This is a genomic window from Aurantiacibacter odishensis (assembly GCF_003605195.1).
In the GTDB taxonomy this organism is placed as follows: Bacteria; Pseudomonadota; Alphaproteobacteria; order Sphingomonadales; family Sphingomonadaceae; genus Alteraurantiacibacter; species Alteraurantiacibacter odishensis.
Genome location: NZ_QYOS01000016.1, coordinates 1 through 54,888 on the forward strand (window position 1 = coordinate 1; position 54,888 = coordinate 54,888).

The following is a 54,888-nucleotide window of genomic DNA, read 5'->3' on the forward strand; positions in this document are numbered from 1 at the left end:
TGTCCGCCAATATCGCCGAAATGGAACGCCGCCGTGAAGCTGCTCGCATGGGCGGGGGCCAGAAGCGCATCGACGCGCAGCACGCCAAGGGCAAGCTGACCGCGCGCGAACGGCTCGACGTGCTGCTGGACGAAGGCAGCTTCGAGGAACTCGATACCTACGTCGAGCACGACTGCGTCGATTTCGGGATGCAGGACCAGAAGATACCGGGCGACGGGGTGGTGACCGGCAGCGGCACCATCAACGGGCGACTGGTCTATGTCTTCAGCCAGGATTTCACCGTGTTCGGCGGCAGTCTGTCGAAGCGGCACGCGGAGAAGATCTGCAAGGTGATGGACAACGCCATGAAAGTCGGCGCGCCGGTGATCGGGCTGAACGATTCCGGCGGTGCGCGCATCCAGGAAGGCGTGGCCAGCCTTGGCGGCTATGCCGAGGTGTTTCAGAAGAACGTGCTGGCATCGGGCGTCATCCCGCAGCTCAGCCTCATCATGGGGCCGTGCGCGGGCGGGGCGGTCTATTCGCCGGCCATGACCGACTTCATCTTCATGGTGAAGGACAGCTCCTACATGTTCGTGACGGGGCCGGACGTGGTGAAGACCGTCACCAACGAGGAAGTGACGCAGGAGGACCTCGGCGGCGCGGTGGTGCACACCACCAAGACGAGCGTTGCCGACCTTGCGCTGGAGAACGACATCGAGGCGCTGCTGGCCGCGCGCGAACTGATCGGCTTCGTGCCCGAGAGCAACCGCGATCCGCTGCCCGAACTGCCGACAGACGATCCGTGGGACCGGCGCGAGGACAGCCTCGACACGCTGATCCCGGCCAGCTCCAACATGCCCTACGACATGCACGAGCTGATCCGCAAAGTGGTGGACGACGGCAATTTCTTCGAAATCCAGCCCAAGCACGGTGCGAACATCATCACCGGCTTCGGCCGGATCGAGGGCAAGCCCGTGGGCTTCGTCGCCAACCAGCCGATGGTGCTGGCGGGCGTTCTGGATATCGACGCCAGCCGCAAGGCCGCGCGCTTCGTGCGCTTCTGCGATGCGTTCAGCATCCCGATCGTGACCTTCGTGGACGTGCCCGGCTTCCTTCCCGGCACAAGCCAGGAGCACAACGGCATCATCAAGCACGGCGCGAAGCTGCTGTTCGCCTATGCCGAGGCGACCGTGCCCAAGATCACCGTGATCACCCGCAAGGCCTATGGCGGTGCCTACGACGTGATGGCATCGAAGCACCTGCGCGGCGATCTCAACTACGCCTGGCCCACCGCCGAGATCGCCGTGATGGGCGCGAAAGGCGCAGTCGAGATCATCTTCCGGCAGGACCGCGACAACCCTGACAAGATCGCCGAGAAGACGAAGGAATACGAAGACCGCTTCGCCAATCCCTTCGTCGCGGCATCGCGCGGCTACATCGACGAGGTGATCTACCCACACTCGACCCGCCGTCGCATCGCGCTGGGGCTGCGCAAGCTGGCAGGCAAGAAGCTCGAGAACCCGTGGAAGAAGCACGATAATCTGCCGTTGTGAGGCCTAGGCTCACCACCATCGGCTACGCCCACGCCACGCAGGATGCACTGATCGCGGCGCTGCGCGAGGCAAGGGTCGAACTCCTCGCCGATATCCGTGCCTTGCCGCTATCGCGCCGTGCGGGCTTTTCGAAGAACTCGCTGAAAGCAGCGGTGGAAGAGGCGGGGATCGCCTATGCCCACTTCAAGCATCTCGGCACGCCCAAGGAAGGCCGCGATGCGGCGCGCAAGGGCGATTATGCGACCTTGCGGCGCGTTTACGAAGGCCAGCTGGAATTGCCGGAGGCGCTGGCGCAGATAGCAGAAATCCAGGCGCTCGCCGCCGGGAAACGCATTTGCCTGCTGTGCTATTGCGGAGAGGCGGAGAAGTGCCACCGCTCGCTCCTGATCGAGCACGCTTTTCCCGATGCCAGCGTCATCCACCTGCACCCGCAACTACCGACCTAGGACCGTATGCCGCGCCTGTGCGTATAGATCGCATGTGGTTCGATAAATGGTCCGACGTAGCCCAGATCGCAGCGACGACGCTGGTGATCTACGTGCTGCTCATCATCATTCTGCAGGTGTCCGGCAAGCGCAGCCTTGCGAAGCTCAATATCTTCGACCTCGTCGTCACCGTGGCGCTGGGCTCGATCCTTGCCTCGGTCATGCTCACCAATTCGCTGTCCATCGCCGATGGCGTGACGGCCTTCGTGGTGCTGGCGGGGCTGCAATGGCTGGTGAGTTTTGTGTCGGTGCGCGTGGGCTGGTTCAAGCGAGTGATCCGCTCCGATGCGCGGCTGCTCCTCAAAGACGGCAAGTTTCTCGAACAGGAAATGAAGGCCGAGCGGGTGACCCACGGCGAGATCGAGGCAGCCATCCGCAAGCAGGGCCACGGCAGGATCGAGCAGATCGCCGCCGTTGTGCTGGAAACGGACGGCGGGTTCAGCGTGATCGAAAGCCCGCCCGCCAGCCAGTACAGCGCTTTGAAAGACCTGCTGGAAGGCACGGACGAAAAGGAATAGCGGGTCCTAGTGGGCCTGTAGCTGCTCGCTAAGGAACGCTGCAATGTCCGCCATGTCCACCTGCTTGTCGACGAAGGCTGCGCCTATGCCGCTCAGCAGGATGAAGGGCAGGGTACCTGCGTCCATTTTCTTGTCGTGCAGCATGTGCGCGGCAAGGTCCGCGCCGCTGCAATCCATGCCAAGAGAGGCAATCTCGCTGCGCAGTCCCGCCTTGTCGATCGCGGCGGTGACGCGGGCGGCGTCGTCCAGCGAAATATAGTCCTGCCGCGCCGAATATCGCGCCGCCAGCACCATGCCGAGCGCTACCGCTTCGCCGTGCAGCAGTATGTCCGAGAAGCCTGTCTCGGCCTCCAGCGCGTGGCCGAAGGTGTGGCCAAGGTTGAGCAGGGCGCGTTTGCCGGTCGTCTCGCGTTCGTCCTCGGCGACTATGCGAGCCTTGGCCTTCACGCTCTGGGTAACGGCATATTGCAGCGCTTCTGGATCGCGCGCCGTCACTTTCGCGCCGTTCGCTTCGCACCATTCGAAAAAGTCCGCATCGCCGAGGATGCCGTACTTGATGACCTCTGCGTAACCGGCGCCCATTTCGCGCGGAGGTAGGGTATCGAGCGTTGCCGTATCGGCCAGCACGAGCGCAGGCTGGTGAAACGCGCCGACGAGGTTCTTGCCCGCAGAGGTGTTGATCGCCGTCTTGCCGCCCACGCTGCTGTCGACCTGCGCCAGCAATGTGGTGGGTATCTGCACGAAGCCGCACCCGCGCTTCAGCACGGCTGCGGCAAAGCCGGTGAGGTCGCCCACCACGCCGCCGCCCAGCGCGAAGATATGGTCGCCGCGCTCGATCCCGCGTTCCAGCAACCAATCGATCAGCTTTTCCAGCACGGCCCAGCTCTTCGCGCCTTCGCCCGCCTCGGCGATGAACCAGTCGACGCCCACGCCTGTCGCACCAAGCGCAGTCTCCAGTCGTTCGCCATGGGCGGCGTGCGAGTTGCGATCGGCGACGGCGGCGACGCGGTCCTTGCGGATGAAGCCCTTTGCCAGCGATCCGGCGTCGTCCAGCAATCCATTGCCGACTTGCACATCGTAGCCGCGCCCGGCCAGTTCAACGCGGATTACAGCCATTGGTCGAGTTCCTCGAGTATGCGCGCCACGGCCTGCAAATGCGGCCCGGCGCTGCTGGTGACGTGGATGGGAGCCTTTGCATAGGCAGGCTCGCGCTCTGCTTTCATGCGAGTAATGATTTCCCGCGCGTTGCCGCCGCGAAGCAGCGGGCGCTTGTTGTTGCGACCAACGCGCTCCACCAGCGTGTCGATATCGCTGTCGAGCCATACGGCCACGCCTTTTTCGAGGATGATGCCGCGCGTATCGTCCTGCACAAATGCGCCGCCGCCGGTGGCGATCACGCAGTCGTTGCCTTCGTCTTCCAGCAAGCGCGCGATCACGCGGCGTTCACCGTCGCGGAAATAGGGTTCGCCGAACTGGTCGAAAATTTCGGGGATGGACATGTTGGCAGCTTCGGCGATCTCGTCGTCGGCATCGACGAAGTGCAGTCCCAGCGTACCCGCCAGCTTGCGGCCCACGGTGCTCTTGCCCACGCCCATCATGCCCACCAGCACGATCGGGCGCGTCAGGCGGCCGCGAATGGAGCGGATCGTCGCATCATCGGGCAAGGGCGTGGCAATGGTCATTGCCGCAAGGCCTATAGTTGGGCTAGTCGCGCTGGCAAGCATGAGCCGCTTTGTGGCGGCCAAGGGAAGCTATTTGCAAAAGTGTCGAAACGACGGATGACGATGGTGGTGATTGTGGTGCTGGCTCTGGCCGTGTTGCTGGGCGTAGCCTGGTACGATGGCGGACGGCAGGAACAGCGCCTGATCGTGGAGCCGGTTTCGCTGCCGGAGGGCGATTCGTGAAGCGCGCCGTATTCCTCATCACCGCTGCCGGATTGGCGCTCACCTCCTCGCTGGCAATGGCGGGCGGTCCGGAAGACCTGCTGCCCGACATTTTCCGCGATCCGCCGCCGCAGCAGCAGCCTGCGCCTGCACCGACACCCACTGCAACGCGCACTTCGGCGCCCTCTCAGCCAGCCACGCCTTCCGCGCCGGGCGGCAGCGGCGAGGTCGTGCAGCCGATCCCGGACAGTTCCGGTCCGTCGTCTCCGGGCCGGGTGAGCCTGCCGGAAGACTTCCCCTCGCTCGCAGAGCTGGAGCAGATGGAGCCGGACGAGATTAACGCCATTCTCGGCCTGCGTCCCAAGTTCGACATTCCCGCAGCCGCCCGCCGCGCGGTGGAAGGCGTGGGCCTGATCGCCCAGGCCGAGGGCGGTTTCCCGCGCGGTTCGCTGCGTAACCAGCCTGCGCGCCTTGTCAGCGCCGCGATCCAGGCCAGTAATGGTCCGCTCGTGTCGCGCTGGGGCCATATCCTCATGCGCCGCGCGCTTGCCAGCCGTCTCGATGCCCCCGAAGGCATGAACCCTGTCGCCTTCGCCGCCATGCGCGCCCGCGCTCTTGGCAGCATGGGCGAGGGTGCCGTGGCGCGCAGCTTCGTACAGGATATCGACGGTTCGGAGTACAATCCGGCGCTGGCCGGTGCGGCCTTCGACGCTTACCTCGCGACGGGCGACGTGCTGGGCATGTGCCCTGTTGCGCGCTTGCAGAGCGACCTTGTCGACACGCCCGAATGGGAACTTCTACAAGCGATCTGCGCCGCCTATCTCGGCGAAGCCCGCAGCGCGGATCGCCGCCTGCAGCGCGCTTTCGGCACCGGCGTTGCCGAGGAGATCGACGTGCGCCTGGCACAGCGATACGCGGGCGCTGCGGGCGAGGGTGGCCGCGCCGTGAACATCGAATGGGGCGGCGTCGAGGAACTTACCCCCTGGCGATACGCGCTGGCGCGCGCCGTAGGTGAGGACCTGCCTGAGGAGCTTCGCGGCGAGCTTGGGGCGGCCTACGATATTTCCGATGTCTTGATCCCGGCGACACCGCTTCTCCAGCGCGTAGACGTTGCCGGCACGGCGGCCGAGCGCGGGGTGATTTCCTCTGCCGCCATGGTCGATCTCTATTCCCAGCTCTGGGCGAGCGACAGTTACGATGCAGCGGACAAGGCGCTCGCCGCCCAACTGCGCGAGGCCTACGTCGCCAACACTCCGGACCAGCGGCTCGCCGCCATGCGCACGCTGTGGGGCGACGGGCTGGACTATGGCCGCCTCGTCCTCACCGCCTATGCCGCCGCGCGCCTGCCGGTGAGCGAGGACATGGCGGACGATGCCGCGCCGCTGATCGCCTCGATGCTGACCGCCGGACTGGACCGTAACGCAATGCGTTGGGCCAGCGTGGTATCGGAAGGAAGCGAGGCCTGGGCGCTGCTAGCGCTTGCGCAGCCGAACCGTAACGCAAACGTCGATCGCGGGGCGGTGGACAGCTTCGTCGATGACGATGACAGCTCCGACATGCGCAAGTCCGCGTTCCTGGTGGCGGGTCTTGCCGGGCTGGGCCGGATCGACAGTGGCGATCTCGCGGATTTCTCCGAGCGCGTCGGCGTGAACCTCACGCGGCGCAGTGCGTGGAGCGACAAGATCGGCCGGGCCGGTGAACTGGGCAATTCGACGCTCGTGGCGCTGCTCGCCGGACTGGGAATGCAGGGCAACAGCTGGGAGCGGATGACACCCCGCCATGTCTATCACATCGTGCGCGCGCTCAATGCCGCAGGCCTCGAGGCCGAAGCCCGGATGATCGCCGCGGAGGCGGTCGCGCGCGGATAGGGCCGTGTCCGCCGCCATCGACAGCTTCCTTGCCATGCTGGCTGCGGAGCGGGGCGCGGCAGCGAACACCCTGGCCGCCTATCGTAGGGACCTGGAAGGTAGCGAAGGCGTTGTCGGCGACCTCGCTCACGCCTCGCGCGCAGACTTGGAGAAATTGCCCCGCGCCTGGGCCGACCTCGCCCCTTCGACGGTGGCTCGCAAAGTATCGGCCCTGCGCCAGTTCTTCGGCTTTTGCATCGACGAGGGGTTGCGGGAGGACGACCCGTCCACCGCGCTGCCAAGACCACAAGCTCGCCGTCCGCTGCCCAAGATCTTGACCCACGCCGAAGTTGCCGCGCTGTTCGAGCAGGCCGAGAGCGAAGCTGCCGGTGACAGGCCTGCTGCGGTGCGAATGCTCGCGCTGCTGGAACTGCTCTATGGCTCGGGCCTGCGCGCCACGGAGCTTGTCGGCCTGCCGGTGGCGGCGGTGCCCCGCGATGCGCCATTCCTGACCGTCACGGGCAAGGGCGGACAGCAGCGGATGGTCCCTGTCTCGCGCCGCGCCCAGCGGGCGATTGCGCGGTGGATGGAAGTAAGGGAAAGCGGTTCGACCTTCCTCTTCCCCTCGCGCAAGGGCCACCTGACGCGCATCCGGCTGTATCAGATGCTGAAGGAACTCGCGGCCCGCGCCGATCTCGACCCGGCCAAGGTTTCCCCACACGTCCTGCGCCATGCCTTTGCCACGCATCTGTTGGAGGGCGGTGCCGACCTCAGGGTGTTGCAGACCCTGTTGGGGCACGCCGACATCGCCACCACGCAGATCTACACCCACGTCGATTCCGCGCGGCTCGTGGAGCTGGTGAATGAACGGCATCCTCTTGCAGGCGGGCGCGGAGCGGGGTAGCGGCACTGGCATGATTTCCTACCTCGAATTCGAAAAGCCGGTTGCAGAACTGGAAGCCAGGATCACCGAGCTGCGCGACGCAGCGGGCGAGGATGGCCAGGTCGACATCTCGAAAGAGTTGGCAAGGCTGGAGAAAAGAAGCGCGGCCCTGCTGGAAAGCACCTATCGCGAACTTACGCCGTGGCAGAAGACACAGGTTGCCCGTCATCCTTCGCGGCCGCATTTCCAGGATTACCTGAAGCACGGCTTCACCGATTTCATCCCGATGGGCGGCGATCGCTCCTACGCTGACGATCAGGCGATCATGGGCGGCCTCGCGCGGCTGGATGGTCGCAAGGTGATGCTGATCGGCCACGAAAAGGGCCACGATACCGAGAGCCGGATCAAGCACAATTTCGGCATGGGCAAGCCGGAGGGCTATCGCAAGGCAATCCGCCTGATGGAACTGGCGGACCGATTCGGCCTGCCGGTGGTGACGCTGGTGGATACATCCGGCGCATTTCCCGGCATCGAGGCCGAGGAACGCGGGCAGGCAGAAGCCATTGCCCGCTCGACCGAGGCCTGCCTCGCGCTGGGCGTGCCGATGGTGGCCGCAATCGTGGGCGAGGGCGGTTCGGGCGGCGCGGTGGCGCTGGCGAGTGCGGAGCGTGTGCTGATGTTCGAACACGCCGTTTACTCTGTGATTTCGCCGGAGGGTTGCGCATCGATCCTGTGGCGCACGGCGGAGAAGGCACCGCTCGCGGCAGAATCGATGAAGATGACGGCGCAGGACCTGGAAAAGCTTGGCGTCATCGATCGCATCGTGCCCGAGCCGGTGGGTGGTGCCCAGCGCAATCCGCAAGTCGCGGCCGAAGCCCTTGCGAAAGCGATCGGCGAGGAACTGGACGCGCTCTCGGGCCTGGACGCCGATACCCTGCGGCGCCAGCGCGAGGATCGGTTTCTTGCCATCGGGCGCAACATCTCGCGCTGATCCGATGCCCCGGCGGGAACACTAGTTCGACAATTCGGTTCTGTGGGACAATACACGCGCGCATCGTGCCGGTGCGTCGCCAGTCCTGCGAGGAGGCCCGAATGCCGCTGAAGATCACCCGTAAATTCACTGCCATGGCGCTTGCCGGTGCCGCGTCGCTCGCGCTGGGCGCCTGCGCCAGCATACCGGGCGCGAACGTCGCGCCAGGATCGCCGATTACCGCTGAAGAGGCGCAGCTGGGTGCAGAGAATCACGAGGCGTTTGTCAACGAATTCGGCGGCGCCATGACGGGGCCCTATGCCCGCTACGTCGATCAGGTCGGCTCAAACATCGCGCTGCAATCTGGCCTTGCCACGCGGCCCGACGCGTTCGAGGTAACCCTGCTGAACTCCAGCGTGAACAACGCTTTCGCCGTGCCTGGCGGCTATGTCTACGCCACGCGCCAGCTTGTGAACCTGATGAACAACGAGGCGGAACTTGCCGCCGTGCTGGGCCACGAGGTCGGCCACGTTGCCGCCCGCCACTCGGCTCGCCGTCAGCAGGCCGCGCAGCGCAACCAGTTGCTCGGTCTCCTGGGTGCAGTGATCGGCGGCGCGGTGTTGGGTAGCCCGGAACTTGGCCAGCTGGCGCAGCAGGGGTCGCAGCTTGCAACGCTCAGGTATTCCCGGAGCCAGGAACTGGAGGCGGACCAGCTGGGCATCCAGTACCTCAACCGCGCCGGATACGATCCGAACGCCATGGCAACGCTGCTGGCGAGCCTTGCCGCCCAGAACCAGCTGGATGCACAGTTGCAGGGCCGCGAAAACGCCACAATCCCTGAATGGGCCTCGACTCACCCCGACCCCGCCAGCCGTGTGCAGAATGCGCGCCAGCTTGCAGGCGGCGCTACGGGCGTCGTGAACCGTGAAACTTTCCTGCGCAACATCGACGGTATGATCTACGGTGACGATCCCGAGCAGGGCATCATCGAGGGGCGGCAGTTCATCCACCCGATCCTGCGCTTCAGCTTTACCGCGCCGCAGGGGTTCTACATGGTCAACGGTACCCGCGCCGTTACCATCAATGGCGATCAGGGCCGTGCGCAGCTGACCGTCGGCCCCTACAACAACAACCTAGACGCCTATGTCCGCAACGTCTTCAACGCCCTGGGTGGACAGCAGCAGCAGATTACCCCGTCCAGCATCTCGCGCACGACCGTGAACGGTCTTCCGGCTGCGTACGGCACGGCCAGGGTGAACAACGGTCAGCAGCAGGTGGACGTGACCGTCTTCGCCTACGAGTTCAGCAGCGATACTGCCTATCACTTCGCGTCGATCACGCCCGCTGGGCAGGCTAGCGTCTTCAACCCGCTCTACCAGTCGATGCGGCGAATCAGCGCGAACGAGGCGGGCAGTGTGGTGCCGAGGCGGATCGATGTCGTGACCGCAGGGCGCGGCGACACGGTTCGGTCGCTGGCCGGGCGCATGGCTTACACCGACGCACAGGAGGCGCGCTTCCGTGTGTTGAACGGTCTCGGATCGAACGATCAGATCGTACCGGGCCGCGAATACAAGATCGTCGTCCGCTCTAATTGAGCGTGCGCACCAGAAAAAGGAAACGGGGCCGGCAATGCTGTCGGCCCCGCTTCCATCGGGCAACAAAAAAGGGCGCCAGGTTTCCCTGACGCCCCTTTTTTCTAAGAGCTGGTCTTAGTTGTTGGCGTCGTTAGCCGTTTCCAGCTCGGTCTGCACGTTCGTGAAGGTGTTGGTCAGCTCGCCGCCGAGGCTCTGCATGGCGGTGATGGCAGCAACTGCGATCAGAGCAGCGATCAGGCCGTATTCGATGGCGGTGGCGCCCTGTTCGTCACGGACGAGGTTCTTGAAGAAGGTCATTTCAAATCTCCTGGTTTCAGTCTTCGGTACCCGGCTCAACCGGATGTCACCGTTCGAGCAATTTGGTTTTTACGTAGAAGGTGTTGAGAAATTCCTAACTGACATCGCCATTATTCACGGCTTCCACGTCGTCGCTCACGTCCGTCCACATATCGATGGTTTCAGAGGCGAGAGATTGCAGAGCAGCGATCATGCCGATCACGATCATCGCGAGGATGATGCCATACTCTACGGCTGTCGCACCGCGGGTATCGCGAAGCAGGCGCTTGATGAAATCCTTGGCAAACATCGCTGGTCCCCTGATTAAAGTGCGACAGCATGCGAATTTGCAGCTTTGATTTAACAATTCCTTTCGAGAGGCCCTTTAAGTGCAAAAAAATCCGACATGGATCCTCGTGGTGGCACTGGCGCTTTTCGATGACGAAGGTCGGCTTCTCATGCAGCAGCGCCCGGTTGGCAAGCATCACGCGGGCATGTGGGAATTCCCCGGCGGCAAGGTGGAACCCTTTGAAAAGCCTGCAAATGCCCTTGTCCGGGAGATCGCCGAGGAACTGTCGCTGGCGATTGATCCGGCACAACTGGAGCAGGCTTTCTTCGCCGAGGAGAGCAGCGATCCTGCGGTCGTTCTCAATCTTTACACTTCGCGGCAGGTAGTGAGCGATCCGCAGTCGCTCGAAGGCCAGGCGTGGGGCTGGTTTGCACCGCGCGAGGCGGCCGACCTGCCGTTGGCACCGATGGATCGAAAACTATTGTCACGGTTTGTCCGATAGGGGTTGCCAAGCTGCAAAAGCCCCCCTAGATGCCCGCCTCTCAAGCGCGCCAGTAGCTCAGCTGGATAGAGTACCTGACTACGAATCAGGCGGTCGGAGGTTCGAATCCTTCCTGGCGCGCCAAGAAAGCCCATCCCCGGCAAGGGGGTGGGTTTTTTTGTTGGTTCAAGGTCACGCTGGAGGCCACAGCGGCATTACCACCCCTTTTAGGTCACCTGAGGAACCCTTCACAGCGCTCGCCTGTTCATCCTGCAAACGCATTGAACAGGAGCCAAACACCGTGTCCGAAGACATTTTCGCCCGCCTCAAGGAAGACCACGAATCGCACCGCGCGCTGCTCGACAAGATGGCCGAGACCCATGGTGAGAGCGACGAGCGCAAGAAATTGCTCGAGCAGTTCACCAAGGAAGTGAAGAGCCACGCCGCCGCAGAAGAGCAGGCGCTCTATTCCACCATGCTGCGCAAACCGCCGACCACCGACATGACGCGCCACTCGGTTGCCGAACATCACGAACTGAACGAACTGCTGAACGATCTGGCGGCGCAGGACATGTCCTCTTCCGCCTGGATGGCCACCTTCAAGAAGCTGGACCACGACTACCGTCACCACATCAACGAGGAAGAGGAAGACCACTTCCCCGAATTCGAACCTCACCTGACCGACGAAGACCGCGAGCACATGCGCAGTGTTTTCGATCGCCGCAAGGCGGAGGAAAAGGAAGAAGCCGAGGTGACGCCCGAGAAGATGGAAGACGCCAAGGAATAGGCCTCAGAGTCCGGCGCGGAGGGAACATCATTGGACAAGGTTGAAAACCGGGTCGAGGATTACGACGAGACCTCGGTGGAGCCGGGTGTGTGGCGTTACGCCAGGGCGCGAAAGGTACGCGTCGTCATCGACGGCGCGGATTATTTCGACCTCATCCAGCAGGCGATGCTGAAGGCACGGCAGCGCATCCTCCTGATTGGTTGGGATTTCGATACCCGCATCCACCTCAAGCGCGGTCGCCGCTGGTGGCAGCGTGGCTGGAAAAGCCAGTATCCCTCGCGCCTCGGCAGCTTCATCCTGTGGCTGAACCGCCATCGGCCGGATCTTGAAATCCGCATCCTGAAATGGAGCTACGGGTTCCTCAAATTCTTCGGGCGCGGGGCAATGGCGTTCGATTTGCTCCGCTGGTGGCGTCACCGGCGTATCGATTTCAAGTTCGATACCGCCCATCCGGTCGGCTGCTCGCACCACCAGAAGCTGGTCATCATCGATGACGATTTCGCCGTGTGCGGCGGTATCGACATGACCACACGCCGCTGGGACACGCGGGAGCACCTGGAAAACGATCCGCGCCGCGCGCAGCCGGATGGCACGCTTTACGGCCCTTGGCACGACATGACGATGATGATGGAGGGCGACGTCGCGGTCGAACTGGAGCGCCTGGGCCGCGCGCGCTGGGTGAGGGCAGGCGGCAAGCCGCTTTCCATGCCCGAGCGGGATCCCGGCAGTGCCTGGCCCGATGGGTTGGTTCCGCATTTCGAGGATGTCGAAGTGGGCATTGCACGCAGCAGGGCGGCCTACGATCACGATTGCAAGATCGACGAGGTCGAGACGCTGTTCCTCAAGCAGATCGCCGCAGCGAAACGCTTCATCTACATAGAGAACCAGTATTTCACCGCGCGCACGATTTGCGAGGCTATCGCAAAGCGCCTGGCCGAACCCGATCCGCCCGAAATCGTGATCGTCATGCCCCACACTGGCGAAGGCTGGGCCGAAGCGACCGCGATGGACCCGGCGCGCGACGAACTGGTAGAGGCGCTGAAGGAACTGGACGGTTCTGACCGTTTCCACCTCTACGTGCCGTTCAGCGGTGAAACGCCTATCTACGTCCATGCCAAGCTGATGATCGTGGATGACCGCGTCCTGCGCATCGGTTCGTCCAACCTCAACAACAGGTCGATGGGGCTGGACAGCGAGTGCGACGTGTTCATCGATTGCGACAGGCGCGGCAATGAAAAGGCCGAGGCGCAGATCCGCTCCATCCGCGAGTCGCTGTTGGCCGAACACCTGGGCATCTTCGTCCAGGACGTGCCTTTCCTGATCGAGAAGAACGGCAGCATGGCCGGCATGATCGCCTATGTCGGCGACAAGCACCGGCGGCATCTGCGCCCATTGCATTCCGGACGGCACTCGGACTGGGAAACGGAACTGGCCTTGGAACAGCGGCTCGATCCGGAGGAGCCGGAAGAGCTTCTCGAAGTCGATACTTCCAGGCGTGGCCTTTTTCGTCCGGGCAGCCTATTGGCGAGAGCGCGTAGCAAGCTGAAGAGAAAGCGCGACAGGACGAATGAGTAGCCTTGTAGGTCCCGACGAGGACGATCCCCGCGGCAAGCCCCCGGTTCCCGAAGATGTACAGGAAGCGATCCGCACGCTCATCAGGTGGGCGGGCGACGATCCGGAGCGAGAAGGGTTGCTGGACACGCCCAAGAGGGTTGCGCGTGCGTGGAAAGAATATTGCATCGGCTACGATGAAGACCCCTCGCATCACCTTGCTCGCGTGTTCGAGGAGGTTGGCGGTTACGACGAGATCGTGCTGCTGAAGGACATTCCCTTCCAGAGCCACTGCGAGCACCACATGGCCCCGATCATCGGCAAGGCGGCAATCGCCTACCTGCCGACGGACCGCGTGGTTGGCATCTCCAAGCTGGCCCGCGTGCTGCATGGCTTTGCTCGCCGCTTGCAGGTGCAGGAGCGCCTCACCGCCGAAGTGGCGCAGTGCATCCAGGATCATCTCAATCCCCGCGGCGTTGCCGTGGTGATCGAGGCGAGTCACGCCTGCATGACCGCGCGCGGCGTTCGCACGCCCGGCGTCAGCATGGTCACCAGCCAGGTGATGGGCACTTTCCGCAAGGACTCGAAGAGCCGCGAGGAAGTGCTCAAGCTGATGGGTTACTGAGCGGGCCGCACGGCACCGCCACACGAATTGAAAGGAATATGATGACTGCATTGCGCGTAAGAGGCGGGCAGAAGCTGGTCGGCGAGATCGATCCCTCCGCCAACAAGAACGCGGTGCTCCCGGTACTGTGCGCAACGCTGCTCAGCGATGCGCCGATCATGCTGCGCAACGTGCCAGAGATTACCGATGTCACGCGTATCCATGCGTTCTTCACGGAACTTGGCTCCACGGTGGAGTGGGACAAGCAGGCTAAGACCCTGCGCATCGACCATTCGACGATCCCCTCCAGCGCCAAGGCCAAGCTGCCGCAGGCGATGCGCGCCTCGATCATGATGATTCCCGGACTGCTCGCGCGTCTGGGCGAAGCGCGCCTGGAGCACGAGGTGAAGGGCTGCACACTCGGCGCGCGCGAGATCGATCCGCACGTTCAGGTGTTCAAGGCGTTCGGGGCGGAGGTTTCCTACGAGGGCAAGGACATCGTCTTTCGCAATGCGCGCAAGGCCGAAGGCACGCGCATGTGGCTGGAATATGCTTCCGTCACCACGACCGAGAATTTCATCATCAGCGCGCTGACCGCGACCGGCACGAGCCAGATCGTGAACGCCGCGTGTGAGCCGCACGTGCAGGAAATGTGCACGTTCCTGGAACAGATGGGCGGCACGATTCGGGGGAAGGGCACCTCCATGGTGTCCATCGACGGGTTCCGCGATTTCAAGGAAGTGGACTACACCTTCGTCGAGGATTTCCACGAGATCGCCACTTTCCTCGCGCTGGCGGCTGTCACCGGCGGCGACGTCTCGGTGCGCAACACGCGGCCCGAGGACTTCATGCTGATCGACCGCACGTTCGAGAAGTTCGGCGCCCATGTGGAGCACAAGGACGGCTGGTCGCGCCTGAACGCGCCTGAGGAACTGGTGGTGCAGCGCAATTTCACCAACCACCTGACCACGAAGGTGGAAGCCGCGCCGTGGCCATACATTCCTGCCGACCTGCTGCCGATCTTCATCGCGTTGGGCGTGAAGGCGAAGGGGCAGACGATGTTCTGGAACAAGGTCTACGAAGGCGGGCTGACCTGGCATACCGAGCTCAGCCTGTTCGGCGCGCACACGCTGCTGTGCGATCCGCACCGCCTGATCACTTTCGGCGGTGACAAGCTGGTGCCGGCCACCGTGACCAGTCCCTACATCATCCGCGTTGCCATCGCCCTGCTGATGGTGGCGGCGAGCATCGACGGCGAATCGACCATTCTCGACGCCGATCCTATGCGCCGCGCGCACCCGAATTTCGTGCCCAATATCGACAGCCTCGGCGTCGATGTGTCGTGGGACGATTAAGAGAAGGGAAGGGGCCGGTCTGGTCCCGACCATGAAACCACCCCCAGAAAGAGGATCAGATTATGCGCAAGATCGTACTCGCTACCGCCATGGCCGGAACGGCTCTCACCCTGACCGCCTGCGGCGACACGTCGGATGTGCCTTCCGACGTCGAGACCATGGAGCCGGTTGAGCAGGTCGAAACCTATCCCGATGCAGTCGACGTCGTCGCCAACGCCAGCACCGCTTCTGCCGAGGAACTGGTCGCCGTGGAAGGCGTGTCTCAGGAACTGGCCGACGCCATCGTCGCAGGCCAGCCCTACGCCGATGTGATCGCGCTCAACACCGTGCTGCTGGCAAACGGCACCGAGGAAGAAGCCGCGACGGTGCTGGAAAACGTCTTCGTGCCGGTGAACCTCAACACCGCGACCGCTGAGCAGATCGCGCTGATTCCCGGCATGACCGACCGCATGGTTGGCGAATTTCTGGAATACCAGCCCTACGAGAACATGGACGAATTCGACCGTGAAATCGGCAAGTATGTCGATGAGGACGAAGTCGCCCGTCTGCGCCGCTACGTCACTCTCTGACGTAGTTGCAGGGCTATCCTGACGATCTCGATGGCGGCCATGATCCCGATGTGTATCCAGGCCGTCGTCGGATCGAAGGATGCCAGCACCCAGTGCACGAACATCAGCACCGCTGCCGGATAGACGAGGCGGTGCAGCTTCTTCCATGACCGCTTGAGCGCCCGCACGGACTTGTCGTTGGATGTGATCGCCAGCGGTAAGAACAGCGCCAGCGCCAGCCAGCCTGTAAGCATGTCCGGGTTGGTCGCTTCGTCGAGAATGGGCTGCAAGTCGGCCTTGTTCCACAGGTAGATCGCCGTGTGCAGGGCAGCATAGGCGAAGCTTGCCACGCCAAGGTCGCGCCGCCTGCGCATCAGCCATATGGCCCAGCCGGCCTTGCGGAACAGCAGGCGGATAGGCGTTACCGCCAGCGTCACCATCAGCAGCCACGCCGCCCAGTCGCCAGTGTCCCCGATCGCGTGGCCGAAGCCATAGGTTCGCGGTGTCACTGCCCATTGCCCGAGGATCCAGATGCCGGGCAGGGCGAGCACGAGCCACAGGAACGGGCGGGATTTCAGGATGGCCTGCATGGCGTGATACCGTATCCTTGAAAAAAGGGCGCCCGAACCGGACGCCCTTTCCTGTTTCAATTATCAGCGATCAAAGCTGGCCGAGCATGTGCTCCGCGCTGGAGACCTTGAACTCGCCGGGGCCTTCCACGTTGATCTCGGTCACGACGCCGTCGTCCACGATCATCGAATATCGGTTGGAGCGGGTGCCCATGCCATAGCCACTCATGTCGGCAGTAAGGCCCATGGCCTTGGCGAAGTCGCCGCTGCCGTCGGCCAGCATGGTGATTGCGTCGCCGCCGTCGGCCTTGTTCCAGGCACCCATCACGAAAGCGTCGTTCACGGCCGTGCAGGCAATCTCGTCGATGCCCTTGGCCTTGAGCTCATCAGCCTTCTCCACGTAGCCGGGCAGGTGCTTGGCAGAGCAGGTGGGCGTGAAAGCGCCGGGCACGGCGAACAATGCCACCTTCTTGCCGGCGAAGAAATCGCTCGACTGCACGGCTTCCGGACCGTCGCTCGTGGGTTTCACCAACTTTACGTCGGGAAGCTTGTCACCTTTGGAAATCGTCATTTGGTAATCCTCCTGTCACCGTCCACGGGCCGACATAAGTGCTGGCGCGACGGGCGCAAGCGGAATGCTCGAAAGGCGGGGGTTGTCCGCCAACATTGTCCCGCCTATGTGCAGCCGCAGCATAGGCGTTGCATGGAGCCCCGGCGACGCATCACCCGAACACGACAGGAGACGTGCCCGTGGCCGACGCCGCTTTCGACGACTATATCATCAAGGACATCTCGCTCGCCAACTATGGCCGTGCGGAGATCAACATTGCCGAAACCGAAATGCCGGGGCTGATGGCCACGCGCGAGGAATATGGCGATGCGCAGCCGCTGAAGGGCGCCCGCATCACAGGCTCGCTGCACATGACCATCCAGACCGCCGTGCTGATCGAGACGCTGGTCGCGCTGGGCGCGGAAGTACGCTGGGCCACCTGCAACATCTTCTCCACGCAGGATCACGCCGCTGCCGCGATTGCAGAGCAGGACATTCCCGTGTTCGCCGTGAAGGGCGAGAGCCTCGCCGATTACTGGGACTATGTCGGCAAGATCTTCGACTGGTCGACCGATGACGATCCGGACCAGACGGCGAACCTCATCCTCGACGATGGCGGCGATGCCACCATGTTCGCGCTGTGGGGTGCACGCATCGAAGCGGGCGAGGAAATGCCCGAGCCGGCCAATGCCGAAGAAATCGAGATGCAGCGCGCGCTGAAGGAATTCGTGAAGCGCAAGCCGGGCTACCTCACCAAGTCGGTGCAGAACATTCGCGGCGTGTCCGAGGAAACCACCACCGGCGTTCACCGTCTCTATTCGCTGGCGAAGAAGGGCAAGCTGCCGTTCCCCGCGATCAACGTGAACGATTCCGTCACCAAGTCGAAGTTCGACAACCTTTACGGTTGCCGCGAGTCGCTGGTCGACGCCATCCGCCGCGCCACCGATGTCATGCTTTCGGGCAAGGTCGCACTGGTTGCCGGCTTCGGCGACGTGGGCAAGGGCTCCGCACAGTCGCTTCGCAACGGCGGTGCGCGCGTTCTGGTGACCGAGATCGACCCCATCTGCGCCCTGCAGGCGGCGATGGACGGCTTCGAGGTCGTGACCATGGAAGAAGGCGTGAAGCGCGCCGACATCTTCGTTACCACCACCGGTAACGAGGACGTGATCACCGCCGATCACATGAAGGCGATGAAGCCGATGAGCATTGTGTGCAACATCGGCCACTTCGATTCCGAGATCCAGATCGGCGCACTGTCGAACTACGAGTGGACCGAACTGAAGCCGGGTACGGACCTCGTGAAATTCCCCGACGGCAAGGAAATCATCGTGCTGGCCAAGGGCCGCCTGGTGAACCTCGCCTGCGCCACCGGCCACCCCAGCTTCGTGATGAGTTGCTCCTTCACCAACCAGGTGCTGGCGCAGATGGAACTGTGGGAACGCCACGACAACTACGAGAATGACGTCTACGTCCTGCCCAAGAAGCTGGACGAGAAGGTCGCCGCACTGCACCTCGACAAGCTGGGCGTGAAGCTGACGAAGCTGAGCCAGGAACAGGCCGATTACATCGGCGTGCCGGTGGAAGGTCCGTTCAAGCCGGAACATTATCGCTACTGATCGCAAACAAGCGACAAGCTGCAACTTTCAGAACGCCCCGGCCACCCACGCGCCGGGGCGTTTTGTTTTTGGCATCAGACTGTCGGCATCCTTGCGCAGGCCATTGCAACTGCGCCCTTGCTCTCATAGCTGCATACCGGAATGGAACTGCCCCCCTCCGCAATGGCCCTGCTGGGCCTTATGCTGGCCGCGTGGACCTTTGGCGCGGTGTGGCTGGTCGTGGGTTCGCTCCAGCGCGCACGGGCCGCCCGGCACGCCCGCAATTCCGTGCGGCGGCTTTCGCGCATGATCGACGATGCGCCCGCCATTCCGCTGCTGGTGCGCCCGGATGGCAAGATCGAGGGGCCGGACAGGCTGGCCAAGTGGCTTGGACTGGACGAATTGCCGGGCTTCCTCACCGAACTCGGCGGCGGGCTTGACGAGGAAGATTTGAAGGATCTTCGCGAAGCCGTGCGCCGCACGCACAAGACCGCCGCGCCGTTCAGCATGGTGGTGACGCCCAAGGGTTCGACAAAGAGCCTCGCCGTGCGCGGACAACTGGCGGATCCCGTCATCGCCTCTGGCGGGGCGGCCATGGTGTGGTGGTTCGATTTCTCGGAAAGCCAGGGTGAACTTGCCCGCCTGCGCGAGGAAACAGCGCGGGCGCGCAACGATTTCGCCGCGCTGGTCGGGCTGATTGAAGCTGCGCCGATGCCCATGTGGTTCCGCGGTCCGGAAATGGACCTGCGCCTCGTCAATAGCGCCTATGTCTCTGCGGTCGGCGCGAAGAATGCGGCCGCTGTCGTTGAGGACCAGATCGAACTGGTAGAGACGGTGGACGGGCTTTCGGCAGCGCAGATCGCGCAGCAGGCCCACAGCCGAGACATGCCGGTGGAGCGGATCGTGCAGGCGACCGTCGGCAATCAGCGCCGCACGCTGCGCGTGTCGGACCTGCCGCTGGGCGAGGAGGGGGTGGCAGGCTACGCCATCGATATCGAGGAGATGGAGGAGCAGACCCGCGCCTTCCGCGCCTTCCGCGCCGCGCAGCGTTCCATGCTGGACCAGCTCTCCGTCGGCGTCGCCCAGTTCGATCCCGACCGGCGGCTCGCTTTCTGCAATCAGCCATTTCAGCGCATTTTCGCGCTGCCGAATTCCACCCGCGTCGACCCGCCCGATTTCGACCGTTTCCTCGATCTTGCCCGCGATGCCGGGCGTCTGCCCGAAACGCGCGACTTCCCTTCGTGGCGAGCCGAGCTGGCAGGCTGGTTCACGCAGGATGCCCCGGTGGAGGACGCCTGGACCCTGGCGGACAGTACGTATTTGCGCATCGTTGCGCAGCCGTTGCCCGATGGCGGGCTGGTGCTGGTGGCCGAGGACAGGTCCGAGCAACTCGCGCTCTCCGCAACGCGCGACACGCTCTTGCGCACTCGTACCGCGACGTTCGATTCGCTTTTCGAATCGCTCGCGGTCTTTGCGCCCGATGGCCGGATGCAGCTGTGGAACCGCCGCTTCCCTACGATCTGGGGCCTGCCGGAAGAATTCGTCGACGAGCACCCGCATGTCGACAAGCTGCTGGACCGGATTTCCAACCGGCTTGCGCGGCCCGGCCAGCGCAAGGCCATCGGCGAAGTCGTGCGTGCAGCGACGCTGGACAGGAAGCAGCGCGGCGGGCGCGTGGTGCTCTCCGACGGGCGCACTCTCGAATTTGCCGGGGTGCCGCTTCCCGATGGCAATGGCTTGCTGACGGTGTTGGACGTGACCGATTCCACCAAGGCGGAGGAGGCCTTGCGCGAACGCAATCAGGCGCTGGAAGAAGCGGACGCGGTGAAGACTCGCTTCCTTGCCAACATGAGCTACGAATTCCGCACGCCGCTCACCTCCATCGGCGGGTTCGCCGAGCTGTTGCAGAACGGCGTGGCAGGCGAACTGTCCGATCAGGGCAAGGAATATGTCGGCGCAATCATCGCCTCGGTCGAACGCCTGTCGCAACAGATCGAATCCGTGCTAGACCTGACCCAGAGCGAGGCGGGGCTGCTTCCCATCGCGACCGAGGACGTGGAACTGCTGAGTTTCGCAACGCAAGTCGTGCGGGCGCGCGAGGAAGCGATCGAGGCGAAGAACATCACGCTGGACCTGCGCGGCGACAAGAGCGCCGGGACGGTGCAGGCGGACCGCCGCCAGCTTTCCCGCGCGGTCGGCAACCTTCTCGACAATGCCATCTCGGCAACGCCGGAAGGCGGGCGCATCCTGGTGGCGCTGGGGCGGCGCAAGTCGGGCGCGCGCATCGTCATTTCCGACAATGGCGAGGGAATGCGGCCCAGCGAACTCGCCCGCGCGCTGGACGGCTATCGCCTGACCGGCAGTGACGGCAAGGAAGGCAAGCGCGGCCTCGGCCTGCCGCTCGCCCGGCAGTTGATCGAGGCACACGGCGGCAGACTGGAAATCCAGTCGGAAAAGGGCGCGGGGACGACGGCGACGGTGAAATTGCCGTGAACGTCAACTTACCCGATCTCGCCTCCATGGAAGCGTTCGGAAAACGGATTGCGGCGAACCTGCGAGCGGGCGATGTCGTGGCGCTTACGGGCGGGCTTGGCACCGGCAAGACTACCCTCTCCCGCGCGATCCTCGCGGCCCTCGGCCACGAGGGCGACGTGCCTTCGCCTACCTTCACCATCATCGAGACTTACGAGCATCTCGACCCGCCGGTAGTCCACGCGGATTTCTACCGGCTCGAAGACCCTGCGGAAGTGGAGCAACTCGGCCTCGACGATTATCGCGAAGGCGCGGTGCTGCTGGCGGAATGGCCCGACCATGCCGGCGGCTTCGCGAATGAGGCGGGTTGCCTGCAAATCGCGCTGGAAATGGCGGATGAAGGGCGCTTGGCCGTTGTGGAACCGGGCGCAGGTTGGCAAGAACGCTGGCCATGACAACACCTCTTCCCGCAGGGCTGGACGAATTCCTGGAAAGTGCCGGTTGGCGCGGTGCCGAGATCGAGCCGCTGCCCGGCGATGCCAGCTTCCGCCGCTATTTCCGCGTGCGCAAGGCCGACAATCACGCCATGCTGATGGACGCCCCGCCGCCGCATGAAGACCCGAAGCCCTTTCTCGATGTGGGCAAGTGGCTGATCGGGCAGGGGTTGCGTGCGCCGAAAATCTTTGCCGAAGCGCCGGAACGTGGCCTCGTGCTGATCGAGGATTTCGGGCACGACCGGATGCGCGACTGGCTGGATACGAACCCGGCCGAGGAACGCCGCGCCTACCGCGATGCGATCGACGCGCTGGTAGACCTGCACAATTGCCCGCCGGGACCGTTCGAAATTTACACGCTGGAAACATACCTGCGCGAGGCGTCGCTGTTTCCGGACTGGTTCTGCGTCGCCGCCGGCCTTGAGGTCGACCCGATGGGCTTCGCTACCGCCTGGCGCGAGGCGCTGGGGCCATTGCTGATCCGCCAACAGCCGGGCGTTACCGTGCTGCGCGATTACCATGCCGAGAACATCATGCTGCTGGGCGGCAAGGGCGAATATACAGGCGAGCAGGGCCTGATCGATTTTCAGGACGCGCTGGTCGGCCACCGCGCCTACGATCTCGTCTCGCTGCTGCAGGATGCGCGGCGCGATGTCTCGGTCGATCTCGAAGCGGAAATGCTGGATCACTACCGCAGCCGAATGGACGTGGACGAGACTTTCGATGCCGATTACGCGGTGCTGGGCGCGCAGCGCAACGCCAAGATCGTGGGCATCTTTACCCGCCTGTGGAAGCGCGACGGCAAGGACCGCTATCTGCCGATGATCCCGCGCGTTTGGGAAGCGATGGAGCGCGATCTGGCGCATCCGGCGCTGGAACCTGTAGCCCGCTGGTTCGCTGCCAACATACCGGACGAGGTGCGCGCAAGTCAGGGGAGCATATTCGGGTGAGCAAACTGGCCAGCGATACCGCCATGGTTCTCGCGGCAGGCCTGGGCAAGCGGATGCGTCCGCTGACGGCCACTCAGCCAAAGCCGATGGTGCGCGTGGCGGGCAAGCCGCTGGTGGACCACGCTCTCGACAAGCTGGCCGATGCGGGCGTGGCCCGCGCCGTCGTCAATGTACACTATCTCGCGGATTCCATAGAGGCTCACCTGAAGGATCGCGCAGCGCCCGAAGTGATCATCTCCGACGAGCGCGAAGAGCTGCTGGAAACGGGCGGCGGCATCGTGAAAGCGGCAGGCCACCTTCCCGACCCGTTCTTCTGCCTCAACTCCGACAACATCTGGCTCGACGGCCCGGTGAATGCTTTTGCCGACCTGTCCGCTTTCTGGGATGCGGACAGGATGGACGCGCTGTTGCTGCTGGTGACGCACAAGGCGGCGCACAATTTCAGCGGCAAGGGCGACTTCCACATGGATGCGGAAGGCCGCCTGCGCCGTCGCCAATCCGGCCGCATCGCGCCCTACATCTTCACCGGCATTCAGCTGATTTCCAAGCGCCTGATGCGCGACGCGCCGGAAGGTCCGTTCTCCACGAACACGCTGTGGAGCCGCGCCATCGAGGAAGGCCGCCTGTATGGCACCGCCTTTACCGGGCAATGGTTCGAAGTGGGCACGCCGCAAGCGATCAAACCGACCGAAGAAGCTCTTTCGGAAGTCTGAAACCGCGTCTAGGCTGCAATGATGGCGGGGCGGCAAGACCTTCAAACACCACAGGTTTATTCGATCGCAGCGCATCGCGGTTTTGCCGATGCGCTGGTGGCGGGACTCGTGCCGCGATACGCCGACGATGTCTTCGGTCTTGCCCGATTGACGCTGCTGCTGCCCAGCGCCCGCGCCGCGCGCACGATGAGCGAGGCTTTCGTGCGCCACGCAGGCGAGACGGGCCGCAAGGGCCTGCTGATGCCGCGCATGGTGCTGGTGGGCGATCTGGACCTCGACGAATCGCTCGGCCCGCTGTTCGATTCGCTCGGCGCGGGTGCGGCGATACCGCCAGCCGCCGATCCCACCCGCCGCTGGCTTCGCCTCGCTGCCATCATTCGTGATGTGCGCGGCGATCAGGCTCCGAAAGGCGCCGCGCTGCTCAGGTTGGCGCGCGAGACCGGGCAGGTGATGGACCGCCTGCTGGTGGAGGAAATCGCGCCCGACGATCTGTTGTCGGAGCGGGTGCTGGACCTGGTCGGCGACCTGTCCGATCACTGGCGCGACAACCTTCACCTGTTCGCCACGGTCCAGCGCCTGTGGCTCGCCGAACTGGAAGAGCGGGGAGAGCGCGATGCTGCGGCCCGGCGCAACATGCTGTTCCGCGAGGCGGCGCGCCGGATGCGCGAGAACCCGCCAGACACGCCCTTCGTCGCCGCCGGTGTCACCAGCGCCGCTCCTGCCCTGGCGCGGCTGCTTCGCACGGTGTCCGAATTGCCGCAGGGCGCTGTCGTGCTGCCAGATCTCGACCTGTCGATGGGTGATGAGGTGTGGGACGAGCTTGGCAGCGCGGGCGATACCTCCGGTGAAACGCCGTTCACCAGCGGCGACGCGCTGACGCATCCGCAATATCACCTGAAGCTGCTGCTCAATCGCATGGGCGTGGCGCGAGGCGAAGTGCAGCAATGGCACCGCGCCGGCCTTGCCAAGGGTCCTCCCGAACGCACGCACGCCATTTCCAGCCTGTTCCTGCCGCCGGAAGCCAGCAAGGCTTGGGTTAAGCTGCCTGCTGCCAAGCGCCGAATGGCGGGCGTGAGGCTGGTCGAGATTGGCAATCCTGAAGAAGAAGCGCAGACGGTTTCTCTATTGGTTCGCGAGGCGCTGGACGAGCCGGAAAAGCGCGTGGCCGTCGTCACGCCAGACAGGGGTCTTGCCGGGCGCGTGGCGCAACACTTGCGCCGCTGGAACATCGAGGCGGACGATTCCGCTGGCCGTCCCCTGGGCGAGACCGCTGCGGGGCGCGTCCTGCTGTTGCTGGCCGAAGTGGTAGCGGAACCTGCCGCGCCGGTGCCGCTGATTGCGCTGCTGGAACATCCACTGGTCGCGGCGGGGGAGGGCAGGGCGGCCTGGCTGCGCGCGACACGCCGGTTCGAACTGAAGCTGCGCGGACCGCGCAAGTCTCCGGGTCTCGCGCCGCTGAGGCCGCTGGCGACAAAGGCTGGCGTCGAACAGTGGTGGCAGGAGGTCGAGAGCATTCTGTCCCCACTGCTGGAGGCAGGGGAGTCCGCTGAACTGGCGACGTGGCTCGACTTGCTGGCGGCCGCCGGGGAGGCTCTGTGCGGCGAGGGTCTGTGGGCGAGGGAGGATGGCCGTGCGCTCTCCGCCTTCGTCGAGGACCTGCGCCTTCATGCGCGCGACATCGATACGCCGCTGGAAGCCGAAGACCTGCCGTTGGTGCTGCGCGACGCGATGGACCGCGTTGCGGTGCGTCCACCCTACGGCGGCCATCCGCGCGTGGCGATCTACGGCTTGCTGGAAGCGCGCATGACCCGCGCCGACCTGGTGATCTGCGCTGGCCTCAACGAAGGCACCTGGCCGCCGCGTCCGGCCACCGATCCGCTGCTTGCACCCGGAGTCCTGCGCGCTCTGGGCGTTCCGGGGGCTGACTTCCGCATTGGCCTTTCCGCGCATGATCTTGCCGGAGCGCTCGGCGCCCCCGAAGTCGTGCTGACGCGTGCCCGCCGCGATCTTGCCGGACCTGCCATCGCCTCCCGCTTCCTGCTCCGTGTGCGGGCGTTGCTGGGTGAGGACCTGGTGGCAAAGCACGAAGACTGCGAGGTGGTGACGCTGGCACGTGCGCTTGATGATCCGCCACCTGTTCCCCACGCGCCGCGACCGCAGCCGTGTCCTCCGCCAGAAATGCGGCGGCAGGACATCAGCGTGACCGCGCTCGATCGACTGCGCAGCGATCCGTTCCAATACTACGCGAGCAAGCTCCTGCGGCTTGGCGAACTGGACGGGGTTGATGCCGAGCCGACACCCGCCTGGCAGGGCGAACTGGCGCACGCGATCCTGGAAGACTGGCACAAGGGCAAGGGTGAGCTTGCCGACCTTGCAGACAGGCACCTGCGTGAGATGTCCGCTCACCCGTTGATGCGTGCGCTGTGGCGACCGCGTCTCATGGCGGCGCTGGAATGGGTTGCGAAGACGATCGAGGAAGACCCGGAGCGCAAGCCCGTCGCTATCGAACAATGGGGCGAGATGACCGAGCGCGGTATCCGCATTTTCGGCAAGGCGGACCGGATCGACAGGCTGGCCGACGGAACGTTGGCCGTCGTCGATTACAAGACCGGCAGCCCGCCCACCGGCGCGCAGGTTGAGGAAGGCTTTGCACTGCAACTCGGAACCATCGGGCTCATCGCGCAGGCGGGCGGGTTCGAGAGCATCAGCGGAGATCCTGTCAAATTCGAATACTGGTCGCTCGGCAAGGCCAAGGCGAAGGATCATCCCACGGGGTTCGGGTACGTCTCCACGCCATTGCTGGAAGGGAAAAAGCGCACCGGCATCCCGCCTGCCGAATTCCTGCCCAAGGCGCGCGAATTTCTCGACGACGCGCTGGACCGCTGGCTGCTGGGCGACGAGCCTTTCACCGCGCGGCTCAACCCCGATGCGCCGGGATACGACACCTACGATCAGCTGATGCGGCTTGCCGAATGGCAGGGGCGGGACGAGGCATGAGCGGTAAGGTATTCCCTCTGAAGGACAACCAGGCGCTGGCGGTGGAGCCGCGTGACAGCGTGTGGCTTTCGGCCTCGGCAGGCACGGGCAAGACGCAGGTGCTCTCCGCCCGCGTGTTGCGCCTGCTGCTGACGCCGGGCGTGCGGCCGGAACATATCCTGTGCCTCACCTTCACCAAGGCCGGCGCGGCCGAAATGGCGACCCGCGTCAACGAGGTGCTGGCGAACTGGGTGCGCATGGAGGACGATCGCCTCGTGGGCGACCTGCGCGCCATCGGGGCGGACTTCGATCCCGAAACGCGCGCCCGCGCCCGCACGCTGTTCGCCGCCGTGCTCGATTGCCCCGGCGGCGGCCTTCGCATCGATACGATCCACGCGTTCTCGCAGTGGCTGCTCGCCGCTTTCCCGGAAGAGGCTGGCCTTATTCCCGGCACCCGCCCGATGGAAGACCGCGACCGCGACCTGCTGGCGGACCGCGTACTGCGCGAACTGCTGGTGGAGTGGGAGGAAAGCGATGCTGCTTCGGTCACCGCGCTGGAGGACCTGTCGAAGCGCCACGGTCCCGACGGCGCGCGCGCTTGGCTGATGCGATGCGCCGCGTCGCGCGACGTGTGGTTCGGCAACGGGGCGTGGCAGCCGCCGATGGAACCGCGCGTGAAGCGCTTGCTCGGGCTGGACGCGGATGCCTCTCGCGAAGGGTTGGCTGAGCTTTGCGGGGACGAGGCGTTCGACTGCGATGCCTTGCGGCAATGGCGCGGGGCCCATGCGGCGTGGGGCACGAAAACGGCGCTCGGCTGCCTGGAGGCTATCGACAACTGGCTGGCCGGTGGCACCACGGCGCGCTTCGATTCCTGCGACGCTCTGACAGCCTCGCTGTTCACCCAGAAAGGGGACGTGCGTTCGCTCTCCAGCCTGGAAAAACACGATCCCGCCATCGCCGATGCTGCGGGGCGCGTAGGAGAATGCCTCGCCGCGATACGCGAACAGGCAGTCCTGCTCGACCTCGTCGATTACATCACCCCCGCGCTGGAAGTGGGCCGAAAGTTCGCCATCGCCTGGGACGATGCCAAGGCGCGCGAGGGGCTGGTCGATTTTGACGACCTCATCATGCGTGCTGCCAAGCTGCTCGGCAATTCGGACATGTCGGCGTGGATCCGCTACAAGCTGGACCGCCGCTTCGATCATATCCTGGTTGACGAGGCGCAGGACACCAACGAGGCGCAGTGGGCGATCATCGACGCGCTGACCGACGATTTCTTCGCCGGGCTTGGGCAGGCTGAGGAGAGGCTGCGCACGATCTTCGTCGTGGGCGATTACAAGCAGGCGATCTTCCGCTTCCAAGGCACCAGTCCGGAGAATTTCGCCGCTGCGCGCGCCAGCTATGCCCGTCGCCTGTCGGAATGGGTGCAGGGCGTGGCGCAATCGCGGCAGGGCATCGACGCGCGGGAGTTGCAGGACCTTGGGCTGGGCCGCAGCTATCGCACGGCGCAAAGCGTGCTCACCTTCGTGGACGACGCCATCGAGGCCATCGGTCACGGCAATTTCGGGCTCGACCGCAAGCCGGAGCCGCACATTGGCGACAACCGGCCCGGTCTCGTCACGCTGTGGGCACCCGTTCCCGGCCATCCCGACGAGGCGGAGGACGGCGGCGAAGACGGTCCGGAGATCGGCGTATCCGAGCCGGAGCGGCGCATGGCCGAGAAAATCGCGCTCCAGATCAGGCAGATGTGGGACGGCGGCTTTCCGCTGGTGAAGGACAAGGCCAACCCGCGCAACGCCACGCCGGGCGATTTCATGGTGCTGGTGAGGAAGCGCAAGGAACTGGCCGGACTGATCGTCGCCAAGCTGCACGCTGCGGGCGTTCCCGTGGCCGGTGTGGACCGTCTGCGCCTCGGCGCGCCGCTGGCGGTGAAGGACCTGATGGCCGCGCTCCGCTTTGCCGCGCAGCCGCGTGACGACCTGAGCCTTGCCAGCCTGCTGGTCTCGCCCGTTTTCGGGTGGGGCCAGGACGATTTGCTGCAATATGCCGCGCGGGAGAAGGGCGTGGCGCTGTGGGATCACCTGCGCGATCTCGCCGCCGAGAAACCGTGCGAAGCCGTCACCATGCTCTCGCAACTCCTGGCTCTGGCTGATTTCGAGACACCACAGGCGCTGCTCCACTGGGTTCTCCTGGGGCCGTGGAAAGCGCGCGGCAAGCTGGTGGCGCGGCTTGGCCGGGAAGCCAACGACCCGATCGACGAGCTTCTCAACGCCGCGCAGCAGTTCAGCGCATCCAGCACGCCGAGCCTCCAAGGCTTCATCCGCTGGTTCGACGCGGGCGACGGCGAACTGAAGCGCGAGGCCGAGGGTGCGGGCGACATGGTGCGGGTGATGACCGTGCATGGCTCCAAGGGCTTGCAGGCCCCCATCGTCATCCTCGCCGATGCCTGCGGCGATCCCAATGCCTCGCGCGCTTCCGGTCTCGAATTGGCGGAACGCGTGCCGGGTGGAGAAGGGCGCACCATCCCGCTGCCCGGCCTGCGTACAGAGGAGCGCGTCGGCCCGATCCAGGCCGCAGCCGATGCCGCCAAGGCTGCCGAGCGCGAGGAGCACTGGCGCCTGCTCTATGTCGCCATGACGCGGGCGGAGGAGGCGTTGTTCATCGGCGGCGCGCTGGGCAAGCGCGAGAAGGAGCCTGCCGAAGACAGCTGGTTTGCCCGGCTAGCGCCGCTGTTCGATGCGGAACCGCTCGACGATCCAACGTGGGGATGGCGCCTCGAACTGGGCGAGCGGGCGGAGAAAGTGCCGCACAAGTCGCAGCAGGCGCTGCCAATCCCGCCCGTTCTGCCGAAATGGGCGATCACGCCTATCGGCCCCGAACCGCGTCCGCCGCGTCCGCTGGCACCATCGGCGGGAACCGAGGAGCAGGGCGCCGATCCGCCGCTCCCGGCAGAGCAGGCAGCCATTGCCGCGCGGCGCGGGGTGCTTATTCACGCACTGCTCGAACGCTTGCCCGATACGCCCAGAGAATTGCGCGAAAGCGGCGGGCGCGCATGGCTGGCGCGGCGCGCGCCGGACCTCGCTGAGCAGGAGCGCGAGGACATGCTCTCCCGCGCGCTGGCCGTGCTCGATACGCCCGAATGGCGCGACCTGTTCGGGCCAAAGGCGCTGGCCGAAGTTCCGCTGGCGGCAACCGTGGGCGAGCAGGTGATCGCGGGCACGGCGGACAGGCTGCTGATAACGCCGGAGCGCGTGGTGGTGGCCGATTTCAAGACGGCACGCCGCCCACCGTCCAATATCGCGCAGGTGCCAGAAAGCACGTTGCGGCAGATGGCGGCCTACGTTGCGGCGCTTTCGGTGATCTATCCCGATCGCGAGGTTGAGGCGGCGGTGCTCTACACCCAGACGCCGCAGCTTATCGCGATCCCTGCCGGGCTGCTGGACGCGCACAAGCCGCAGTAGCAGCGCACCCAAGGAAAGCTTTTGTTGCCGAAGCATTGAGTCCCTGAACGAACGCCCTAGTTAGGGTGCCAAGAATATTCAGGAGAACGATAATGGCGACCGTGAACGTAACCGATGCCAGCTTCCAGTCAGACGTGCTGGATGCCGACAAGCCCGTGCTGGTGGATTTCTGGGCCGACTGGTGCGGCCCGTGCAAGATGATCGCGCCGGCGCTTGAAGAAATTTCCGACGAACTGGCCGACAAGGTCACGATTGCCAAGATGGACATCATGGAAAACCCCGATGTACCCGGCCAGATGGGCGTGCAGTCGATCCCTTACCTCGTCGTTTTCAAGGACGGCAAGCCGGTGGCCCAGCAGAAAGGTGCCGCCCCCAAGAACGCGCTGAAGGCGTGGCTCGAAAGCGTCCTTTAAGCCTCCAGTGAATTGAGTCGCGCCGCCATGGCCTCCCACAGGGACGGCGTGGCGGCGGCGACCAGCCCCTTGCGGTCCCACTCGTCCACCCGGTAGGGCGAGCCATCGTCGGGCCGCGCGGCCTTGCCGCCCGCTTCCTCCAGCCACAGACACCCTGCCGCATGGTCCCAGGCCAGCGTGCGCTCGAATATCGAGACGTCGTTCTCGCCCAGCGCGAGGCGCGGATACTGCTCGGCTGCACAATAGGGAATGTCGGTGAGGCGGTAGTTCGGACAGATGTGCTCGATCATGGCGGCGCGCTTGCTCTCGTCCATGAAGATGAGCGAAATCGCCGCGACCGGCGGGTCTTCCCCGGTGGTGCGGGCGGTCACTTTCTCGCCGCCGACGGTCGCGCCCTTGCCGCGATGGGCGGCGCAGAACCGGCCTGACAGGCAATCGTAGATCCACCCGCTTTGCGCCACGCCGCCGTCGGCCTGCGCGATCAGGATGCCGAACGGCGGCTGACCGCTGGCGAAGTTGCGCGTGCCGTCGATGGGATCGATGATCCAGCACGGCCCCTTCAGGCGTTCGAGCACGCTCTTCTCGTGGTGCGCGGCTTCCTCCCCAACGCAGGGCAGGCCGGGCGCGAGCTTGTCGAGCGCCTCCTGCAACGCTTCCTCGCTTTCCTTGTCGGCGATGGTGACAGGATCGTTGCCACCCTTGTCCTCGATGTGGTGGTCGGCAAGGTTGCGGAAACGCGGCAGTATCACGCGATCCGTCACGTCGCGGCAGATGGCGAGGATTTCGCGATCAATAATGCTCACGACCGGTAGTCCGCGTTGATCGAGATGTAGCCGTGCGTCAGGTCGCAGGTCCACACGGTGGCGCGTCCTTCGCCAAGGCCGAGCTCCACGGTGATGTCGATCTCCCGCCCCTCCAAATGCTTGGCCACCGGGGTCTCGTCGTAATCGGGCAGGGGAAGCCCGTTCTTCGCAGCCCAGACGCCGCCGAAGGCAATGCCAAGCTTGTCCCTGTCAGCAGGCTCGCCCGCCTTGCCCACGGCCATCACCACGCGGCCCCAGTTGGCATCGCCGCCCGCGATTGCGGTCTTTACCAGCGGGGAGTTGGCAATGGCCAGCCCCACGCGCCGGGCGCTCTCGTCCGATTCGGCGCCGCTTACGTTCACCGCGATGAACTTCTGCGCCCCTTCGCCGTCGCGCACGACGAGGTGGGAAAGCTGCATGCACGTGTCCATCAGGGCGGCAGCGAAGGCATCGGCGCCCGGATCGTCGAACGAGGAAAGCGGCGCGTTGCCCGCCTTGCCGGTGGCAAAGGCCAGAACGGTGTCGCTGGTGGAGGTGTCGCTGTCGACGGTAATGCAGTTGAACGTGCGCTGGTTCGCAAAGGCGAGGCACTGTTGCAGGAAGGCAGGCTCTACCGCCGCGTCTGTAAAGACGTAGCCCAGCATCGTTGCCATGTCGGGCGCGATCATGCCGCTGCCCTTGATGATGCCGTTCAGCGTGACCTTCGTTTCGCCCAGAATGGCAGAGGTCGTTACGCCCTTGGCAAAGGTATCGGTGGTGCCGATGGTGCGCGCTGCATCCTCCCACGAGCATTCCTGCGCCTCCAGCACCTGCGCGATACCGGCCTCCGCCTTGTCCTTGGGCAGGGGCACTCCGATGACGCCGGTGGAAGAGACCAGCACGTCCGACGGCTTGCAATCGAGGTGATGCGCCACCTGCGCCATGATCTGCTCCACCGCCTCGCGCCCGCGATAGCCGGTGAAGGCGTTGGAATTGCCTGCATTCACCACCAACGCCCGTGCGCGGCCCAGCTTCACCTGCTCGCGCCCCAGTTCCACCTCGCTGGAACAGCACACGTTGCGGGTGAAGACGCCCGCCAGCGTCGTGCCTTCTGCCAGTTCGGCATAGGTCAGGTCAGCGCGGTCCCAGTTCTTGTAGCCCGCCCGCGCCACGCGCAGCGTTACGCCGTCGATGGCGGGCATATCGGGGAAGGGCCGGGCGAGGGGGGAGGTCTCTATGTCCATGGCGCACGCCATAAATGCGCTTTGTCCTTCCGCCAACACGACAATTCACCGCTGTCGCAGTATCGTCAGTGGACTTTAAGGAATGAACCGCTATCTGGAAGGCAACATGCTTCGCCAGTTGCTCACTCTTCTTGCGCTTATCAGCGGCCTTGGCCTCACGGCCACGCCTGCCGTTGCGGCGCAGGCCAGCGTTGTCAGCGTGGCGGCATCGGGCAATGTGGAGGACTGCCAGGCAGTTACCACGCAGCCGCTGCAACTGGTGCGTGCCGCACAGCGGGCCCAGCGCTCGCAGGTGCCGTGCAAGCCCAAGCCCGTTACCGTCTGGACGCCCACCGTCCAGCTTCAGGCAGACCGCGCGCGCGAATAGCGCCGCAACCCTTTCAAATCGCCTGACCTATTCCGGCTGCGCCACCATGCGCGGCCTCTTTTTCCATATATTTCACAGGATTCGTCCATCATGTGGCAAGCACTCGCCAAGTCCTTTTTCGGCTCGTCCAACGACCGTTACGTCCGCTCGCTCGACAAGATCGTCGCGCGCATAAATGCCCTGGAAGAACAGCTCGAGGATTTCTCCGATGAGGAGCTGAAGGCGCAGACGCTCAAGTTTCGCAAGAAGATCGAGGAAGAGGGCAAGACGCTCGACGATATCCTGCCCGAAGCCTTCGCCACCGTGCGCGAGGCTTCGAAGCGCGTCATGGGGATGCGCCACTATGACGTGCAGATGGTGGGCGGCATCGTTCTCCACCGCGGCGAAATCGCCGAGATGAAGACGGGCGAGGGCAAGACGCTGGTGGCAACGCTTGCCACCTACCTCAACGCCATCGAGGGCAAGGGCGTGCACGTCGTCACCGTGAACGACTATCTCGCCCGCCGCGACGCGGAATGGATGGGGCAGCTCTATGGCTTCCTCGGCCTCACCACGGGCGTGATCGTGCCGAACCTGCCGGAGGCCGCCCGCCGCAAGGCCTATGCCGCCGACATTACCTACGGCACCAACAACGAATTCGGCTTCGATTACCTGCGTGACAACATGAAGCAGGAGCGCCGCCAGATGGTGCAGCGCCCCTTCAACTACGCCATCGTCGACGAGGTCGACTCGATCCTGATCGACGAAGCGCGTACCCCGCTGATCATCTCCGGCCCGACCGAGGACAAGAGCGATCTCTATATCGCGCTCGACACGCTGGTGAAGCAGCTGGTGAAGGACCAGGAAGCGCTGGAGAAGGAGCACGGCGACGAGCTGACCGACGAGGAAAGCTTCTACATCAAGGACGAGAAGACCCGGAACATCCAGCTCACCGAAGAGGGTGTCGAGGAGATGGAGAAGCGGCTGATCGCCGCCGGCCTGCTCGAAACCGACAATCTCTATGACGTGGAGAACACGCAGGTCGTCCACCACCTCGATCAGGCGCTGCGCGCGGTAGTGATGTTCAAGAAGGACACCGACTACATCGTCAAGGACGACAAGGTCGTGATCATCGACGAATTCACCGGTCGCATGATGGACGGCCGCCGCTGGTCGAACGGCCTGCACCAGGCAGCAGAGGCCAAGGAAGGGGTGGAAATCCAGCCCGAGAACCAGACCATGGCCTCGATCACCTTCCAGAACTACTTCCGCATGTATCCCAAGCTGTCCGGCATGACCGGCACCGCCGCCACCGAGGCGAGCGAGTTCTGGGACATCTACAAACTGAACGTCGTGGAAATACCCACCAACGTTCCCGTCGCCCGCATCGACGAAGAGGACGAGTTCTACAAGAACACGATGGACAAGTTCCAGGCCATCGCAAAGGCTATCAAGGAGAAGTACGACACCGGCCAGCCCGTGCTGGTGGGCACCGTCTCCATCGAGAAGTCCGAACTGCTCAGCAAGTTCCTCGAGAAGGAGGGTGTGAAGCACAACGTTCTCAACGCCCGCATGCACGAGAGCGAAGCGCACATCGTGGCGCAGGCAGGCCGCATCGGTGCCGTCACCATCGCCACCAACATGGCGGGCCGCGGAACGGACATCCAGCTTGGCGGTAACGTCGATTTCCGCATTGAGGACGAGCTGCGCGACATGGAGGACGGCCCCGAAAAGGACGCCGCGATCGAACGCATCAAGGCCGAAGTGAAGGAAGAACGCCAGCAGGTGAAGGACGCAGGCGGCCTGTTCGTGCTCGGCACCGAGCGGCACGAGAGCCGCCGCATCGACAACCAGCTGCGCGGCCGTTCGGGCCGTCAGGGCGACCCCGGCCTTTCGCGCTTCTACCTGTGCCTGGAGGACGACCTGCTGCGTATCTTCGGGCCGGACACGTTGTTCTCCAAGATGATGAACGCCAACCTCGAAGACGGCGAAGCCATCGGCTCCAAGTGGCTCTCCAAGGCCATCGAGACTGCCCAGAAAAAGGTCGAGGCGCGCAACTACGAGATGCGCAAGCAGGTCGTTCAGTACGATGACGTGATGAACGACCAGCGCAAGGTGATCTACGAACAGCGTAGCGAGATCATGGATTCAGAACGCGTGGACGACGTCGTGCTCGACATGCGTCAGGACGCCATCGGCTCCATCGTCACCGAAGCCTGCCCGCCGGGTTCCTATCCCGAGCAGTGGGATGTCGCCGGCCTCAAGGAGAAAGTCGCCGAAGTGCTGGGCCTCACCCCGCCGATCGACGACTGGATGGAAGAGGACGCGGTCGAGCCCGAACTGATCGAGGAGCGCCTGCAGGACCTCGCCGAACAGCGCCTGACCGAGCGCACGGCGGAAATCCCCGAGGAAAGCTGGCGCCGGGTGGAAAAGTCCATCCTGCTGGAGCGTCTGGATTATCACTGGAAGGAACACCTCGCGACGCTCGATGCGCTGCGTCAGGTCGTGTTCCTGCGCGCCTATGCGCAGAAGCAGCCGATCAACGAGTACAAGCAGGAAGCCTTCGGCCTGTTCCAGACCATGCTGGATACCCTGCGCGAGGATGTGACCAAGGTGCTTCTTACCGCGGAACTGCGCCCGGCCGCCCCGCCGCCGCCGCGCGCCTTGCCGGACCTGCCCGATTTCCTCACCGGCCATGTCGATCCTTTCACCGGCGACGACAACAGCAACGACGGCGACGGGTCGGAACGGATGCAGCCGCTGTTCGGCACGCTGGCGAGCTCGCCCGTGGCCAGCACCGGCACCGCCGGTTCGGCAGAGCGCGAGAATCCCTATGCGGACAAGAACGTCAGCCGCAATGCGCCGTGCCCCTGCGGATCGGGCAACAAGTACAAGCATTGTCACGGCGCCGTCGCCTGACGGCTTGTGTGATTGCACAATACCGATAGCATGGGGGCGAAGGAGAGCCCCCATGCCGTCAACTTGCCGTAATTTCGCTGTTTCTCTTGGCGCGCTCGCCATGGCGGCGTGCTCGGCCAACACATCGCCTGCGCCCGTCAGCTACTCGCAGGTGGACATGGGCGAATACATCATGGCCGCCGTTCTCAGCCCCGCGCGCCCTGCTCAAGACATGGCGCGCGACGAGGCGCGCAAGCCCGAGGAGATCGTGACTTTCGCCGGCGTGCAGCGCGGCGATGTCGTGGCGGAAATCGCGCCCGGCGGCGGCTACTATACGCGTATCCTCTCGCAGACCGTGGGGCCGGAAGGGAAGGTCTATGCCCTGATGCCAGCCTTCTTCGCCAATCGCCCCGGCGGTCTCGACGGAATCAACGCGATTGCCGAGCAATACGGCAATGTCGAAGTGGTCGTTGTCGAGGGCTACGACACGCTCTCGCTGCCGGAGCAGGTCGATCTTGTATGGACGACCGAGAATTATCACGACCTCGCCAACGCCAAGGTCGCGGCGACCAATTCCTGGGCTTACGGCGCGCTGAAGCCGGGCGGGATCTATTTCGTGGAGGACCACGCCGCGCCCGGGACCGGCCTTTCCGCCACGTCGACATTGCACCGCATCGACCCTGCCGCCGTGCGAGAGCAGGTAACAGGCGCCGGCTTCACGCTGGAGGCTGAGAGCGATTTGCTCCGCAACCCGGCTGACCCGCACATCGTCAGCCCGCGCGATTTCGACGGGGTGAGCGACAAGTTCGCCCTGCGTTTCAGGAAACCGCGATAATTTTTTTCGGATATCGGGAACCCCGCCCGGAAACGCGCATTACGCGATGACAAGGCTGCGCTTTCTCCCTGGCCGACGGGTCAAAGAAGCGCGGCCTTTTTCATGCGCGCTTTCGGCGCGGCATGGTTCCGTCGATGGGTTGGAAAATGGCTCCCCGAGTAGGATTCGAACCTACGGCCAAGTGATTAACAGTCACCTACTCTACCGCTGAGCTATCGGGGAGCAGCCCGAAGGCGAGCCGCGCGTATATGGGGCGCGATTCCGTTTGGCAAGAGCCGATTTTCAGGTTTTTCAGGTGACGAACTGTTCGGCCACGATCCGCTCGTCCAATGCCTGGTGTGGATCGAACAGAAGCGTCATCTCCATCTCGCGCGCCACTTCGATATGCACCTCAGCCACGTCGCGCACTTCCTTCGAATCGGCCACGGCGGCAACGGGACGCTTGGCGGGCTCGTTCACGCGGAAGCGCACCTTGCTGCGATCGGGCAGGATGGCCCCGCGCCAGCGCCGCGGGCGAAACGGGCTGATCGGGGTGAGGGCGAGCATGTTCGAATCGAGCGGCAGGATCGGGCCGTTTGCCGACAGGTTGTAGGCGGTGGAGCCGACCGGCGTGGAAAGCAGGATACCGTCACCCGCCAGTTCGGGGATACGCACGCGGCCGTTCACGGAAATCTCGATCTTCGCGGTCTGCCGGGTTTCACGCAGCAGGCTGACCTCGTTGATGGCGCAATAGGTGCACGTCTCGCCGGTCTGCTTGGTGACGGACATGCGCAACGGCAGGATCGGCATGGCCTTTGCCTCGGCAAGGCGCTGGGTCAGACCGCTGGCGCCATGATAACGGTTCATCAGGAAGCCGACCGTGCCCAAGTTCAGGCCAAAGACCGGGCGAATGTTCCCGTCGTCCAGCATGTCGTGCAGCGTATCGAGCATCGTGCCATCGCCGCCCAGTGCGATGAGAGCATCGGCCTCTTCCTCCGGCACGAAATCGTAGCGTTCGCACAGCTCTTTCGCGGCTTTTCGCGCGCGGTCGCTCTGGGAATAGACCAGGCCAAGCTTTTCGAATTTCTGGTGATCGCCTGCCACGAACTGTCTCCTCCCGCCGTGATGGCGCCGACACTATGAAGCAGCGTCCCGATTTGCAACGAGAGTGTCTGCCTGCAAGACATGTGACCACCGTTGGTCCTAGAGCATCGCCATGCCGATACCCGCCCAGATACATGAACGCAGGCGCAGGATAGACCGTCGCCGCAGCGAACCGCACCCCGTCAGCGAAGACCTGGCCGAGGCGCTGAACGATGATGCACTCCACATCCTGTTCCAGCCCCAGTTCGCCAGCAGCGACAATGCACTGGCAGGGGCAGAGGCGCTGGCGCGGTGGGATCATCCCCAGCATGGCTTGCTGGCGGGCGATTCGCTGGTGGCGATTGCCCAGTCGGGCGGCATCACCCGGCGCCTGGCGCGGCACATCGCTCGCGCGGCGCTGGAAACGGCAACGGGGTGGCCGGAGACACTGCGGCTGTCGCTGAACGTCACCGCGATGGACCTGTTCGACCGGACTTTCGGGGAAGACCTGATGGCGATGTTAGCGGAAACCGGCTTTCCGGCAGAGCGCCTGACCTTGGAAATCACCGAGCAGGCGCTGGTTGCCGATCTCGATCGCTCGGCCGAACGCCTGCGCGCACTGGCGGATCACGGAATACGGATCGCGCTAGACGATTTCGGGGCGGGCTTCTGCAATTTCCGATACCTGAAGGTGCTGCCGCTCGACGCATTGAAGCTGGATCGTTCGATGATCGACGGAGTGGCCAGCGATGCCCGCGACCTTGCCGTGCTGCGCGGGATCGTGGCCATGGCAAGTGCACTGGATATCGCCGTGATCGCCGAGGGGGTGGAAACCAGAGCGCAGCGCGACGTCGTGACGGCTGAGGGATGCGCCGTCTGGCAGGGGTATCTGGGCGGCAAGCCCATGTCAGCGCGCAGGCTGGTGGCGCTGGCGGAAAGCTAGGCTGTCTTCTTCTCGGCCTTGCGCACGATGCCGCTCAGGCCCTTGGTCAGCTGGAACAGGCCGTTGAGGCGGCTTTGCGGATCGCCCCAGGCGCGGTTGATCTGCAACTTCATGTCCGGGCGCAGTTTGGCCGTGCCTTTCAGCCTGTCGACATAGGCAACGAGGCCCACGGGATCGGGGAAGTTGTTCTCGTGGAACGTCACCAGCGTACCGCGCGCGCCCACCTCGATCTTGGCGATGCAGGCCTGAATGGCCTGGGCCTTGATTTCGATCAGGCGGATGAGGTTCTTGGTCGGCTGCGGCAGTTCGCCGAAGCGGTCGATCATTTCCGCCGCCAGTGCTTCGACCTCGCCTTGTCCTTCGGCCTGGTTCAGGCGGCGATAGAGCGCCATGCGTACAGCGAGATCGGGCACGTAGTCCTCGGGAATCATGATGGGCGCATCGACGGTGATCTGCGGGGAAAGGCCCGTGCGGTCCGCCTCCAAGCCCACGTCGCCCGCCTTGGCGGCCATGATCGCGTCTTCCAGCATCGACTGGTAAAGTTCGAAGCCGACTTCCCGAATGTGCCCCGATTGCTCGTCGCCCAGCAAGTTGCCCGCGCCGCGAATGTCGAGGTCGTGGCTGGCGAGCTGGAAACCTGCGCCCAGTGAATCGAGATCGCCCAGCACTTTCAGGCGCTTCTGCGCCACTTCGCTGAGTGCGGTATCTGCCGGCGTGGTCAGGTAGGCGTAGGCGCGGATCTTGGAACGGCCCACGCGACCGCGCAGCTGGTATAGCTGGGCAAGGCCGAACCGGTCCGCGCGGTGGATGATGATGGTGTTGGCGCTCGGCAGGTCCAGCCCGCTTTCGACGATGGTGGTGGAGAGCAGCACTTCGTACTTGCCCTCGTAGAAGGCGCTCATCCGCTCCTCGATCTCGCCCGCGCTCATCTGCCCGTGCGCCGCCACGAATTTCACCTCGGGCACCGTTTCGCGCATCCAGTCTTCCAGGCCCGCCATGTCGGAGATGCGCGGCACCACGATGAAACTCTGTCCGCCGCGATGGTGTTCGCGCAGCAAGGCCTCGCGGATCACCATGTCGTCCCACTCCATCACGTAGGTGCGAACGGCGAGGCGATCGACGGGCGGCGTCTTGATGGTGGAAAGCTCGCGCAGGCCCGTCATCGCCATTTGCAAGGTGCGCGGGATTGGCGTGGCGGTGAGAGTGAGCACGTGCACGTCGGCGCGAAGCTGCTTCAGCTTCTCCTTATGTGTGACGCCGAAGCGCTGTTCCTCGTCAACGATCACGAGACCCAGGTTCTTGAACTTCGTGTTCTTGGAAAGGATCGCGTGGGTGCCGATCACGATATCCATGTCGCCCGATTGCAGTGCGTCACGCGTGTCCTTCATCTCCTTGGCGGAGACGAGGCGCGAAAGGCGGCCGATCTTCAGCGGGAAGCCGGAGAACCGATCCGAGAAGTTCTGGAAGTGCTGGCGGGCGAGCAAGGTGGTGGGCGCCACCATTGCCACCTGCTGCCCGTTCATCGCCGCGACGAAGGCCGCACGCAGCGCGACTTCGGTCTTGCCGAAGCCCACGTCGCCGCAGACGAGGCGATCCATCGGCTTGCCGCTTTCGAGGTCGCGCAGCACGTCGGCAATCGCCTGTTCCTGGTCCTCGGTTTCCTCGTACTGGAAGCGGTCGAGGAACTGGTTGTAGCTGGCTTCTTCGGCCTCCAGCACCGGGGCCTTGCGCAGGGCGCGGCGGGCGGCGACTTCCATGAGTTCACCCGCAATGGCGCGGATGCGCTCCTTCAGGCGGGCGCGGCGTTTCTGCCATGCCTCGCCGCCGAGACGGTCGAGCGGCGCGCCTTCCTCGGAAGAACCGTAGCGCGACAGCACGTCGAGGTTCTCGACGGGAATGTAGAGCTTGTCGCCGCCTGCGTATTCCAGCATCACGCAGTCGTGCTGGCTCTTGCCCACGGCGATGGGTTCAAGGCCAAGGTACTTGCCGATGCCGTGGTCGATGTGGACCACCAGGTCGCCGCGCGACAGTGCCTGCAATTCGGCAAGGAAGGCGTCGGCGTCCTTCCTCTTCTTGCGACGGCGCACGAGGCGGTCGCCCAGCAGGTCCTGCTCGGTGACGACCTCTATCTCGTCGTTCGCAAAGCCTGTGTCGAGCGGCAGGACCATCGCCGTCGGGCGCCCTTTCGCCGCTGCGCCCAGCGCTTCCTGCCATGTCTCTGCGAGGCCCACGGGCGTTCCGGCTTCCTCGATGATCGAGGTGATGCGGCTGCGCGATCCGGTGGAATAGGTTGCCAGCAGCGGGCGCTTCCCGGCCTTGCCGAGCTCCTTGAAATGCGCCGCGGCGGCTTCGTACACGTTCTGGCCTGCGGATCGTTCAGGCGTGAAATCGCGGGCGGAGCGGAACCCGAAGTCGACCACCTTGTCGCTCTGAGGCTCGGCGAAGATCGAGGTGCGGTGGATTGGCCATTCGGCCATCGCACCGCCGAACTCGTCCTGCGTCAGGTAGAGCGATTGCGGATCGAGCGGCCGGTAGCTGCCCTTGGCCTGCCCAGAAATATCGCCGCGCTGGCGGTGATAGTCGGTAATGTCCTTCAGCCGTTCCTCGGCCGCTGGCAGGGCGCCTGCATCGATGACCAGCACATCGTCCTTGCCGAGGTGATCGAACAGCGTGGAAAGGCGATCCTCGAACAGCGGCAACCAGTGCTCCATGCCCGCCATGCGCCGCCCGTCGCTCACCGCTTCGTAGAGCGGATCCTGCGTGGCGTGCGCGCCGAACATCTCGCGGTAGCGGCTGCGGAAACGCTTGATGCTGTCCTCGTCCAGCAAGGCCTCGCTTGCGGGCAGCAGCAGGTGGCTGTCGATGCGTTCGGTGGTGCGCTGGGTGCCGGGATCGAACAGGCGCAGGCTCTCCAGCTCGTCTCCGAAGAAATCGAGGCGAAGGCCTGCTTCGAGGCCGCTGGGATAGATATCGACGATGGAGCCGCGCATGGCGAATTCGCCTGTATCCACCACGGTATCGACGCGGGTGTAGCCCTGTCGGCGCAGCAGCGCGGCCAGGCTTTCATGGCCGATTTCGGTGCCCACCTTGAACTCGCGCACCGCCTCGCGAATGCGGAAGGGTGTGAGTACGCGTTGCAGCAGCGCGTTGATGGTGGTGACGACGAGCTGGTTCGACTTGCTGCCCGATTGCAGTGAATGGAGCGCGGCAAGCCTGCGGGCGCTTACCGAAAGCGCGGGGCTGGCGCGGTCATACGGCAGGCAGTCCCACGCGGGGAATTCGATCACGTCCAGTTCGGGCGCGAAGAAATGCGCCGCGTCTGTCACGGCGCGCATCGCGGCATCGTCTGGCGCGATGAAGACGGCGCGCTTCTTCGCCGCGCGGGCAAGATCGGCCAGCACCATGGGCTGCGCCCCGCGCACCACGCTGGAAAGCGTCAGCGGAGACTTGGCTGACAGGATACGGGAAAGATCGGGCATGAAGTCTAGGAAAGGTTCGAAGCGGCTGAGTGGTTCCGCCGCGCCTTGCCCTTAGATCTTCACATAGTCCAGCTTGCGCATGGCATCCATTTGCGGCCCGGCGAATTCCTCCGGCACAGGCTGCGTGCCCAGCGCCCAAGCCATGACGTCCACATCGTCGCGGTCCAGCAGCGCCTCGAACCAGGCAAGGCCGGCCTCGCCCCACTCTGCATGGTAGCGATCGAAGTAGCCGCCGAACATATAATCGGCTTCGCGCGTGCCGCGATGCCAGGCGCGGAAGCGGGCGCGATTGAGACGGGTGGGAAGGTCGGCTTGTGCGGTCATGTGAAAACGGGGCCCCTCAGGCGAGAGGCCCCGTCTAGTCGCTATGGCGCGCCGATCAAGGGTGCGTGTGGGTGTAAAGCGTGGTCGAGCTCTCGACCATCGCATCCATCTCGTCGCCGAGTGCTTCCATCTGCTCCTCGCCTCCGACCATTTCGGTCAGCGCTTCCATGAAGGCCACACGGCCTGCCGGGGCGTGGCTGTCGAATGACGCCATGCCGCCCGGCATGTCGGCCACGGTGATGATATCGTAATCGGGGTTCATCATGATCCAGTGGATCGTTTCGGGCGAAGCACCGGAAGCTTCGCGCGCGGGGTTGATGTAATTGGTCATTACTTCGAGCCATCGTTCCTCGTCTGCCCCGTCGGCAAATTTCAGCATGGTTACCGCGTAGGTGGTGCGTGGCTCTTCTTCTTCTTCTTGGGCCGCTGCGGGCAGTGCAGCCAGTGACATTGTGGCAGCACAAGCAATAAAGGTAATCTTTTTCAGCATGGTAAGTCCCCCTGTTACTTTTCCGGATTGGAAAAGTACTTCGCATGATGCGACCCCGCCAAAGTATTAACACGAATGTTCGTGATCGCCTAAGAATGAAATGCCACTGGTGGATAAATGGCGCAGGCGGAGCTTCGCATGGGGAAGGCTAGGCGCTAGAGCGAACAGGCCATGCGCCCGGAAATCCTCATCCCCCTGTTCGCCGAGACGGACGGCCTCGAAGGCATCGGCCCGAAGCTGAAAAAGCCGCTGGAGAAGCTGGGCCTCACCCGCGTGCGAGACGTGCTGTATCACCTGCCGGAGCGTTTCGTGGTGCGCCGCGCTGTCACCGATCTCGACGATGCGAACGTCGGGGAGCAGGTGGTCGTCGCGCTGAACGTTGTCGAGCATCGCGCCAGCCGGTCTCCGCGCGGGCCGTACCGGGTGATGGCGACCGACGCGAAGGGGAACGTCTGCGCGCTCACCTATTTCGGGCGCGCCAGCTATACCGCGAAAAAGCAGTTGCCGGTGGGCGAGAAACGCTGGGTGGCGGGCCGCCTCGACCAGTACGATCAGATGCTGCAGATCGTGCATCCCGATCACGTGGCGGAGAAGTCCGAGCAGGCGATGGGGCAGATGGTGGAGCCGATCTACCGCCTGTCCGAAGGCCTGACCCAGCCGCGCGTGGCCAGCCTTGTCGAACAATCGCTGGCCCGTGCGCCGGACCTGCCCGAATGGATCGCCCCCGGCACGTTCAAGCGCGAAGGCTGGCCTTCGTGGCGCGAGGCTATTGCACAGGCGCACAAGGGAGAGAACGGCAAGGCGCGCGACAGGCTCGCCTACGACGAGCTTTTTGCCAATGCGCTGGCGTTGATGCTGGTGCGCGAAAGCAACCGCAAGCGGCGAGGGCAGCCACTCCAGGGGGACGGGCATCTTCGCGACAAGTTGCAACTGCCCTTCCCACTTACCGGAGCGCAGCGTCGCAGCATCGACGAGATCGCGGGCGACATGGCACAAAGCTCTCCCATGCTGCGCCTGCTTCAGGGCGACGTTGGCGCGGGCAAGACAGTGGTGGCGCTCGAATCCATGCTGGTGGCGGTGGAGGCGGGCGCGCAGGCGGCTATGCTGGCGCCCACCGAATTGCTCGCCCGCCAGCATTTCGAAACGCTGCGCGAAATGGCGCGGCCAACGGGCGTCGAAATCGCCCTGCTGACGGGCCGCGACAAGGGCAGGGCGCGCGAATCCATCCTGATGGGCCTGCTCGATGGCTCCATCGACATCGTCGTGGGCACCCATGCGATCTTCCAGCAGAGCGTGGCCTACAGGAACCTTGGCCTCGTGGTGATCGACGAGCAGCACCGTTTCGGCGTGTCGCAGCGTCTTATGCTGGCGCAGAAAGGCCGCGTCACGCCGCATACGCTGGCGATGACGGCGACGCCGATCCCCCGCACGCTCGTCTTGGCGAATCACGGCGAGATGGAAGTCAGCCGCCTCGACGAATTGCCGCCGGGTCGGCAGGCGATCGACACCCGCGTGCTGCCGATAGACAGGCTGGAGGATATAGTTGCCGCCGTCGGTCGCCACGTAGAGAGCGGCCAGCAGGCCTACTGGGTCTGCCCCATGGTGCGCGACAGCGAGACGATGGACGACGATATTGCCGCCGCCGAAGCGCGCTTTGCAGGTTTGAAGGAGCGGTTCGGGGACGATGTGGTACTGGTCCACGGCCAGCTCGCTCCCGAGCAGAAGGACGCGAGCATGGCGCGCTTTGCCGCGGGCGAAGCCAAAATACTGGTCGCCACCACGGTGATCGAGGTGGGCGTCGACGTGCCCGATGCGACGCTGATGGTGATCGAGCAGGCCGAACGTTTCGGGCTTGCACAGCTCCACCAGTTGCGCGGACGCGTGGGGCGGGGCAGCGAGAAATCGACATGCCTGCTGCTGCGCTCCAACGAACTCAGTGAAACGGGCAAGAAGCGCCTCGAACTGATGAAGAGCAGCCAGGATGGCTTCCTGCTGGCGGAGGAAGACCTGAAGCTGCGCGGCGGCGGCGAATTGCTGGGCACGCGGCAGAGCGGGGAAGAAGGCTTCTCCATCGCCACGCTGGAACAGGTGACAAAGTTGCTGGAAATGGCCAACGCCGATGCCAAGATGCTGGTGGAGCAGCAGCGCGGGCTGGCGAACCCGGAACGCGGCGAAGCGGCACGCACGGTGCTCTACCTGCTGGAGCGCGACTGGGGGGTGCAGACCCTGCGCGGCGGATAAGGCGAAAATACCCGATTGCGCGGCGCGAAAATCGGCGTAATCAACGCGTTCCGGCTGGTCGAGCAGGAAGGGCCTGCTGCAAGCCTGGTGGAATCCTCCATTATATGATCTTTGACCGGGTCAAACCGCTCGATGCCATCCTCGCGACGGCACAGCGCAAATCCCTGCATCGTTCGCTTTCCGGCCTCCAGCTCATGCTGTTCGGCATCGGATGCATCATCGGCACCGGCATTTTCGTCCTGACTGCCGCCGGGGCGCAAAAGGCGGGACCGGGCCTGATGCTGGCCTTCATTATCGCCGGGGCCGTCTGCATCGTCGCCGCTTTGTGTTATGCCGAGGTGGCCGCCATGATCCCGGTTGCGGGATCGGCCTACACCTACAGCTATGCCTCCATGGGCGAGTTCCTTGCCTGGACCGTCGGCTGGGCGCTGATCCTGGAATATGCCGTGGCGGCCAGCGCCGTCTCCGTCGGGTGGTCCGGCTATTTCAGTGGGACGATATTGCAGGAATTCTTCGGGATAACCTTGCCGCCCTGGCTCGCCGCAGGGCCGCTTTCGCTGGGCGGCGCGCCGGGAGGTTTCATCAACCTGCCCGCGCTGGTAATCGCGCTGCTCGTCACCTGGCTGCTGATGATCGGCACCAGCGAAAGCGCCAAGGTCAACGCCGTGCTCGTGGCGATCAAGGTCGCCGCGCTGACGGCCTTCATCGCCCTCACGCTCACCAGTCCTGAATTCGATGCCGAGCGGTTCAATCCTTTCTTGCCCGCAGGGTTCGGTGGCAGCTTCGGCAGCGGCCTTGGCGCGGTGGGCGCGGCGGCGACCATCTTCTTCGCCTATGTCGGCTTCGATGCCGTTTCCACAGCGGCGGAGGAAACGAAGGACCCGCAGAAGAACGTGCCTTTCGGCCTGATCGGTTCGCTCTTGTTCTGCACCGTGTTCTACATTTTGGTGGCCGCAGGGGCCATCGGCACCATCGGCGGGCAGCCGATCATGGGGCCGGACGGGATTCCCTTCCCGGCCGGCAGCGAGGAGCTGGCCCGCCAGTGCGCCATGCCGCAATATGCCGCCGCGCTGGTGTGTTCGGACGAGGCTCTGGCCCACGTCCTGCGCCAGATCGGCTTCTCCGGCATCGGCAACATGCTCGGCATCGCCGCCTTCCTCGCTCTGCCGTCGGTCATCCTCGTGCTGATCTTCGCGCAGACGCGTATCTTCTTCGTGATGAGCCGCGACGGCCTGCTGCCCGAACGCCTCAGCTCCGTGCACCCGCGCTGGAAGACGCCGCACATCGTCACCATGATGACGGGCCTGGTGGTGGCCATCGGCGCGGCGTTCTTGCCGGTCGGTCTGCTGGCGGACTATGCCAACGCGGGCACGCTCTACGCTTTCTTCATGGTGGCTGTGACGGTGATGGTGCTGCGTCGCAAGGACCCGGCCCGGCACCGGCCATTCCGCATGAAAGGCGTATGGATCGTCGCGCCCCTGACGCTTGCGGGTTGTCTCTACCTCTATCTCAATCTGCCGTGGCAAGCGATTGCCGTTCTTCCGGCCTGGGGCCTGATCGGTGTGCTGATCTACCTCGGATACAGCCGCCGGCGCAGCCATCTGGGCCGCGGTAGCGTGGAAGTGGTGGACGAGGTAGCAGGGGAGGAAACCATGATCCCCATCCATCCACCGGCACAGGGCGGCTAGGCGGGCGGCATAGCTTGCCAAGCGCGCGGACGTCGCTAGTCTCCTGCGAAACCAGTTTTCGCAGGAGTCCCAGCCATATGAACCGCCTCATCGCGACCACCGCGCTCGCCCTTTCTCTTGCCTTACCGCAGGCGGCTTTCGCTCAGGATGCCGAGGAGGACTTTACCGAGCTGCGCGAAGAGGTGTGGCAGTGGACGCTGGACAATTCGCCGTGGCTCACCACCAGCATCGGCGATCGGCGCAACGACGGCGAACTTGACGATCCCTCGCTGGAGGGGTTCGAGGAGCGACTGGGCGAAACGCGCACATTCCTCGCCCGGCTCGAAGCCATCGACGAGGATGCGCTGCCCGATAATCTTGCCATCGATTACGCGCTGATGGCGCGCGATTTTCGCGATACGCTGGAAGCGGCCGAGTTCGATCACACGCGCTACATCACTTTTACAAACCGTGGCGGACCACAAGGGGCGATCTCGGGTCTGCCCTATTCGTCCCCGCTGTTCACGGTGGCCGATTACGACAGCTACCTTTCGCGCATTGAGGCATTTCCCGAATACATCCAGGCATTTATAGCCCGCAATGAAGGTGGTATCGAACGCGGCCTGACCCAACCTTGCGAGCCGATGGAGGGTTACGAAGCCTCCGTCTCTGGACTGATCGCGGAGAGCCCGGAGGCTTCGGTCTGGTGGCAGGCGTTCGAAACGCGCCCCTCCGCCATTTCGGAAAGCGACTGGGCCGACCTGCAGGTGCGGGCGCGAACGGCAATCAGCGAAGGCGCGTTCGAAGGGCTGGGCACATTCCTGGAATACTACGAGGAAGACTACGCGCCCAACTGCCGCGCCGGAGCCTCGCCCGGCATCGGCGAAACCCCCGGCGGGCAGGAATACTACGCCTACCGTGTGCGCAGCTTCACCACGACCGAGATGACACCGCAGGAAGTGCACGACCTCGGCCTGTCGGAAGTGGCGCGCATCAGGACGGAGATGGAAGCCGTTGCCGCAGAAGCGGGTTTCGACACGCGCGAAGCCTTCATCGAGCACTTGCGCACCGATCCGCAGTATTACCCGACCGACGAGGAAAGCTATCTCGAATACACCGCCGCGCTGGCGAAAGAGATCGACGGGTGGATGCCGCGCCTGTTCGGCACGCTGCCGCGTCTGCCTTACACGGTGCAGCCAATTCCGGCGGCCAGCGCGCCGGGCAACACCACCGCCTATTACGAAAGCGGGTCCATCGCGACGGGACAGCCGGGAATCTACCGCCTGAACCTGACCGAGCTGGACCAGCGCCCGCTGTGGGAACTGCCCGCGCTGGGCGTGCACGAGGCGGTGCCGGGGCATCATCACCAGATCGCCTTGCAGCAGGAACTCGATATCCACCCACTGCGCGCGAACGGCACGTTCTTCACCGTCTTCGTTGAGGGCTGGGGTCTCTATTCCGAGCGTCTCGGCATCGAGATGGGCCTCTACGATACGCCCGCGAAGGAAATGGGCCGCCTGTCCTACGAGATGTGGCGCGCATCCCGCCTCGTGGTCGATACGGGAATCCATGCGCTTGGGTGGACCCGGCAGGAGGCGGTCGACTTCATGCTGGAGAACACCGCGCTCTCGCCCGGCAACATCAGTGCAGAGGTCAACCGCTACATCACCTGGCCGGGGCAGGCGCTGGCCTACAAGCTGGGCGAGCTGAAGATCCGCGAACTGCGCACCCGGGCGGAGGAAGCCCTGGGCGACGCATTCGACCTGCGCGCCTTCCACGATACCGTGCTGGAAAACGGTTCTGTCCCACTCGACGTGCTCGAAGCCCACGTGGACGAATGGATCGCGGCCGAACTGGCGGCCTAGGCTTTCCTACTTCGCGGGAGATCGGATAGGGTGGGGACATGCTGTTTCCCATCCTCTCCGCCGCAGAAATCAGGGCTGCGGGGCCTCCCGGCTTTTTGGAGCCAGGACAGTGTTCCATGTGTTCCAGGTTAGTTGGAAAGACGGGTAATCGGGGAGTTGCCGCCGGTTCATCTTGCCTGCCCTACGCCGCGCCCCTAAACGGCACCCAGTTCTCGATACAAGGTGTCAGTCCGCAAAGTGATCCTCTCCCCATTCGAATGGACCATTGCCAAACGCTACATGCTGCCGGGGCGCAGCGAAGCGGTGATTGCGCTGGTGGCAGGCATTTCCATCACAGTGGTCATGCTGTCCGTCGCCATGCTCGTCATCGTGATGAGCGTGATGAACGGCTTCCGCGCCGAACTGCTGGACCGCATCACCGGGCTGAACGGCCACGCGGTAGTGCAGGCCTACGGCGGCAGGCTGGAGAACTGGGAAGACGTGCTTGAGGAAGTGCGCAGCACGCCCGGCGTGGTCGAAGCGTCGCCCTTGATCGAACAGCCGCTACTCGCGACCTACAATGGCAGGGCCGAAGGCATCTTCGTTCGCGGCAACACGCCCGAAGACCTGGAGGATATGGCCGAGAACGTGCTGGTCGGCGACATGTCCAGCCTGCAACCCGGCGCCCGTAACGTCGCCATCGGCTCCCGCTTGCAGCAGAACCTCGGCATCCGGGTGGGCGACACGATCACCATCATCAATCCGCAGGGCCGCCCGACGCCGTTCGGCACCGTGCCGCGCCAGATCGGCTACACTGTCACTGCGGTGTTCGAGGTTGGCCTCTATGACTTCGACGAGCGCTTCGTGGTGATGCCCATCCCTGAGGCGCAGACGCTGCTGATGATCGGTGATTCCATTTCCATGATCGAAGTGCAGACCGAGGATGCGGACCGCGTCACCGAGATACTCGCGCCCGTCGCGGAAAGCCTTTCTGGCCGCGCCGTGGTGACGGGCTGGCAGGACATGAACGCCAGCCTGTTCGAGGCCTTGCAAGTGGAGCGGGTTGCCATGGCCTTTGCGCTGGGCATCATCGTGCTGGTGGCGGCCTTCAACATTCTGTCCTCGCTGGTGATGCTGGTGCGATCGAAGACGCGTGACATCGCCATCATGCGAACCATGGGTGCGACGCGACGAAGTCTGCTCAAGATATTCGTCACCACCGGTTCCATCGTCGGCGTGATCGGCACCCTGTCGGGCGTCTCACTCGGCCTGCTGGTGCTGCTGTTCCGCCAGCCCATCGTGGAAGGGATCAGCACTGTCTTCGGTGTGGAATTGTGGGACCCCTCCGTGCGCTTCCTGACAGAACTGCCTGCGCGGACCGACCCGATAGAGGTGATTGTCATCGCAGGGGCAGCCATGGGCCTCTCGTTCCTCGCCACGCTCTACCCGGCGTACCGTGCGTCGAACACCGATCCAGTCGAGGTCCTGCGTTATGAATAGTCCGGCACCCGTCATTGCCCTGCGCAACCTGACGCGCAGCTTCGAACAGGGCGGCGTGCGTATCGACGTGCTGCGCGGCGCGAACCTGGAAATCGCGCCGGGAGAGATCGTGGCGCTGCTCGGGCCCTCGGGTTCGGGCAAGTCAACGCTGTTGCAGGCCGTCGGCCTGCTGGAGGGCGGGTTCTCGGGCCAGATCCAGCTTGCAGGCACCGAGGCGAGCGATCTTGATGCCGCCGGGCGCACGACCTTGCGCCGCGAGCACCTGGGCTTCGTCTACCAGTTCCACCACCTGCTCCCCGATTTCAACGCGCGCGAAAACGTTGTGCTTCCCCAGCTGCTACTCGGCACGAAACGCAAGGATGCCGAGGCAAGGGCGGACGAGTTGCTGACCGCTCTCGGGCTGGAGCACCGACTCGATCACCGTCCCAGCCAGCTATCGGGCGGCGAACAGCAGCGCGTTGCCGTGGCACGCGCGCTGGCGAACCGGCCAAAGCTGGTGCTGGCGGACGAGCCGACCGGCAACCTCGACGAGAAAACCTCCGACCGCGTCTTGTCCGAATTCCTCGACCTGGTGCGCGGGCAGGGTAGCTCTGCTCTCGTCGCCACCCACAACGAGCGGCTCGCTGCGCGCATGGACCGGGTGGTCCGCCTGCATGACGGGCGCATCGAATAGGGAAACTCGCGGGCGGCACGGGCGTTGATCGGATAAAGGAGGAATATTCCATGACCGACCATCCCAGCACTTATAGAGCAGAAGACACGCACCGCCCCGGCATCCAGTGGGACGACCGCGCCTTCCTGCACCATGTCGGAGACGGCGGCGGCGTGCTGGATGGCGCGAAGTCCATTCGCGACGGCACCTTCGCGGACATGATCCGCCACATCATGATGATGCCGGAAGACAGCCAGAAGAATTACTACATCCAGAAAGCCGGCGACCGGAAGTTCGAGTATCAGGAGATCGTCAATCTCTACAACAGTGAGAACTTTCCGCGCGGCGATTGACTTGCCGGACGGGCGGTGGGGAGCGGGTCGTAAATTCGGTCTCGTCTACCGCCCAAGGTCCGGGTAACTTTCCTATGGTCCCTCGGGGATAGATCGCACAACTGTTTACCGAGGAACTGCCTTGCTCGAAGCGCTGAACACCTGGATCCTTGCGCAGGGCGCGCAGTACAACGTGAATCCCTATATTTTCGGGGCGATCTACATAGGTGCGATCCCGTTCTTCTTCGCTTCCATCGCATGGCTGGTGAAACGGGCGAGGGCCGGGCGCTCCACTGTTGCGCCCACGATGCTGGCCGGCTTCTTCTTCGTGTCTGCCTATCTTTATCTCGCCGTTTTCGGACAGGACATCCCTGTATGGGTGTGGATTTTCCTTGCGGCCCTGATCGCTTACGGCGCATGGTCAACCATCCGCGACACCCGCCGGAAAATCGCCGCTGCAAAAGCCGACGATGCGGGGGACAGCGCGGCCTGATCGCTTGGCGAATCCGGTGCAAATGCGCATACTGCGCCGATGCCGTTTTCGCCTTTCGTCCCCCTTCGCGTGCTTTCCAGTTACTCCATGCTGGAGGGCGCGATCGATCCCAAGGCAATCGCAAGGCTGGCGAAAGAAAAGGGCTTTCCTGCCATCGCTATCTGCGATCGCAATGGCCTCTACGGCTCCAGCATGTTCGCCGGGGCCTGCAAGGGTGAGGGCATCCAGCCAATCGTGGGTACTTTGCTGGGCGTGCTGGCGGACGATGGTGAGACGGTCGACCACCTGCCCCTGTTCGCGCAGGACGAGGATGGCTGGAACAACCTGTGCCACCTCGTCTCCGCCGCGCACCTTGATCGACCGCTGGAACGCATCCCGCACGTCGGCATAGGGGAGTTCGAAGGACATACCGATGGCCTAATCGCGCTGAGCGGAGCGAGCGAAGGGGCGATCACACGCCTGCTGGCCAACGGCAAAGAGCGCAAGGCGCACGAGCTGGCGGATCGGCTTTCCGCCCTGTTCCCGACGCGCTTCTACATAGAGTTGGCCCGGCGCGGCAACACGGTGGAGGAAGCGGCGGAAGAGGGACTGATAGACCTTGCCTACGCGAAGAGCCTGCCGCTCGTCGCCACCAACCCCGCCAATTTCGCAGAACCGCACATGCACAGCGCGCACGACGCGATGTTGTGCATCGCGCACTCGAGCCAGATCGACAGCGAAGACAGGCCCACCTCCAATCCGGAAGCCTACGTCAAGTCGGCATCGGCGATGGAAGAGCTTTTCGCCGACCTGCCCGAAGCGACTCAGAACACGCTGGTCATCGCCCAGCGCTGTGCATTCGCCCCACCACGCCGCACGCCGATCCTGCCTAGCCTTGCGGGCGATCTCGAAGGCGAGGAACGGATGCTGGAGGAGGATGCGCGCCGTGGACTCGCCGCGCGTTTGGAACAGTACGGAGAGCTCTCTGACGAGGAACTGAAGACTTATACCGACCGGCTCGACTACGAAGTCGGCATAATCAAGAACATGGGCTTTCCCGGCTACTTCCTGATCGTTGCGGACTTCATCAAGTGGGCAAAGGCGCAGGGGATTCCGGTTGGTCCAGGCCGTGGTTCGGGTGCCGGTTCGCTGGTCGCATGGGCGCTGACGATTACCGATCTCGACCCCATTCGCCTCGGCCTGCTGTTCGAGCGTTTCCTGAACCCCGAACGCGTATCCATGCCCGACTTCGACATCGACTTCTGCGAAACCCGGCGCGGCGAGGTTATACGCTATGTGCAGGAGCGGTACGGCAAGGACAAGGTCGCCCAGATCATTACCTTCGGCAAGATGAAGGCGCGCGCCGTGCTGCGCGACACGGGCCGCATCCTTCAAATGCCCTATGGCCAGGTGGACCGGCTCACCAAGATGGTGCCCAACCACCCGACAGATCCGTGGACCTTGCCGCGCACGCTGAACGGTGCCGCCGATTTCAAGCGTGAGTACGACAACGACAATCAGGTCAAGCGATTGGTCGATCTGGCAATGAAGCTGGAAGGCTATCCGCGCAATTCCTCAACCCACGCGGCCGGTGTTGTGATCGGGGATCGACCGCTCAGCCGGCTGGTTCCGCTCTACCGCGATCCGCGCTCGGACATGCCGGTGACGCAGTTCGACATGAAGCACGTGGAGGATAGTGGGCTGGTGAAGTTCGACTTTCTTGGCCTGAAGACGCTTTCGGTCCTGCGCAAGGCGGTGGACCTGCTCAAGCGGCGCAACATTACCATCGATCTCGATACGCTGGCGTGGGATGATCCCGGCGTGTTCGACCTGCTCAAGCGCGGTGATACCGTGGGCGTGTTCCAGCTGGAATCGGAAGGCATGCGCCGCACGCTGACGGCGGTGAAGCCGACCAAGTTTGAGGACATCATCGCGCTCGTGTCGCTCTACCGGCCCGGCCCGATGGACAACATCCCCAGCTTCGGCAAGCGCAAGGCGGGCGAGGAAGAGATTGTCTACCCGCACGAGAAGCTCGCGGGCATCCTGGAAGAGACCTACGGCATTTTCGTCTACCAGGAACAGGTCATGCAGGCCGCGCAGATCCTTGCTGGATACTCGCTCGGGGACGCAGACCTGCTTCGCCGCGCGATGGGCAAGAAGATCCAGGCCGAAATGGACGCTCAGCGCCTGCGCTTCTGCGAAGGGTGCAAGGAAGTCAGCGGAATCGAGAAGGACGAGGCGAATCGCCTGTTCGATTTGATCGACAAGTTCGCCGGCTACGGTTTCAACAAGTCACACGCTGCCGCTTACGCCTTGCTCAGCTACCAGACGGCCTGGCTAAAGGCGCATTATCCGGAAGAGTTCTACGCTGCTTCCATGTGCTTCGACATGCACCAGTCGGAGAAGCTCGCCGTGTTCGTGGACGATGCACGGCGTAACGGCGTCGACCTGCTGCCCCCAGACATCGCCCGGTCCGAAGCAGAATTCTGCGTCGAGGAGACCGACACCGGCCATGCCGTTCGCTATGCGCTGGCTGGCATTCGAAACGTCGGCGAGCGGGCGATGGAAATGGTAGTGGCGGAGCGCGAGGCGCACGGCCCGTTCGAAAGCCTGCAGGATGTGTTCAAGCGCCTGCCCGCAGGTTCGATGAACCGCAAGCAGCTCGAAGGCCTGGCAGGCGCGGGCGCGTTCGACAGGTTCGAGCCGAACCGCGCGAAAGTGCTGGCGAACGCCGACATGCTGCTTGCAGTAACCGATGCCGCCAATCGCGATCGCAGCAGCGGGCAAGCAGGGCTTTTCGGCGGAGAGGACGATGCGGAGCCGGACCTGCGGCTGGTGGAGGCAGAGGCCTGGCCAAGGTCGGAGCAGATGAATGTCGAGAAGGACGTATTCGGGTTCTATTTCGCTGCCCATCCGGTGCAGGAATTCCGTGAGGTCGCTTCCGCGAACGGCGCGCGCAGCTATGCCGCGCTGATGGAAGGCGGGGTCGACGGCGGACGGGCGCCCGCGGTGATGGCCGCCATGGTCGAAAGTGTAAACAAGGGCCGCACGAAGCGCGGGGCCGAGTTTATCCGCGCTGATTTCTCCGATTCATCGGGCCAGTTCAGCGCTGCCTGTTTCGAGGAATCGCTGGTCGACAGCTTCGTGCAGTGGGCGCAGGACGGAACTTGCGTGCTGCTGAACGTCGAGCTTGATTCACCCAATCCCGACGATCCGCCACGCGTCACAGTCCGCGGGGCGCGTCCGCTTTCGGAAGTGAAGAGCTCGGCCAAGATGCAATTGACGGCCGACGTGCACCAGCCCGATGCTATTGCCGCACTCGCGGAAATGCTGGAGATTGGCCGTGCCGGTCATGGCGAAGTCGTGTTGCACCTGCGTCTCGGCGAGGAACACGAGCCGAAGATGCTTCTGGGAAGCGACTTCAAGCTCGGTGGTGACATGGTGGACAGGTTGTCCGCCATTCCCGGCCTCAGTAATGTTGCACTGACGCCCATTCGCGGGGTTGGTCACCTGCGGCTCGTCGCCTGATCTTGCACGATACCGCAAGGGCGCGGCGGAGGCCTCTTCGCTGACAGCGCAAACAGAAAGGGCCGGGATTGCTCCCGGCCCTTTTCGTTGTTCGGTCCTGTGTGGACTTACATGCCCGAGCCCGGACCGTAAGTGATTTCCACGCGGCGGTTCTGCAGTTCGCGCACGCCGTCTGCGGTGGGCACGCGGGGCATGCTTTCGCCGAAGGCTTCGCTGGAGATGCGACCGCCCGGAATGCCGCGACCGGTGAGGTATTCGCGGACCGAGGCGTTACGACGCTCTGCCAGACCCATGTTGTACTCGACCGAGCCGGAGCGGTCGGTGTGGCCGGCCAGCATGATGGCTGCGGTACCGCAATCGCCGTAGGCGGTGATGGCGGAGTTGAGCACGGTTGCTGCTTCCGGAGTGATGGTGGACTCGTCCCAATCGAAGAACACGATGTAGGGGCCCTG

47 protein-coding genes and 2 tRNA genes are annotated in these 54,888 nt (G+C 64.1%); 35 read left to right on the forward strand and 14 right to left on the reverse strand.

Annotated features, from left to right (window positions below):
* From D4Q51_RS00570 to D4Q51_RS00580, 3 genes are all read left to right on the forward strand, one after another.
* The coding region (locus tag D4Q51_RS00570; RefSeq protein ID WP_240624501.1) for an acyl-CoA carboxylase subunit beta at nt 1-1,532 on the forward strand (1,532 nt) is incomplete at its 5' end.
* Nucleotides 1,529-1,978, forward strand: coding sequence for a DUF488 domain-containing protein (locus tag D4Q51_RS00575; protein ID WP_120075505.1), 450 nt, complete (start codon nt 1,529-1,531; stop codon nt 1,976-1,978). The genes D4Q51_RS00570 and D4Q51_RS00575, both read left to right, overlap by 4 nt.
* Nucleotides 1,979-2,010: 32 nt before the next feature.
* Nucleotides 2,011-2,535, forward strand: a complete 525-nt coding sequence (locus D4Q51_RS00580) for a DUF421 domain-containing protein (protein WP_120075507.1) — start codon at nt 2,011-2,013, stop codon at nt 2,533-2,535.
* A 6-nt stretch (nt 2,536-2,541) separates the two neighbouring features.
* Here D4Q51_RS00580 and aroB read toward each other — a convergent pair whose 3' ends face one another.
* The gene (gene aroB / locus D4Q51_RS00585; RefSeq protein ID WP_120075509.1) at nt 2,542-3,651 is read right to left on the reverse strand and encodes a 3-dehydroquinate synthase; all 1,110 of its coding nucleotides are present in this window, start codon (nt 3,649-3,651) and stop codon (nt 2,542-2,544) included.
* A complete protein-coding gene (locus D4Q51_RS00590; RefSeq protein ID WP_120075511.1) occupies nt 3,642-4,217 on the reverse strand; it encodes a shikimate kinase in 576 nt (191 codons plus the stop codon). Before D4Q51_RS00590 ends, aroB begins: the two co-directional genes overlap by 10 nt.
* A gap of 81 nt (nt 4,218-4,298) precedes the next feature.
* Between D4Q51_RS00590 and D4Q51_RS15565 the strand changes: the two genes are divergently transcribed.
* The 5 genes from D4Q51_RS15565 (at nt 4,299) to D4Q51_RS00610 (ending at nt 9,713) form a co-directional block, all read left to right on the forward strand.
* Nucleotides 4,299-4,439, forward strand: coding sequence for a hypothetical protein (locus D4Q51_RS15565; protein ID WP_162925075.1), 141 nt, complete (start codon nt 4,299-4,301; stop codon nt 4,437-4,439).
* Nucleotides 4,436-6,286 (forward strand): hypothetical protein, encoded by a 1,851-nt coding sequence (locus D4Q51_RS00595; protein ID WP_120075513.1) that lies wholly within the window; start codon nt 4,436-4,438, stop codon nt 6,284-6,286. The genes D4Q51_RS15565 and D4Q51_RS00595 overlap by 4 nt, the downstream gene beginning before the upstream one ends.
* 4 nt (nt 6,287-6,290) lie before the next feature.
* Nucleotides 6,291-7,169, forward strand: a complete 879-nt coding sequence (locus tag D4Q51_RS00600) for a tyrosine recombinase (RefSeq protein ID WP_120075515.1) — start codon at nt 6,291-6,293, stop codon at nt 7,167-7,169.
* A 10-nt stretch (nt 7,170-7,179) separates the two neighbouring features.
* Entirely contained in the window at nt 7,180-8,139 is a 960-nt protein-coding gene (locus tag D4Q51_RS00605; protein ID WP_120075595.1) for an acetyl-CoA carboxylase carboxyltransferase subunit alpha, read from the forward strand.
* Nucleotides 8,140-8,240: 101 nt separating this feature from the next.
* Entirely contained in the window at nt 8,241-9,713 is a 1,473-nt protein-coding gene (locus tag D4Q51_RS00610; protein WP_120075517.1) for a M48 family metalloprotease, read from the forward strand.
* Nucleotides 9,714-9,827: 114 nt separating this feature from the next.
* Here D4Q51_RS00610 and D4Q51_RS00615 read toward each other — a convergent pair whose 3' ends face one another.
* Nucleotides 9,828-10,010, reverse strand: a complete 183-nt coding sequence (locus tag D4Q51_RS00615) for a Flp family type IVb pilin (protein WP_120075518.1) — start codon at nt 10,008-10,010, stop codon at nt 9,828-9,830.
* Nucleotides 10,011-10,104: 94 nt separating this feature from the next.
* The gene (locus D4Q51_RS00620; RefSeq protein ID WP_120075519.1) at nt 10,105-10,299 is read right to left on the reverse strand and encodes a Flp family type IVb pilin; all 195 of its coding nucleotides are present in this window, start codon (nt 10,297-10,299) and stop codon (nt 10,105-10,107) included.
* 79 nt (nt 10,300-10,378) lie between these two features.
* On the opposite strand from D4Q51_RS00620, the gene D4Q51_RS00625 reads away from it, so the two are divergent.
* From D4Q51_RS00625 to D4Q51_RS00655, 7 genes are all read left to right on the forward strand, one after another.
* A complete protein-coding gene (locus D4Q51_RS00625; RefSeq protein WP_240624502.1) occupies nt 10,379-10,780 on the forward strand; it encodes a (deoxy)nucleoside triphosphate pyrophosphohydrolase in 402 nt (133 codons plus the stop codon).
* A gap of 46 nt (nt 10,781-10,826) precedes the next feature.
* A tRNA-Arg gene (locus D4Q51_RS00630) sits at nt 10,827-10,903 on the forward strand.
* 157 nt (nt 10,904-11,060) lie between these two features.
* The gene (locus D4Q51_RS00635; RefSeq protein WP_162925076.1) at nt 11,061-11,546 is read left to right on the forward strand and encodes a hemerythrin domain-containing protein; all 486 of its coding nucleotides are present in this window, start codon (nt 11,061-11,063) and stop codon (nt 11,544-11,546) included.
* A 30-nt stretch (nt 11,547-11,576) separates the two neighbouring features.
* On the forward strand, nt 11,577-13,121 hold the full coding sequence (locus D4Q51_RS00640; RefSeq protein ID WP_120075523.1) for a phospholipase D-like domain-containing protein: 1,545 nt from the start codon (nt 11,577-11,579) through the stop codon (nt 13,119-13,121).
* Nucleotides 13,114-13,722: a GTP cyclohydrolase I FolE gene (folE, locus tag D4Q51_RS00645; protein WP_120075526.1), complete on the forward strand. Its 609-nt coding sequence runs from the start codon at nt 13,114-13,116 to the stop codon at nt 13,720-13,722. The genes D4Q51_RS00640 and folE overlap by 8 nt, the downstream gene beginning before the upstream one ends.
* 41 nt (nt 13,723-13,763) lie before the next feature.
* Complete coding sequence (locus D4Q51_RS00650; protein WP_120075600.1) at nt 13,764-15,056, forward strand: UDP-N-acetylglucosamine 1-carboxyvinyltransferase; 1,293 nt, start codon at nt 13,764-13,766, stop codon at nt 15,054-15,056.
* Nucleotides 15,057-15,118: 62 nt separating this feature from the next.
* On the forward strand, nt 15,119-15,625 hold the full coding sequence (locus D4Q51_RS00655; protein ID WP_120075529.1) for a hypothetical protein: 507 nt from the start codon (nt 15,119-15,121) through the stop codon (nt 15,623-15,625).
* Here the strand turns inward: D4Q51_RS00655 and D4Q51_RS00660 are convergent.
* Both D4Q51_RS00660 and D4Q51_RS00665 read right to left on the reverse strand, forming a co-directional pair.
* Nucleotides 15,610-16,194, reverse strand: a complete 585-nt coding sequence (locus D4Q51_RS00660) for a ferric reductase-like transmembrane domain-containing protein (RefSeq protein ID WP_120075531.1) — start codon at nt 16,192-16,194, stop codon at nt 15,610-15,612. The genes D4Q51_RS00655 and D4Q51_RS00660 overlap by 16 nt on opposite strands.
* Before the next feature lie 70 nt (nt 16,195-16,264).
* Nucleotides 16,265-16,744 (reverse strand): peroxiredoxin, encoded by a 480-nt coding sequence (locus tag D4Q51_RS00665; RefSeq protein WP_120075533.1) that lies wholly within the window; start codon nt 16,742-16,744, stop codon nt 16,265-16,267.
* 179 nt (nt 16,745-16,923) lie between these two features.
* Here D4Q51_RS00665 and ahcY point away from each other — a divergent pair, with 179 nt between their 5' ends.
* The 8 genes from ahcY (at nt 16,924) to trxA (ending at nt 29,797) form a co-directional block, all read left to right on the forward strand.
* The gene (gene ahcY, locus D4Q51_RS00670) at nt 16,924-18,339 is read left to right on the forward strand and encodes an adenosylhomocysteinase (protein WP_240624503.1); all 1,416 of its coding nucleotides are present in this window, start codon (nt 16,924-16,926) and stop codon (nt 18,337-18,339) included.
* A gap of 141 nt (nt 18,340-18,480) precedes the next feature.
* Entirely contained in the window at nt 18,481-20,811 is a 2,331-nt protein-coding gene (locus D4Q51_RS00675) for a PAS domain-containing sensor histidine kinase (RefSeq protein ID WP_120075539.1), read from the forward strand.
* Nucleotides 20,808-21,245 carry a tRNA (adenosine(37)-N6)-threonylcarbamoyltransferase complex ATPase subunit type 1 TsaE gene (tsaE, locus tag D4Q51_RS00680; RefSeq protein ID WP_120075542.1) on the forward strand — a complete coding sequence of 146 codons (438 nt, stop codon included), beginning with the start codon at nt 20,808-20,810 and terminating at the stop codon, nt 21,243-21,245. Before D4Q51_RS00675 ends, tsaE begins: the two co-directional genes overlap by 4 nt.
* Complete coding sequence (locus D4Q51_RS00685) at nt 21,242-22,234, forward strand: aminoglycoside phosphotransferase family protein (RefSeq protein ID WP_120075545.1); 993 nt, start codon at nt 21,242-21,244, stop codon at nt 22,232-22,234. Before tsaE ends, D4Q51_RS00685 begins: the two co-directional genes overlap by 4 nt.
* The gene (locus D4Q51_RS00690) at nt 22,231-22,947 is read left to right on the forward strand and encodes a nucleotidyltransferase family protein (RefSeq protein ID WP_240624505.1); all 717 of its coding nucleotides are present in this window, start codon (nt 22,231-22,233) and stop codon (nt 22,945-22,947) included. Before D4Q51_RS00685 ends, D4Q51_RS00690 begins: the two co-directional genes overlap by 4 nt.
* 18 nt (nt 22,948-22,965) lie before the next feature.
* The gene (locus D4Q51_RS00695; RefSeq protein ID WP_420807519.1) at nt 22,966-25,944 is read left to right on the forward strand and encodes a PD-(D/E)XK nuclease family protein; all 2,979 of its coding nucleotides are present in this window, start codon (nt 22,966-22,968) and stop codon (nt 25,942-25,944) included.
* The gene (gene addA / locus D4Q51_RS00700; protein WP_120075548.1) at nt 25,941-29,384 is read left to right on the forward strand and encodes a double-strand break repair helicase AddA; all 3,444 of its coding nucleotides are present in this window, start codon (nt 25,941-25,943) and stop codon (nt 29,382-29,384) included. The genes D4Q51_RS00695 and addA overlap by 4 nt, the downstream gene beginning before the upstream one ends.
* 92 nt (nt 29,385-29,476) lie before the next feature.
* Nucleotides 29,477-29,797, forward strand: a complete 321-nt coding sequence (trxA, locus tag D4Q51_RS00705) for a thioredoxin (RefSeq protein WP_120075550.1) — start codon at nt 29,477-29,479, stop codon at nt 29,795-29,797.
* Here trxA and D4Q51_RS00710 read toward each other — a convergent pair.
* Both D4Q51_RS00710 and argJ read right to left on the reverse strand, forming a co-directional pair.
* Nucleotides 29,794-30,600, reverse strand: coding sequence for an inositol monophosphatase family protein (locus tag D4Q51_RS00710; protein ID WP_240624506.1), 807 nt, complete (start codon nt 30,598-30,600; stop codon nt 29,794-29,796). The genes trxA and D4Q51_RS00710 overlap by 4 nt on opposite strands.
* Nucleotides 30,597-31,823 (reverse strand): bifunctional glutamate N-acetyltransferase/amino-acid acetyltransferase ArgJ, encoded by a 1,227-nt coding sequence (gene argJ, locus D4Q51_RS00715; protein WP_120075608.1) that lies wholly within the window; start codon nt 31,821-31,823, stop codon nt 30,597-30,599. The genes D4Q51_RS00710 and argJ overlap by 4 nt, the downstream gene beginning before the upstream one ends.
* Nucleotides 31,824-31,905: 82 nt before the next feature.
* On the opposite strand from argJ, the gene D4Q51_RS00720 reads away from it, so the two are divergent.
* From D4Q51_RS00720 to D4Q51_RS00730, 3 genes are all read left to right on the forward strand, one after another.
* Nucleotides 31,906-32,190: a hypothetical protein gene (locus D4Q51_RS00720; RefSeq protein ID WP_120075553.1), complete on the forward strand. Its 285-nt coding sequence runs from the start codon at nt 31,906-31,908 to the stop codon at nt 32,188-32,190.
* A 90-nt stretch (nt 32,191-32,280) separates the two neighbouring features.
* Nucleotides 32,281-35,088, forward strand: coding sequence for a preprotein translocase subunit SecA (gene secA, locus D4Q51_RS00725; protein ID WP_120075556.1), 2,808 nt, complete (start codon nt 32,281-32,283; stop codon nt 35,086-35,088).
* Nucleotides 35,089-35,140: 52 nt separating this feature from the next.
* Complete coding sequence (locus tag D4Q51_RS00730) at nt 35,141-35,902, forward strand: class I SAM-dependent methyltransferase (RefSeq protein WP_162925077.1); 762 nt, start codon at nt 35,141-35,143, stop codon at nt 35,900-35,902.
* Nucleotides 35,903-36,049: 147 nt separating this feature from the next.
* Here D4Q51_RS00730 and D4Q51_RS00735 read toward each other — a convergent pair.
* Nucleotides 36,050-36,124, reverse strand: a tRNA-Asn gene (locus tag D4Q51_RS00735).
* A gap of 69 nt (nt 36,125-36,193) precedes the next feature.
* Nucleotides 36,194-36,985 carry an NAD kinase gene (locus D4Q51_RS00740; protein ID WP_120075560.1) on the reverse strand — a complete coding sequence of 264 codons (792 nt, stop codon included), beginning with the start codon at nt 36,983-36,985 and terminating at the stop codon, nt 36,194-36,196.
* 112 nt (nt 36,986-37,097) lie between these two features.
* Between D4Q51_RS00740 and D4Q51_RS00745 the strand changes: the two genes are divergently transcribed.
* A complete protein-coding gene (locus D4Q51_RS00745; RefSeq protein WP_120075563.1) occupies nt 37,098-37,907 on the forward strand; it encodes an EAL domain-containing protein in 810 nt (269 codons plus the stop codon).
* Here D4Q51_RS00745 and mfd read toward each other — a convergent pair.
* The 3 genes from mfd to D4Q51_RS00760 are packed head-to-tail and all read right to left on the reverse strand — an operon-like array spanning nt 37,904 to nt 42,161.
* Nucleotides 37,904-41,386 (reverse strand): transcription-repair coupling factor, encoded by a 3,483-nt coding sequence (gene mfd / locus D4Q51_RS00750; RefSeq protein WP_120075565.1) that lies wholly within the window; start codon nt 41,384-41,386, stop codon nt 37,904-37,906. The two genes, D4Q51_RS00745 and mfd, sit on opposite strands and share 4 nt — an antisense overlap.
* Nucleotides 41,387-41,437: 51 nt before the next feature.
* Complete coding sequence (locus D4Q51_RS00755) at nt 41,438-41,710, reverse strand: FAD assembly factor SdhE (RefSeq protein ID WP_120075568.1); 273 nt, start codon at nt 41,708-41,710, stop codon at nt 41,438-41,440.
* A 55-nt stretch (nt 41,711-41,765) separates the two neighbouring features.
* Nucleotides 41,766-42,161, reverse strand: coding sequence for a hypothetical protein (locus D4Q51_RS00760; RefSeq protein WP_120075571.1), 396 nt, complete (start codon nt 42,159-42,161; stop codon nt 41,766-41,768).
* Nucleotides 42,162-42,371: 210 nt separating this feature from the next.
* Here D4Q51_RS00760 and recG point away from each other — a divergent pair, with 210 nt between their 5' ends.
* From recG to dnaE, 8 genes are all read left to right on the forward strand, one after another.
* Nucleotides 42,372-44,441: an ATP-dependent DNA helicase RecG gene (gene recG, locus D4Q51_RS00765; RefSeq protein ID WP_120075573.1), complete on the forward strand. Its 2,070-nt coding sequence runs from the start codon at nt 42,372-42,374 to the stop codon at nt 44,439-44,441.
* A 104-nt stretch (nt 44,442-44,545) separates the two neighbouring features.
* Entirely contained in the window at nt 44,546-46,129 is a 1,584-nt protein-coding gene (locus D4Q51_RS00770) for an amino acid permease (RefSeq protein ID WP_120075576.1), read from the forward strand.
* 77 nt (nt 46,130-46,206) lie between these two features.
* Entirely contained in the window at nt 46,207-47,973 is a 1,767-nt protein-coding gene (locus D4Q51_RS00775; RefSeq protein ID WP_120075578.1) for a DUF885 domain-containing protein, read from the forward strand.
* Nucleotides 47,974-48,210: 237 nt separating this feature from the next.
* Nucleotides 48,211-49,452, forward strand: coding sequence for a lipoprotein-releasing ABC transporter permease subunit (locus D4Q51_RS00780; RefSeq protein WP_120075580.1), 1,242 nt, complete (start codon nt 48,211-48,213; stop codon nt 49,450-49,452).
* Nucleotides 49,445-50,125, forward strand: coding sequence for an ABC transporter ATP-binding protein (locus D4Q51_RS00785; RefSeq protein ID WP_120075583.1), 681 nt, complete (start codon nt 49,445-49,447; stop codon nt 50,123-50,125). Before D4Q51_RS00780 ends, D4Q51_RS00785 begins: the two co-directional genes overlap by 8 nt.
* Nucleotides 50,126-50,175: 50 nt before the next feature.
* Entirely contained in the window at nt 50,176-50,457 is a 282-nt protein-coding gene (locus tag D4Q51_RS00790; RefSeq protein ID WP_120075585.1) for a hypothetical protein, read from the forward strand.
* A gap of 121 nt (nt 50,458-50,578) precedes the next feature.
* Entirely contained in the window at nt 50,579-50,929 is a 351-nt protein-coding gene (locus D4Q51_RS00795; protein ID WP_120075587.1) for a hypothetical protein, read from the forward strand.
* A 39-nt stretch (nt 50,930-50,968) separates the two neighbouring features.
* Complete coding sequence (dnaE, locus tag D4Q51_RS00800; RefSeq protein WP_120075590.1) at nt 50,969-54,436, forward strand: DNA polymerase III subunit alpha; 3,468 nt, start codon at nt 50,969-50,971, stop codon at nt 54,434-54,436.
* 107 nt (nt 54,437-54,543) lie between these two features.
* Here dnaE and D4Q51_RS00805 read toward each other — a convergent pair.
* On the reverse strand, nt 54,544-54,888 hold a 345-nt coding region (locus tag D4Q51_RS00805), incomplete at its 5' end, for an OmpA family protein (RefSeq protein WP_162925078.1).

Coding starts and splice junctions, on each gene's coding strand:
- argJ (WP_120075608.1), bottom strand. CDS start 31,823: ATGGACATAGAGACCTCCCCCCTCGCCCGGCCCTTCCCCGATATGCCC.
- recG (WP_120075573.1), top strand. CDS start 42,372: ATGCGCCCGGAAATCCTCATCCCCCTGTTCGCCGAGACGGACGGCCTC.
- D4Q51_RS00675 (WP_120075539.1), top strand. CDS start 18,481: ATGGAACTGCCCCCCTCCGCAATGGCCCTGCTGGGCCTTATGCTGGCC.
- D4Q51_RS00655 (WP_120075529.1), top strand. CDS start 15,119: ATGCGCAAGATCGTACTCGCTACCGCCATGGCCGGAACGGCTCTCACC.
- D4Q51_RS00745 (WP_120075563.1), top strand. CDS start 37,098: ATGCCGATACCCGCCCAGATACATGAACGCAGGCGCAGGATAGACCGT.
- D4Q51_RS00605 (WP_120075595.1), top strand. CDS start 7,180: ATGATTTCCTACCTCGAATTCGAAAAGCCGGTTGCAGAACTGGAAGCC.
- trxA (WP_120075550.1), top strand. CDS start 29,477: ATGGCGACCGTGAACGTAACCGATGCCAGCTTCCAGTCAGACGTGCTG.
- dnaE (WP_120075590.1), top strand. CDS start 50,969: ATGCCGTTTTCGCCTTTCGTCCCCCTTCGCGTGCTTTCCAGTTACTCC.
- addA (WP_120075548.1), top strand. CDS start 25,941: ATGAGCGGTAAGGTATTCCCTCTGAAGGACAACCAGGCGCTGGCGGTG.
- D4Q51_RS00720 (WP_120075553.1), top strand. CDS start 31,906: ATGAACCGCTATCTGGAAGGCAACATGCTTCGCCAGTTGCTCACTCTT.
- D4Q51_RS00650 (WP_120075600.1), top strand. CDS start 13,764: ATGACTGCATTGCGCGTAAGAGGCGGGCAGAAGCTGGTCGGCGAGATC.
- D4Q51_RS00660 (WP_120075531.1), bottom strand. CDS start 16,194: ATGCAGGCCATCCTGAAATCCCGCCCGTTCCTGTGGCTCGTGCTCGCC.
- D4Q51_RS00580 (WP_120075507.1), top strand. CDS start 2,011: ATGTGGTTCGATAAATGGTCCGACGTAGCCCAGATCGCAGCGACGACG.
- aroB (WP_120075509.1), bottom strand. CDS start 3,651: ATGGCTGTAATCCGCGTTGAACTGGCCGGGCGCGGCTACGATGTGCAA.
- D4Q51_RS00785 (WP_120075583.1), top strand. CDS start 49,445: ATGAATAGTCCGGCACCCGTCATTGCCCTGCGCAACCTGACGCGCAGC.
- D4Q51_RS00615 (WP_120075518.1), bottom strand. CDS start 10,010: ATGACCTTCTTCAAGAACCTCGTCCGTGACGAACAGGGCGCCACCGCC.
- D4Q51_RS00790 (WP_120075585.1), top strand. CDS start 50,176: ATGACCGACCATCCCAGCACTTATAGAGCAGAAGACACGCACCGCCCC.
- D4Q51_RS00770 (WP_120075576.1), top strand. CDS start 44,546: ATGATCTTTGACCGGGTCAAACCGCTCGATGCCATCCTCGCGACGGCA.
- D4Q51_RS00620 (WP_120075519.1), bottom strand. CDS start 10,299: ATGTTTGCCAAGGATTTCATCAAGCGCCTGCTTCGCGATACCCGCGGT.
- D4Q51_RS00730 (WP_162925077.1), top strand. CDS start 35,141: ATGCCGTCAACTTGCCGTAATTTCGCTGTTTCTCTTGGCGCGCTCGCC.
- mfd (WP_120075565.1), bottom strand. CDS start 41,386: ATGCCCGATCTTTCCCGTATCCTGTCAGCCAAGTCTCCGCTGACGCTT.
- D4Q51_RS00755 (WP_120075568.1), bottom strand. CDS start 41,710: ATGACCGCACAAGCCGACCTTCCCACCCGTCTCAATCGCGCCCGCTTC.
- D4Q51_RS00775 (WP_120075578.1), top strand. CDS start 46,207: ATGAACCGCCTCATCGCGACCACCGCGCTCGCCCTTTCTCTTGCCTTA.
- secA (WP_120075556.1), top strand. CDS start 32,281: ATGTGGCAAGCACTCGCCAAGTCCTTTTTCGGCTCGTCCAACGACCGT.
- D4Q51_RS00665 (WP_120075533.1), bottom strand. CDS start 16,744: ATGACGATTTCCAAAGGTGACAAGCTTCCCGACGTAAAGTTGGTGAAA.
- D4Q51_RS00760 (WP_120075571.1), bottom strand. CDS start 42,161: ATGTCACTGGCTGCACTGCCCGCAGCGGCCCAAGAAGAAGAAGAAGAG.
- D4Q51_RS00590 (WP_120075511.1), bottom strand. CDS start 4,217: ATGACCATTGCCACGCCCTTGCCCGATGATGCGACGATCCGCTCCATT.
- D4Q51_RS00685 (WP_120075545.1), top strand. CDS start 21,242: ATGACAACACCTCTTCCCGCAGGGCTGGACGAATTCCTGGAAAGTGCC.
- D4Q51_RS00610 (WP_120075517.1), top strand. CDS start 8,241: ATGCCGCTGAAGATCACCCGTAAATTCACTGCCATGGCGCTTGCCGGT.
- folE (WP_120075526.1), top strand. CDS start 13,114: ATGAGTAGCCTTGTAGGTCCCGACGAGGACGATCCCCGCGGCAAGCCC.
- D4Q51_RS00695 (WP_420807519.1), top strand. CDS start 22,966: ATGATGGCGGGGCGGCAAGACCTTCAAACACCACAGGTTTATTCGATC.